The sequence below is a fragment of the Streptomyces canus 299MFChir4.1 genome (assembly GCF_000383615.1).
GTDB lineage: Bacteria > Actinomycetota > Actinomycetes > Streptomycetales > Streptomycetaceae > Streptomyces > Streptomyces canus_C.
On sequence record NZ_KB911598.1, the window covers coordinates 66,119 to 110,619 of the forward strand.

Consider the following 44,501-nt stretch of genomic DNA (forward strand, 5'->3'; position numbering starts at 1 on the left):
TCTACGTCAACATCGTCCACACCTACCGCGGTGACCTGACCGTGGATCTCGTCGGCCCCAACGGCACCGTCTACTCCCTGCTCAACCGCAGCGGCGGCTCCGCCGACAACGTCGACCAGACCTTCACGGTCGACGCCTCCGCACAACCGCTCAACGGCACCTGGAAGTTGCGCGTGCAGGACCGGGCGTCCATCGACGTCGGGTACATCGCGCGCTGGCAGTTGGCTCCCTGACCTGACAGCACCGCCCGCCGCCCGGATCCCTCAGGGATCCGGGCGGTTCAGTTCGAGGCCTGTGGAAGACCGTTGACCGAGATCGCGGCTGAAAGTCGGCGACGTCGACGGCGAGTTTCGGCCGACCGGGCGAACTCCTCTCGTCCGTCAGCACGTTCGGGTGACTCCTCTGGTGGGTCCTCGCCCTGTCGAAAGTTTCGGGATTCCCGGCGAATCATGCGAGAAGTATTGACGCCGTTCCGCGGTTCCCTATCATCCAGATTGCTCGATAGTTCGACTGTTGTTCGGCATGGCGAACGAGAGGGCCGCTCCCGAGCCGCAAGGGGTATGCCGCGCGATGCATATGTCATGGTCTTGTCAACCCCGCTTTCGCCGTCGTGTGCTGACGGCGGCCACCGGCCCTTCGCCGCCACGGACCGCTACGCACCGCACCACCTCGACAGTCCGGCCGGCCTCCAGGTGGGGCAGCCGGAACCGCTCACTCAAGGACAACGAGGTCCCCATGCGCAGACGTAGTTTCGACCGCGGACGTATGTCCGTGGTGCTCGCCGCCGTGGTGGCGGCCCTGGTCGCGTTGGCGGCGATGCTCGTCGCCAACCCGGCTCAGGCGGCCACCAGCGGCGCCTTGCGCGGTGTCGCCGCCGGCCGATGTCTCGATGTGCCGAATTCCAGCCAGACCGACGGCACGTACCTGCAGATCTGGGACTGCTCGGGCGGGACCAACCAGCAGTGGACGGCGACGGACAGCAACCAGCTGACCGTGTTCGGCAACAAGTGCCTCGATGTTCCGGGCCACGCCACCACGGCCGGTACGCGCGTGCAGATCTGGACCTGCAGCGGGGGTGCGAACCAGCAGTGGCGGGTGAACTCCGACGGCACGATCGTCGGCGTGGAGTCCGGACTGTGCCTGGACGTCACGGGCTCCGGTACGGCCAACGGCACGGCGGTGGAGATCTGGACGTGCAACGGCGCCGGAAACCAGAAGTGGACCGGCCTGTCCGGGACGACCCCGCCGGGCGGTGGCAACTGCACTCTGCCGTCCTCGTACCGGTGGACGTCGACGGGAGCGTTGGCGCAGCCCGCGAACGGGTGGGTCTCGCTGAAGGACTTCACCAACGTGACGTACAACGGCAAGCACCTGGTCTACGCGTCGAACGTGTCGGGATCGTCGTACGGCTCGATGGCGTTCGCTCCCTTCACGAACTGGTCCGACATGGCGTCGGCCCGCCAGACCGGGATGAGCCAGGCCACGGTGGCGCCCACGCTGTTCTACTTCGCGCCCAAGAACATCTGGGTGCTGGCGTACCAGTGGGGTCAGTGGCCCTTCATCTACCGCACGTCGAGCGACCCCACCAACCCCAACGGCTGGTCCGCGCCGCAGCCCCTGTTCACCGGCAGCATCTCCGGCGCCGCCCCGATCGACCAGACCCTGATCGGGGACGACCAGAACATGTACCTGTTCTTCGCCGGTGACAACGGCAAGATCTACCGGGCGAGCATGCCGATCGGGAACTTCCCGGGCAACTTCGGCTCGTCGTACACGACGGTCATGAGCGACACGGTGAAGAACCTGTTCGAAGCACCGGAGGTGTACAAGGTCCAGGGCCAGAACCAGTACCTGATGATCGTCGAGGCTCGGGGTGCGAACGAGCAGCGCTTCTTCCGCTCGTTCACGGCCTCCAGCCTGAACGGTTCGTGGACCCCGCAGGCCGCCACCGAGTCCAACCCCTTCGCGGGCAAGGCCAACAGCGGTGCCACCTGGACCAACGACATCAGCCACGGTGACCTGGTCCGCAACAACCCCGACCAGACCAAGACCATCGACCCCTGCAACCTGCAGCTCCTCTACCAGGGCAAGTCCCCCAGCGCGAGCGGCCCCTACGACCAACTGCCGTGGCGGCCGGGCGTCCTCACCCTGCAACGCTGACCGTCGACCCGTACTCATCGCGTCGAGGAACCCCAGCCGCGCGTCGGCTGGGGTTCCTCCGCAGGGCCGCCGATCGCGCTTCGCGTCGGGCCGAAGTCGGGGGGCGCCCTGAGGTGCAGGGCAGGCAGGTGCTGGGCGAGGCCGGGTACGGCTGTCTCGACGCGCGGGGCTTCCGGCTGGAGGGCGCCGACTTCCATGAGTACATGCCACCTCGAATGCTCCGGCTGCACGCGCATGGTCTACGGCTACCACCTGGGCGTCTCCCTGGCCGCCGACTCCGGTGACGACGGGATCAAACGATCTGTGACACCGCTGTGACCGGAGGTGTGGGTTCCACCACAGCCCACTTGGGCGTCCCCCTGGTGGAGTGGGCGGATGTCGACCGCCTCCCGCACTACTCCCGCCGTCCTCGCCGCCGCCCTGCTGCTCGCCGCCTGCGGTTCTGAGAGCGCTTCGTCCGGCGGGGAGGTCGGGGAGGGTGACGGCGGTCCGGTCCGGGCCGAGGCGCTGTGCCCGTCGGACTTCGCCCGGTACGGCAGCGCATCCTCGGAGCCGTCCGTTCGCCCCTCCGGCACGCCGACCGCGCTGCCGCTGCCCTCCGTGAACGGTGTGGCCGAGGACGGCGTCAAGATCACCGCGCTGTACGCCTGGGGCCTCGAGAGCGGCTGCGCGGGAGTCGACAACAGCGCGGACTTCGAGCTCACCAACCAGCAGACGGAGACCGCCACTTACACGCTGACCTTCGGGTTCCTCTCGGCCTCCGGAGGCGCGGTCGACAACGCGGAGCAGACCGTCGAGGCGGTCGGGCCGGGACAGACTGTCAAGGGCACCGTCGTCGTGGGGGAGAGGGACGGTGACGCCCCCGAGGTGACGGGAGTGAAGGTGATCAAGGTGCGGAGCGTTCCTCAAGCCGAGGCGTCGTCCGCCTCGGGAACCTGCCCGAAGTCGGGCATGCGCCTTTACGCCGACGAGGGCGACGCGGCAATGGGGTTGCGCGCCGTCGGCCTGCACCTGGTCAACTGCGGTACCCGCCCCATTCGGCTCACCGGCTACCCGAGAGTCACGATCCAGGACGAGGACCACCGCCCCGTGGACGGCGTACGGATTCTCCGGGGGACCGATCAGATCAGTACCGGTCTCGGAGGCGACAGGGGCCCCCAGCCGGTCGTCCTGCGTCCGGGTGAGGCCGCGGTGGCCGGGCTGGCCTGGCGCAACACCACCCAGGCCGGCGAACCGGTGAACGCGCCGTACGTCCGCGTCTGGGCCGAGCCCGCAGCCGATCCCGTGATGGTCGTGCCGGAACTCGACCTCGGGACGACCGGAAGGCTCGGCGTCGGTCCGTGGCGGAAGGACGAGACGCACAGGGACCCCGCGGGCGGCACCGCAGCCGAGCGTCCGTGATCGCGCTCCTCGTCGTGATCGGGTGCGCGCTCGCCGTGTACGTCCTCGCGCATCCGCGTATCGCGTCCGGGTTCAAGGTGCTTCTCCTGACCGCGCCACCCGTGGCCGGAGTCGTCTGGCTCCTGGTCGAGGTGTACGAGAGGCGGTTCACCGCCGGGGTCGTCGTAGCGGTGTTCGTCGTCATGCTGATCGCGCTGATCGGGCTTCTCGCCCACCCTCGCCTGCCGACCTGGTCGAAGATGATCGTGTTCGGCACGGTTCCGGTGGCGGCGCTGACCTGGCTGCTGATCGTCACGGCGGACGACACGCTGAAGGACCCCGGCGAGGACCCGTGCTCCCTGTACTACGGAGGGGTCGGCGGCTCGAAGGCGTTTCCCCCCACAGGCGTACTGCCGCTACGAGGACGGCAGCACTCACGACCTCGCCACCGGCACCCAGTTCGTGTTCTGGGTCTGCTTCGCCATCAGTCTGGCGCTGCTGTCGGTCGGCCTGTGGCAGGCCGTACGGCACCCGAGGACGCTGGCGCGGCAGCGACATCACTCCGTCGACTCCAGAACGCGGGCGAGGGTCCGGCGCCCCATTCTGCTCATCGTCGGATTGCTCTCGACGTAGTACCAGACCACACCCATCGCCTGTTGGAACGCCCATGCCTTGCCGCGCTCCCACTCCAGATCGTCGCAGCCCAGCGCCCGCCGGAGCACGTCCCGCGGGCCCGGCCGCAACAGGTGCCAGGCGCTGACCAGATCCAGTGCGGGGTCGGCCGGGCCGAACCCGCCGGTGTCGAGTACGCCACCGAGCCGGCCTCCCGTGACCAGGACGTTGCCGGGAATCAGGTCACCATGGCTCATCACGTCGGCGCCCGCGCGTGGCAACTCCCGGAGGCGGCCCCACACTTGGCGCAGCCGGGGCACGTCGAGCAGCTCCTTGCTCTCCTCGAAGCACTTCGCCATCCAAGCGTCGTGGTCGGCGAGAACGCCGCCACGACCCTCGCCGCTGAACGTCCGCCCCCGCGTCTCGGCGCCCCGCAGGGCTGCGATGAAGGCCGCAAGGTCCTCGGCAAAGGCGGGCGACCCACTCGGGTCGGCGTCAGAGGCGACCGTTCCCGGCAGCCAGGTCTGGACCGACCACGGCATGGGGTAACCCGCTCCAGGCTTTCCCAGGGCGACGGGTGTGGGGGCGGGGAACCGAGACACCTGTGCCAGCTCCGCGCTCGCCTCGGCTTCCTGTTCCAGAACCGCCAGCGCCTCGGCGGCATCGACCAGACGTAGTGGGAAACGTGCGGAGAGGTCGTCCCCGATGCGGAAGATGGCGTTGACCGTCCCGGCCGACGACTGGGGCTGGATCGCCTTGCCGCTCCACCGAGGGAACTGTTCTTGGACCAAGGACGCAACGATTTCGGTCGTCACGTCCACTTGGTCGTCGTGCATGGTCAATCTCGCGGGCCTTTCCAGTGGTCCCATGCGAAGCGCCGGAAGCAGACCAAGGCTTCAACGGAGTCAGTAGTAGCCCTTCGTGCCATCCAGCAGCTCCCGGACGATGTCCGCGTGCCCCGCGTGCCGTCCCGTCTCCTCAATCAGGTGGATCAGCATCCAGCGGAGGTTGGCGCTGCCGGAGCGGAAGCCGGTGTGGCGACCGATGTCGTCAAGGGAGGCCGCGGCGACGATCGCGTTGCTCCGGGCGCACTGGGCGTCGTATTCCGCGACGAGCTCGGCGACAGGGCGGCCTTCGGTGTGCCAGTCGGCGTCCTCGCGCGACTCGTCGAACGACGGGTTCTGCTTCTCGTCGCCGCCGAGGAACAGCACCTCAAGCCATGTGTGCTCGGTCCAGCGCATATGGGAGATGAGACCGGCCATCGTCATGGCCGGCGAGGTCGGGATGACCGAGCGGTGCGCGTCGTCGTCGCTCAGCCCCTCGCACTTCCACCGAAGGATCTGCCGCTGCAGGTCCAACCATCCGATGAGCGCGGTGCGTTCGTCCGCCTGGAGCGGCGGGCGTGCCAGTTCCGATGCCATGTCGACGCACGCTACCGGGGGCGTGCACGGGAGGCACCTGGGTTTACGGGGTGGTTCGCCACCCTCGCGATCAAGAACGCCGCCGACGAGCGCCCGCTGGTCCCGCACCTACGCGCCCTTGTCGTCATCACGCAGGGAACGGATCATCCTCTGCAGGACCCGGAACGCCTCTGACTGCTCGGTCTCATTCAGGCCTGCCAGCATCCTGGCCTCGACGGACCGCACGGCCGCGCTCGCCTTCTCTAGGCTTCGTCGGCCGCGAGGCGTGAGCCGCGTGGGAAGCACCTTCCCGACGGGGGCCTCCGCAGGCCTGGTCACGTAGCCGTCTCGTTCCAGGGCCTGGAGCAGCACGTTCATCGTCTGCCGTGTCACGAACGCGCCCCGCGCGAGTTCGGAGTTGGACAAGCCCGGTCGTTGCGCCAGCAGTTCGAGGCAGGAGTAGTGCGTCACGCTCATCCCGAGCGGCCGCAGCACTTCCTCCATCGCCGCGCGGAGGGCGCTCGACGCTTCTTTGAGCAGGTAGCCCAGGGACGTCTCCAGGTCGACGCCGACACCTTCTTGACTCATGTCAGCATTCTGACATAGGTTCGTGCATGTCAGAAAACTGACACGAAAACGAGGAGCGTCATCATGCCCGCCACCGGCCCCGACTTCATCTCGCTCCAAGTGCGCGACCTCGCTGCTTCGCAGGCGTTCTACGAGCAGTACCTGGGCGTCGTCCGCTCGGCGGCCGGACCTCCGCACGCGGTCGTCTTCGAGACGAAGCCGATCGCGTTCGCACTCCGCGACGTCATTCCCGGCACCGACCTCGCATCCGTCGCGCAGCCCGGCATCGGTGTCGCGATCTGGCTCCACGCCACCGAGGTCCAGGCCATCCACGATGCGCTCGTCGCCGACGGTCACACCATCGTCTCCGCACCGATCGACGGCCCCTTCGGCCGGACCTTCACCTTCGCCGACCCCGACGGCTACCAGGTCACGCTCCACGACCGCGCCTGATCGACGGAGCCGTGTTGCTCCGTTCGGGCCGCGTCATCGCACGTCAGAAACCCGGCGACGTCGGCCGTCCTCCTCGGGATACTGGGGGCCCATGGATGAGGTCGAAGTCGTCGTCGCCCATTCCGAGCGCGCGACCCTGCGCGTCGGCGACGTGTTCGTGAAGGTGGACGCCGACCAGGCGCGCCTCGACGCCGAGGTCGAGGCGATGGCCCTCGCGCCGGTCCCCACTCCGGAGGTCCTGTGGCGCAAGCCGCACGTGCTCGCGATCGCCGCGCTCCCGGGGGCGACGCTCGGAACCCTCGGCGGGCCGTCGACCGGGTCGCCGACGGCATGGGCCGCGGCGGGCGCCGCCATCCGGAAGGTGCACGACGCCCCGTTGCCGCCACGACCCGGCCAGGCCGGCCGGAGCGTCACCACGCTGGTGGCGGAACTCGACGACGAGTGCGAGCGGCTCGTGACGAACGGCGTCCTGCCGGCGGACCTGGTCACCCGCAACCGCCAGGTCGCCCAGGCCGCGTTCCGGCCGTGGACTCCGGCCTTCACTCACGGCGACCTGCAGATCGCGCACGTCTTCGTCGACGGCGACGAGGTCACGGGCATCATCGACTGGTCCGAGGCGGGCCAGGGTGATCCCTTGTACGACCTCGCCACCTTCACGCTCGGACACGAGGAGCGCCTTGCCGACGTCATTGCCGGCTACGGCACTGCCGTCGACCTCGACGTGATCCACGCGTGGTGGTCGTTGCGAAGCCTGCTGATCGTGCGCTGGCTGAGCGAGCACGGCTTCGACCCGTTCGCGCCGGGTTGCGAGGTCGACGTGCTGAGATCCCACATGTGAGACTGCGCCCGGGCCGACCCGGCCCTGCCGCGAATGCGTTCTGACCGTGCACGTGGAGCAGGTTGGAATAGGCTCCATGTCGACGTGCCGGGGCCAAGTACCCCTGACCGGCTGCCCGGACATCGGCTTCAGCGGGAGGTGGTTGTGGCCCTGCCCCGGCACACGTATCAGGTTCTGCCTACCAGGCGGATGCAGGGGACCGGTGTGCCCTGGCCGCATGACGTGCGCGTCGCGCTCCCTCCGTCGTACGAGCACGGTGACCGCGGCTACCCCGTCCTCTGGGTGACGGACGCGTCCCTCAGCTTCCCGCTCACCGTCGGCCTGATGAACTGGCTCCACACCGTGCAGGAGGTCTCCGAGCTCATCGTGATCGGCGTCGGCGCTCCCGACGAGAGTGATCCCGCCGAGTTCGGTGCGCGTCGCACGCACGACTTCTATCCGATGCCGAGATGGGTCAACGCCGGGCTCGGTGGCGCGCGTATGGAAGCGCTGTCCAGCGAAAGGCCGACGGGCGGCGGCGGTGCCGATGCCATGCTGTCGTTCCTGGTCGACGAGTTGCGCCCGCGGTTGGCGGGCGAGTTCCGGTTCGACGAAGACCACGGTCTCGTGGGGTTCTCCGGCGGCGGACACTTCGTCGGCTTCGCTCTGCTCTCCCGGCCGGCGGCCTTCGGCCGCTATCTGGCCAGCAGCCCCGCCCTCAGCGGATGTGAGGATCTGCTGTTCACAATGGAGGCCGACTACGCCGCGACCCACGACGACCTGGCGGCGAAGGTGTTCCTCGGTGCGGGCGAGGCGGAGCTCACCGACCCTTTCGTGGCCGCGGCCGACATCGTCGGGTCGATGACCCGCATGGCACAGCTGCTGCGGCTGCGTGACTACCCCTCCCTGGAACTCACCGCCCGCCTGTACCCCAGGCAGACCCACGGATCGGCGCTGTCGTACGCGTTGAACGAGGGCCTGCGCACGCTGTACCCCTCCACGGACCGAAACCCTTCTTAGAGGTCGTTCAGAACGGCGGACAGCCCGACGTGCAGCATCTTCCGCCGGACGCGGCCCAGGATCTGGCTCATCAGGAGGCCGCCTGCACCGGTGAAGCCCGTGTGGTCGTAGGTGAAGCGCGTTCCCATGGCATGGGGTTCGATGCGGTAGGCGACCTCGGTGGTCTCGCCGCCGCCGTGGTCGGTCCACGAGTAGCGCAGCAGCCGGGGCTCGTCCACCTCCAGTACGACGCAGTCGACGATGCCGCTCCAGCCCGGCTTGGGCTTGGCGATGAACTGGAACCGCGTACCAAGGGTGGGGGTGAATCCTTCCGGGCGTGCCCCGGCCCCGGTGGCGGTCCACAGCGGTATCAGCCGGGGATCGGTGACGGCGTGCCAGACCTTGGCCGGAGAGTGCGGGTAGTCGCGGACGATGTGGATGGCGCTCATGGGGCTCCCACGGGTGAATCGGCAGAAGACAGCGACAGTGAAGTATTTACAGTCGCTGAAAAATTACAGTAGCAGTAATTGTTCTGCCGCTGTATTACTCTGTCGTCATGAGCGCGGTGGACTGGACGGCATGGCGCCCGCAGGCGGCGGAGCCGGAGGTTGAAGGGCTGCGGGAGCAGAAGAAGCGCCGGTTGCGGCAACGTCTGTCCGACACCGCGACCGAGATGTTCCTGGAGCGCGGCTTCGACGCTGTCCGCGTCTCGGAGATCGCCCAGGCGTGCGGAGTCTCGGAGAAGACGGTCTTCAACTACTTTCCCACCAAGGAATCGCTCATCCTTGACCGGGGCGAGACCACGCTGGCCGCCCTGCGCGTGGGCCTGGCCGACACCGACCACTCGGCGGTCGAGGCGGTGCTGCGGATCCTCTCCGATGAGTTGCGGGCCATGACCTCCTGGATCGCCGCGCAGGACGACCCCCACCAAGCCGCCGCCATGATCAGGCGCTTCGGCGCGCTGACCCGGTCCACGCCCTCACTGAGGGCCTACCACCGGGACATGACCGACCGGCTCGTCGCCGCCACAGCCGAAGCGCTGGCCCGGCGCGCCCACAGAAACCCGGACGACCCGGAACCGCAGATCGCGGCAACGGCCCTGCTCGGACTGTGGTCCATCCAGTTCCGAAGCCTCGGGAAGCATCTGGACGGCACCCGCCCGGCGACGCAGATCCATGAGGCCGTGACCGCCGACGTCCGCCGCGCTGCCCAGCTCCTCGACGCCGGCCTCGCCTCCTTCGAAGGTGCCGCTCCGACCGGCTGAGGTGCTTCACAGCCGCTCGCTGTTGTGGGCCTTCGCAGCTGGAGGCGGCAATCATTCGGGCACGGTACGGGGGGTGGTCAGTCAGCCACAGCGCAGAGTCCGGAGGAGGCACTGGACGTCACCGAGCCGATGGCGGCAGTGCGGCTGACCGGCGCGTCTGTCGTACCGCTCGGCCCTCGACGGACATGCGGCCGAACGTCTGCTCACCGTCCTGGCGGTCGAGTCGGCAGGCGCTGGGCGGGAGCATCTGGAGGGGTGGTGGGGTACTCGGGCGGGCGGGCGGGCCATGGCGGTTCGGCCGGGCGATCTGACGGTTCCCGGCCATCGAGCCGCCGGTCGCCGACCGGCACGTGCAGTCGGAAACGACGGGACCGCGGGATGCAGTGGGCCGCTCCGGGCCTCGACGCCGACGGATCCGAAGCCGACGCGGCAGGCCGTACGGGCGCTCTGGGCGGCGGCGAGCGGCGCCGTCGCAGCGACGACCGTCGGCGCCTCCAGGTCCACGGCGACATCGGCTTCACTCGCCTCTTCAATCCTCGCCGCCTGCTGGGTTTCTTTGTGAGACCAACCGTATGCTGCCGCCATGAGGCGCACATCCTTCGCACACTGGCCCTGCTCGATCGCCCGCACCATGGACCTGCTCGGCGACTGGTGGACGCCGCTGGTGCTGCGGGAGGCCTTCTACGGGATCAAGCGGTTCGACGGGTTCCAGGAGTCGCTCGGCATCGCACGCAACACGCTGACCGACCGCTTGCGGCGGCTTGTCGACGAAGGGCTGCTGGAGAAGCGGCCCTACCAGACAGAGCCGGTGCGCCACGACTACGTCCTCACCGAGAAGGGGCGCGACTTCTACGGCGTGCTGCTGGCCATGAACCGGTGGGGGGACAGATGGCTGGCCGGTGAGGCGGGTCCGCCCGTGACGAGTTACCACGACGTCTGCGGCCAGGAGAGTTACGCCGAGGTGGTGTGCGCCGCCTGCGGCGAGCCCATGACCGCCGAGAACACCCATCCCAGGATGGGGCCTGGCTATCCGCCGCGCCTGGCCGAGCGACCGGACGTGAAGGAGCGGTTCGCCGGCTGACCGACAGGCCCGACCGAAGTGCCGCACACGCTTGACAAGTGAGTCTATCTACACAACTTTGGTGGTCAGGCCTGGTTCTGGGCCTGCTTACTGAGGGAGGAGGCCGGGCGTGGAGTGGACGGGCGCGTGCTACGCGGACAAGCCGACGGTGGAGGTGTCGATCTGGATCGCTGCCCCGCCCGAGCGGGTGTGGGAGCTGGTGTCCGACATCGAGTTGATGCCTCGCCTGAGCTCCGAGTTGCAGTCGGTGGAGTGGCTGGACGGAGGAATGGGGCCTGTGCTGGGGGCCCGCTTTGTGGGCCGGAGCAAGCATGAGGCGTTCGGCGAGTGGGCCACGACCTCCCACATCGTCGAGTACGAGCCCCTGAAGGTGTTCGCGTGGGCGGTGGAGGATCCGCAGTTCCCGTCGGCGATCTGGCGGTTCACGCTGGAGCGGCGGGACGGTGGCACGCTGCTGCGGCAGTGGATGCAGATGGGGCCGGGCCGTTCAGGCCTGTCCGTCGCCATCGACCGTATGCCGGAGAAGGAGCAGAAGATCGTCTTCGTGCGCATGCGCGAGTTCGAGAGCAATATCGGCACCACGCTCGCGGCGATCAAGAAGCTGGCGGAAGAGCCCGGAAAGGCGCGTGTGTGATGCGTACGTCCACCACCATCGAGGCTTCCGCGAACTGGCCGGAGACGGTCGACTTCGTCGTGGAGGCGGAGAAACTCGGCATGGACATCTGCTGGGTCGCGGAGGCCTGGGGAGCGGAGGCGCCGTCACCGCTGGGCTACCTCGCCGCCAAGACCGAGCGCATGCTGCTCGGTTCCGCCATCATTCAGCTCGCCACCCGTACGCCGATGGCCATCGCCCGGGCCGCGATCACGCTGTCCAACCTCTCCGAGGGTCGCTTCCTGCTGGGGCTGGGCCCGTCCGGACCGCAGGTGATCGAAGGGCTGCACGGGGTGCCGTTCGCCCGGCCGCTGTCCCGGATGCGCGAGACGGTCGAGATCGTGCGTCAGGCCGCGTCGGGCGAGAAAGTCTCCTACTCCGGGCGGGAGTTCCAGATCCCGCTGCCCGGCGGGGAAGGCAAGCCCATGCGTCCGGCGATGCGCGCGGAGCACGACCTCCCGATCCACCTGGCGACGCTCTCGCCGAAGATGCTGCGTCTGACAGGGGAGATCGCGGACGGCTGGCTGGGCACGAGCTTCGTTCCCGAGGGTGCCAAGGAGGCGTACTTCGACCACCTGGACGCCGGGCTCGCCGCTTCGGGACGTTCGCGTGCCGACCTCGACATCTGCCAGGGCGCTGAGGTGGCGTTCGCCGAGGACGCGGAGGCGCTGCGGGTGATGGTGGCCGGCCGTAAGAAGGAGCTGGCGTTCAGTCTCGGCGGTATGGGCTCCGAGACGACGAACTTCTACAACAACGCCTACAGCCGCCAGGGTTGGGCCGAGGTAGCGGCCGAGGTCCGGGAGCGCTGGCAGGCCGGGGACCGGGATGGCGCGGCCGGTCTGGTCACCGACGACATGGTGCTGGCCACCACGCTGATCGGCACCGAGGACATGGTGCGGGAACGGCTGCGCGTATGGCGCGATGCCGGCGTCGACATCGTCCGCTTCTACCCCGCAGGCAAGACGCTGGACGCACGGCTCACCACCCTCGGCCGGGCCATCGACCTGGTCCGCGAGATCGAGGGCGAGGCAGTCCGCCGACAGCCCGTTGACGGGCGCTGAGTCGAGCGTAAGTTCTGTGCAGCGACCAGAAGAGCGGTACGGTGCGAGCGTGGCCCTGCGGCATCCCCCGTCCGCAGGGCCACACCGCTGTTCGCGCACCGCGGAGTTCCTGATGGCGCAGTCCCGGTAGCTCCGGCTCGGGTATCAGATGCTGCTGTGGTTCGCCCGACGGCGGCCTCCCCGAGGGGGCTCAGGCGGGGCCGGGTTGAGTGGGTCGCCGATCAGGCCCCCCACCCGATGCGTCTCGTCGAACGGATCCACTGCCATCTCATGCGCCGCCCGGGTCAGCGCCAAGAAGGTCCGGCGCCGCACGCTCGACGTCCTGCGCCCGTACATCGAGGCCGGGACCCCGGTCATCGGGCTCGAACCGTCCTGCACCGCCGTGTTCCGCGCCGACGCGCCCGAGTTGATGCCCGACGAGCAGGATGTGCAACGTCTGGCCGGCCGGTTCCGCACCTTCGCCGAACACCTCGTGCACCACGCGCCGAAGGACTGGCAGCCACCCGCGCTGACCCGGCAGGCCGTCGTGCAGACCCACTGCCACCAGCACGCGATCATGAAGGACGACGCCGACCGTGAACTGATGCGCCGCGCCCACCTCGACGCCGACGTGCCTGGGACCAGATCGAGGCCGCGGCGCTGTCCGTGCTCAAGGGTGACAGCGATCGGGCCGGCATGGTCCGGCAGGGCTTCAAGGCCGAGGTCCAGGAAATGCTGCCCGGCCACCGCCACCGCGAGGACCGGCCCGGCACCGGCGAAGGGCGTTGACACGCAAGGAGACGGTGGAACGGCTGGATGGACAGGTCAGTGCCAGTCGCTGATCTTCACGTCGCGCGGGTCGGGGGCACCTTCCCCGGTTTCGAGGAGTTGCTTGAGACTCAGCAAGAAGGTGGCCCACTTGGTGCTGCAGTGGTGCATGAACTCGACCGGCTCACGCCAGCCCTCGTGCTTGAACAGCACGATCGTGTGGTCGCCGTCCTGCCGGAGGTCCCACTGCACGCTGGTGCCGATCCATTCCTGCGGTCCGTCCACGACGTCCCAGCGGACGAGCCGGCCCGGATCGAGCTCGGCGACCTTCATGTCGAACCCGCCCGGCCCGAACCGGAACTCGATCACGCCGCCCGGGTCGGTCCTTCCGGACGTCTTCTCGGTCCACCAGCCGGACAAGCCGTCCAGAGTGGTCAGTGCCTCGTACACCTGCTGCGGCGAGGAGTGCTCGACGCCGATGCGGTGAAGGATGTCTGCCATCTTCTTGTTCCTCTCTACTGCTTCTTGTCGGTCTCGTTGTCCGTGTCCTTGCCGCGCTGGATGGTCTCGGCGATGCGCTTGATGCGCTGGAGACGGGAGTCCCAGGCAGCGCCGACGTCGGCGAGTTGCGCGACGGCGCGGGCGAGCTGGGCCTGATCGACTCGGAACTGCTTCTCGCGGCCGGCGGTGGTGGCGTGCACCAGGCCGACGCGGTCGAGGACGAGGAGGTGCTTGGCCACCGCCTGACGCGTCACCGGCAGCTGCTCGCTCAGGCTGGTCGCCGTGGCGCTGCCTTCGCTCAGCAACAGGTCCAGCATCCGGCGCCGGGTCGGGTCGCCGACCGCCGACCAGAGCTCGTCGTCCACCCTCACGCTTGACCACCGGCTCCGACCCTCACGGCGTAAGCCGGCAGCCGCGGCAGGTAGAAGTCCCAGCCGGAGGCGTGCTCGGCGTATCTGGCGGCAATCTTCGCCTCGTCCCAGCCGCGCTCGCGGAAGCCGCTCTCGGTCATCCGCAGGAGCGTCCCGGACCCGGCGGGCGTGAGCTCGAAGACGACCAGGTTCGAATTGCCGGGGGCGGCCGACTCTCCCTCCTCGTGGGTCCACCGGAAGGAGAAGAGTCGCGGCGGCACGGCGTCGACGACCGTGAACTGCACCCAGGTGCCGCCCTGCGAGCAGTCCCCGAAGCCGATCCGCCCCGCTCCGCCGGGCACGGCCGGGAACTCCGCCTCGTCCGGCCACCACTCGCGCAGGTGCTCGGGACTGCTCACCACGTCGAAGACGACCTCGGGTGAGGCGTCGATGTGGATCTCCCGCTCGATTGTTCCGAATTCCATGCCCGCCACCTTCTGCAACGTTTGGTTGCGTATCAAGCTAACCGACATGGAGGAAACGCGCAACCATTAGTTGCGCGATGATGTGATCGGCTCGGGGCTCGTCGCAGGTGCCCGAGCCGTCTGTCATCGGCCGATCGTGGTCAGCCGGAGCCTGCTCTCCTCGATCGGCGCCCACCGCCGGCACGGCCATCCGTGTGCGGTCACGCGGCCTCCTTGAGGGGCAGGTCCTCGGCGATGGGGGGCTGACGTCGCGGCATGAGCAGCAGGGTCCCCGCTGCCAGTGCGACGGTGACGCAGCACAGGTTCATCATCGTCACGACACCCAGCGCCTCACTCAGCAGTGAGCCGGCCAGCATGCCCGACAAGGAGGCCGCCGCCTGGAGGAATCCGTTGGTGGCGCTGACCCTGCCCAGTACGGCGTCAGGGGTGTGACGGGCGACGAACGTCCCGCTGGTGATCGTGAAACAGACCATGGGCGCCCCGATGGTCAGGAACAACACGAAGCTCCACCCGATCACAGGGGTGTTGAAGGTCGCCGCGAAGGCCACGGCGAGCGCTGCCAGGGAGCCCACCAGCACAGTCCTGTCGGCGAGCCTCGCGGTGAGTGCTCGGCTGAGTGGCACCCCGAGCAGGAGCCCCGCACCGAAAGCCCCGAAGAGCAGGCCGAGGACCTGGGGTGAGGCGTGCAGGACCCGGTCCATGTACGGAATGAGGCCGACGTTCACGGCGGACGTGGCGAGCGCGAAGAGAGCACCGGCTGCCGCCAGCGCCGCCAGCCACGGGTCGCGGCGTATCCGTACGACTCCGTCGCGGATCTCGGCGACCAGCCTGCCTGGCTGCCCGCGCCCCGCCCCGGTGCTTCGGTGCGCGGTCGTCCGCGGCCGGTAGCGGACCATCGAGAGGCACAGCGCCGAACACGCGTAACTGATCGTGTCGATGGCGACGACCGCCGTGAAGCCCAGGCCGCCGTACGCGGCCCCGCCCAACGGGCCGCCGACGAGCCGGATGGAGCCGACGATCAGGGCGCTCAGGGAGTTCGCCGAGTGGAGGTCGCCCTCACGGCCGACCAGTTGCGGGAGCAGGGCGGCGGAGGCCGGGTTGAACAGCTGGCTCAGGGTCGATTCCAGGACCAGCGCGACGTAGATCAGCCATACCTCGTCCGGACTGTCCACCCACAGCATCAGCGAGACCGCCATCATGCGGGCCAGGTCCGCGACGACCATGACGCGCAGCCGGTTCCAGCGGTCGACGAGAGCCCCCGCCAGTGGACCGAGGACCAGTGCCGGGATCGTTCCCGCGGCCAGGGAAAAGCCCGACGCCATGGCGGAGCCGGTCAACTCCAGGACGTAGTACGGGACGGCGAGGAGCAGGAACCAGTCGCCAAGGCTGGACAGCAGTTGACCGGACGCCAGGAACCGGTAGTCCCGGATCCGCAGCACACTGAACACGAGTGTTCCTTCGGGATGGAGGTCAGACCCGGCCCTGTGCCCGGTCGCCGAAAGGCGGCCCAGTACCCCGTGGTCATGAAGTGTGGCGGAGTTCGTCCAACTCGCCGGGGGGGCGAAGACCAGCGTGTGCCGCTCGCTGAACCCCTTTGGGCTGACCAGGTTCCCCCCACTTCAAACAGTTCTCTGTCGGTCGGTCACATGCGCGGCCGACCGACTGGTGTTGTGTGATCGCCTCGTCGGAAGCGCTCCCAACGTAACGTACAGGATGTACAGAACGTAAGATGCGTGCATGGCTGTGAGAGTCGAGTGGTTCGAGCCTGGTTCGAGTCGGCGAAACTGAAACGGGTGCATCTGGCGTCTGTACGCCACCGGGAGAGGGTGTGCCTACGTCTCGTAGAGCAGGGCCCCGCCCTGTGAAGGCCCTCGCGCTGCCCGCGGAGGGCTGTGCGGCGAGGACACGGCGTCAGCGCGATCCTGCCGAACACCTCACCCGCGTCCATCTTCCGGTGCGCCGGCAGAGCTTCAGAACAACGGCATGTCCATACCGGCCACGACGTCGATGATGACGTCATAGCCTGCGGGAGCCCCTTCCCCTCCGCGGCCGTCGCAGTCCAGTGCGGCACCACCGCGGGCGGCGAGTTGCGCTGCCATGATCCCGATACGGCCGACCGCGCCACGCGCCAACACGGTCTCCCCGGGCGCGAATTGGGTGTGGCGAAGCCCGAAGCGGGCCACCGCGCCGGAGCTGCTGCGTGTCACCGCGGCAGCGGTGGACAGGCTGCTGGGCAAGGGAAGAATCTGCTCGACCGGCGCGACGGCGTGTTCGGCGTGGCCCCGCCGGTGTCGGTGAAGCCCCACACCCGCCGACCGATCCACGACGCGTCGACACCGTCACCGTGAGAGACCCGCGCATGAGGGCCCGCCCGGAGCTCGCACTGCGCCAGGGCCGCGAGGCGGATGTCGAGCTGCCGGGCGACAGATGCGACGGTAAGTCCGCCGGAGCGGGCCCGGGGCCGGAGAGTCATGTCGGCATGGTTCGCCGCTCTCGTCCGGCTCGGCTCCTGCGGGGGTCGACCCCGCGCGCACCTGCCGCCCGCCGGCTCCGCGGTCGTCTCCGGCACCCGGCAGCCTCTGTCACTTGCTGTGCGGGCAGGGATTCCAGGCCGCCTTCACCGCATGGGGAGCGGAAAGTCGCCGGGATCCGGCAGCGCCCAACGGGCCGTGACACGTCCCCTGCTGCGATGAGACGGAGCAGCGCATCCGGAGGTGTCGGCTCCGGAGGCGGACGTGGATCACTCGGTCGTGCAGGCAGTGCCGTTCAGGCTGAAGGCGGAGGGCTTGGTGAAGGTGCCGCTGGAGGTGCCCTGGAACCCGAAGGTCGCCTGGCCGCCGGCCGCCAGCTCGCCGTTGTGGCTCACGTTGCTCGCGGTGACCGCTCCTGACGACCCGGAGAGGTTCGCGTTCCAGGCGTTGGTGATCTGCTGCCCGGAGGGGAGGGAGAAGGCGAGCCTCCAGCCGCTGACGGGAGTGGTGCCGGTGTTGGTGATGGTGACGTCGGCGGTGAAGCCGCCCTGCCAGACGTTCGTCGCGTATGCCACCTTGCAGGCCGTGGAGCCGCCGGGGGTGCCCGGGCCGGAAGAGCCCTTGTTGACGGTGGAGGAGAACGAGGTCACGGCGAGGCCCGCGCCGTTCTGCCAGGGCTCGAAGCCGGCCTGAACACTCGTCAGGTACCAGCTGTTCTGCGCGAGTCCACGGGAGACGGCCTGCCGGACGAAGTCCATGACGTCGAAGTTCCAGCTGCTGAGCGCTGACGGTGCGACGAACGAGAGCACGTCGTTCGTGCCGTTGCCACCGGACCACACCTGCCAGTCGCGTCCGCCCACGGTGGTGTTGCCTATGGGGGAGCCGATGGGCTGGACGGAGCCGACCCTGTTGAACCAGATCATGATCTCGGTGCGGTTCACGCCGTCGGTGCGGGGTGTGGGGTCGAGCCAGATGTCGTACGCGGCGTCGTACACCGCGTTGTTGACGTAGTTGAAGGAGATGCTCGAGGGGGCGGTGGAGATGCTGCTGAGCTGAGCGGGAAGGTCGGTGCCGGGCGAGCAGTTGGTGTAGTGGCAGCCGTTGAAGATGGACGGATACGACTTCGGAGCGCCGTTGGTGGGTACGGATCCGTCGGCCTGGGCGATCCTGAATCCCGAGTCGGTCGCGGTGACGCACTGGGTGGCGCTGGTGCCCCAGCGGTTGTTCTGGACCACGTAGCGACCCTGGACGGTCGTCGAACCGAAGGTGTCGCAGATCGTGGTGTCGGCCTGCGCGACAGTGGCGGTGGTCAGCAGTGCGGCGAGCGATACGAGCGAGGTGAGCAGCGCGCCGAGCAGGCCACGCGCGCGGCGGGCATGGTGCGGTGAAGGACGCATGCGGATCCTCTTCAGGGGTGGGGGAGGGACAACGGAAAAGGGGTTCCCATGACCTGATGCATGGGAGCGCTCCCAATCCTGGTTTCGGCAGGACTGTAGGGATGTTTCAGGTGCATGACAAGGGTGCGGGCAGGAACCGGTTGGGCCGATTTGGTGGACGCAGGTCAGGTGGGCGATGGGGCAGGCCGACCTCAGGTGGACTCGCGGATCACCAGCTCCGTGCGGAGGATGACATGACGCCAGGCCACGGCGCCCTCCTCCATCTCCTCCAGGAGCAGTCGGATCATGGCCCGTCCGACCTCCTCGATCGGCTGACGCACCGTGGTCAGCTGTGGTTCGGTCCGCCGAGCCAGCGGAAAGTCGTCGAAACCGATCACGGCGACATCCTCGGGCACCCGGCGTCCCGCCGCGCGCAGAGCCTCCAGAGCCCCCGCGGCCGTGGTGTCCGACGCCGCGAGGACGCCGTCGATGTCCGGATGCCGTTCGAGGAGTTCTGTCATGGCGCGGCGCCCGCTCTCCGCAGTGAAGTCGCTTTCGGCGACCCGGGTCCGCTCGGCCTTCATGCCCGCCAGCGCCAGTGCCTCGTCGTAGCCGCGCAGTCGGCACTGAGCGGCGTGCAGGTCGAGCGGACCGGTGATGGTGGCGATGACCCTGCGGCCCCGCTGGATGAGGTGGGAGACGGCGCTGCGTGCTCCACCGACATTGTCCATGTCGACGTAACTGACGTATTCGTCGCCCGAGCGGCGTCCCAGCAGCACGGTCGGCAGCCGGGCCTCGGCGAGCATGTCGGGCAGCGGATCGCCGGCGTGCACGGACATCAGCAGGACGCCGTCGACCCGGCCGCCGCGCGCGTACTCGAGGAAGCGCTGCCGTTCGGCGCCGGAGCGGACGAGCGTCAGCAGCAGCTGCATTCCGGTGTCGGTCAGGGCGTCCCCGAGCGAGGTGACGATCTCGGAGAAGAAGGGTTCCGCGAACTGCCGCCAGTCGGGCTCCGTCATGACCAGGGCGACGGCGTCGGCCCGCCGTCCCGCCAGAGAGCGGGCCGCGAGATTGGGCACGTAACCGAGTTCGTCGATGGCCTGCTGTACGGCCCGACGTGTCGACTCCTTCACGCCTGTGGCGTTGTTGATGACGCGGGAGACCGTGCCGCGTCCCACCCGCGCGTGGGCGGCCACTTCCTCCAGCGTCGGTGTCCCCGGGCGTCGCCTGCCCATGCCACCTCCCCCAAGAGATCACCGATCTTACCGGCCGGAGGGGGTCGCGCACACGACTTCACCAGGGGGTGTGGTGACGGACGGTCGCCCTCCCCCCAATGATTGGGAGCGCTCCCGATCTGCGTGACGATACTGGGAGTTAAGGCGCTTACAGGAGGCTGGGTCGGCGGCGACCTCACAACGCACCGGCGTCGAGATGAGCGTCAGTGGGCCGGGCAGCGTGTGGCGCCACCCATCCGTGGAACGGGACGGGCAGCGCCACACGTCGGAACCCGGAGACTTATCCGGGGAACGGCTTGCTCGCGTCGTCGTCAGCCTTGATGCACGCGTCGAGCTTCTTCTGGAGGGCGGCCGCGTCGTTGAGCGCCTTCTTGGCGGCCGCGGTCTCCCCCAGCTGCTTCAGCTTCGCCGCCTTGGTCTTGAGGCTGGCGATCTGCTGACGCAGCTGGCTCGTGTTGCAGGTGACGGAGGCCCTGACCGATACCTCGCCCCGGTCCGCCGACGTGGCGGCGTGAGCGGGTACCGACGTGATGAAGAAGCCTCCGACGATGGCCGCGGATACGGCGAGCGCGGAGAAGCGCTTGGTCATGAGTTGTTTCCCCCAGATTGGGTTTGCATGGGTCGGAGTGGATCTTACAAGGCGTTGTGACTCGCCAGTAACCAGGCCGATGTGGAGGGTAATTGGCGGTCGCGGAGACGCCCACTGACCCAACGGGATGACCGACCCCCGGGCGCATCCACTCCAGGGTCTTCCTGTCGCCACTCACGGAGCGCACCGCAGGCCGTCCCTCGGCCGATGAGCCCAAGCTCTGCGACCGACGTCAGGCGGCGAGGGTAGTCAGTGGTGCCGAAGGTGTCGTGCCGCCCCGGCGGTCGTCAGGATCTCGGCGTCGAGGATGACGCTCAGTCCGGGCATACTGGCGATCGCGAGTACAGACTGGTTCGATCGTGCCGATTCGCGCCGGCGTGGCCCGTTGATGCCGGCACCAGCAATAGCTGTCACGCGACAGGAGGACTGGTGAATGGCCCATGATGGCGGCGTACAAGGCAGTAGCGCGGATTCTGGTCCTGCATCACCGGGTGAGCCGCGCCCGCGGCACATGACCTCGACACCGGCGGCTCGAACTCAGAACCTGCATGTGCTCAAGGGCCGCTTCGTTCTCGGGCGGGTGTCCGACATCCGCACGGTCGCCGCCGACACCAACCTGCTCGCGCTCGTGGTCGGTCCGGACGGAGGCGCGGCGATGCTCCGCGACGACACGGCCGAGGACGGATGGGTGGCGCTGTGGAACGGCGATGACGCACACGACCCGGAGGCGACGGGGATGCTCAGCGCCATCGTCGCGCCGCTCGCCGCCGGCGACCTCCCGGTCTGGACCGCCACGAGTTACGACGGCGACCTCGTGCTCGTCCCGGCCGACCGGCTTCGGGAAGCCGTCGGCATCCTTCGCCAGGCCGGCCACCAGGTGGCCGTGTGACGGAACCGCCAAGTCCTGCCTCGTCGGCCTCGCCGCCTTCCCTGAGCTGAACGCCCGGGTGGGCACCGGGAGTTCGGAGATCGTGCGGCTGCCGGGCGTGCACCTCGGCTTCGCTGCCCAGACCGATCACGGCCTGGTCGTCCCCGTGGTACGGGACGCCGACCGGTTGCCGCTCGACGAACTGGCCGCCGAACTGCCTCGACTCACCGCACTGGCCCGGAGCGGCACACTGCCCGTCGAACACCGCACGGGCGGCACTTTCACCCTCAACAACTACGGTCCGCTGGACGTCGACGGAGCCACCCCGCTCCTCAGCCACCCCCAGACCGCCATGCTCGGCGTCGGTCGGCCGCCTCCTCGACCGCCCCTGGGCCGTGGACGGCCGCGTGGAGGTGCGCAAGATCCTTCACCTCACGCCTCTGAGCGCTCGATGACCGGCTTTCGTCCACCGGTAGGGGTGGGTCCGTGGTCGTGGAAGGCCGATCAGTCGCCGCCGCCGTCGCTCCCGCCGGAATCCCCACCGTCGCCGTCGCAGCCCCAGCCGTCGGAGCCACCGGGCTCGTTGTCATTGCCGCCGCTCCCGAGGTTGCTGAACCACGGGCGGTCCCACGTCGCGTCGGTGGCGAACGGCTCGCCCCCGGCCATCGCCGGACGCCGCTCCGGCGGGAATCTCGCGATGCCCGTCGCGTCGCCGAGTCCGAAAGCGACGGCGAAGACGTGCGCCATGACGGCATCCAGCGGGTCTGTGCTCTCGTACGGCACCTCGGCCAGCGGCCGAAGCAGCGTGCCCGGCGCGAGCGCCGGGGCGGTGCGGGGGACACGTCAGCAGGGCGACCGGCCGCTCACCGCACAGCAGCCACGAAGTGAGCGCGCTCTCCCGCCGCAGTACCCAATGCCGGTCGGGCAGCCGCACCTCCACGGAACTCCTGGACTTGCGCAGCTTCTTCTTGAAGCTGAGCCGCGCCGGAACGTCCCCGACGGTCAGCCGCACGCCCTTGGACGGGTCGGCGGCATCGGGCTGGAAACCGTGCGGCGCCCGGATCCGTACCACGGGGGCCTGCGGCCCCCACGCGTCCACGCGTCCCAGCCGCCGGTCGAGAGCGACAGTGACCGGCCCCGGCGGGCCCCGGCGCGTGCCGCCGCGCGATCCACAGCGGCACCCTCGGCCTGGGCCCGGGCTGCCAGTGCGGCCACCTGCTGGGTCCCGCCGCACTGCCGTACCGCCATCGCGCCCAACTCGCGGGCGAACTGCGCGGATTGCCGCACCCGCACCGGCCTGGCGGTCCCGGTGAAACGGGTCACGGGGACGACCCCGGCACCCTCCGGCAACGGCTGCAGCGACCGCTCGGTCCCACCGCCCCCGAGCCAGCACCCACGCTGGAAAGCCTCGGCCATGGCACCGAGGTTCAACTCGCCCAATGGCATGGTCCAGCCGCCCACCCGCAGCCCGTTTTCGGTCAGCTCCACGGTCCGTGCCAGCGGATTCCACGACCGCTCGCTGTACAGCACCTGGCTCATCACAGATCCCCGTACTTCCCCGGCTCAGCCCAGTCCACCGCCGCTGACGCCGCCAGACGGCGCCGCCCCCTCACACATCCACGGCTTCTCTCGTCGCCAAGATTCTGACCTGGGCCCGGTGAGACGCCTCAGCGTCGGGGCCACGTCCGCCGGGCCCCGGCAGCCACCGACGCCGGAACCCCCGTCGACGCCAAGGGTTGGCCGCCCGTACGTCATGACTCCGTAAGGCGTGCGGGCCGTGCCGAAGCGGGACAAAACCGAAACCGTGCGGGACGCTGCCCCTATGACAGAACCCTCCGCCACCGCCCCGCCCCGCTTCGACGACCTCACCGCGCTGTACATCAACTGCACCCTCAAACCGTCCCCGCAGCTGAGCCACACCCAGGGTTTGATCGACAAGAGCGCGGAGATCATGGGGTCGTGCGGGATCACCGTGTCCGAGATCCGCGCCGTCGACCACGACATCGCCCCCGGCGTCTACCCGGACATGACCGAACACGGCTTCGCCACCGACGAGTGGCCCGCCCTCTACGAGCGGGTGATGGCCGCGGACATCCTGGTCGTCGCCGGACCGATCTGGCTCGGCGACAACAGCTCGGTGACGAAGAAGGTGATCGAGCGCCTCTACGCCTGCTCCAGCCTCCTCAACGCGCAGGGACAGTACGCCTATTACGGCCGCGTCGGCGGCTGCCTGATCACCGGCAACGAGGACGGTGTGAAGCACTGCGCGATGAACGTCCTCTACAGCCTCCAGCACCTCGGCTACACGATCCCGCCCCAGGCCGACGCCGGCTGGATCGGCCCGGCCGGGCCAGGGCCGTCGTACCTCGACGCGGGCTCGGGCGGACCGGAGAACGACTTCACCAATCGCAACACGAGCTTCATGACCTGGAACCTCATGCACCTTGCCGCCCTGCTCAAGCGGGCGGGCGGTATCCCCGCGTACGGCAACCAGCGCTCTCAGTGGGACGCGGGCTGCCGCCCGGGTGCGGACAACCCGGAACACCGGTGACCGGTGGTGGGTTGTGCGGCGTCCGAGCGCCGCACAACCCACCGCTTGAAAGAGCCCGGCCGGCGTGCACCTCCCCGGCGTCGAGGGGTTCCAGGTGAGCGCGGTGGCTCCCGACGCTGGTTCCGGTGGCCTTACCCGCCCTCGACGGCGTGGTTCGGCGCCGGGCCTCGCGCGCGCACCGCGGAGCCCTGGCGTCGTTTCAGCCGATCCTGTACCGGACGGGAGCGCAGGCAGGCACCGGCCGTGACGGCCAGAGCCGCCGCACCGTACGTCCACGCCTGGAGGGGGAAGCCGGGCAGGAGTCGGCCGGCGAGGTAGAGGGCGGTGCCGGCAAGGGTGACGGAGAGCCATTCCCAGCGGCCGTCCAGGGCCACGAGGGCGATGACGAGCAGCGAGTACCAGGGGTACCTGGGTGAGAAGAGAAGCAGCGCGGTGCCGGCCAGGAGGAGGGCGCCGTGCCAGGGGCGAGCGGGGTCTCCGCGCCACCACACGTACAGAGCGGTGAGCGTGAGCAGCACCGCGGCGGTCGCTGCCGCGGCGGTGTCCGGCAGGAGCAGTCGCAGCAGGGCGAAGCGGCGTACGTGCCCTGATTCGTAGCCCTCCTCGTGCAGGTATCCGGGCAGGTATCCCAGGACGCCGGCGCCGGAGGTGATGACGTACGGCAGGTAGGCGAGCGCGACTGCGGCGACGGCGGAGGCCGCGACGCGCAGGACGCGTGCCGGACCGCGCTGTCCCGACAGGGCGCCGGGCAGGACCAGCACGGGCAGGATCTTCACGGCGATCGCGGCGCCGAGCAGCGCACCGCGCCGGGCGCCGACGGTGCCGGTGCCGAGCGCGAGCACGACGAACAGAACGCCGAGGGTGTCGATGTGGGCGTTGTTGACGGCTTCGAAGGCGACAGCCGGGCACCACGCCCACAGCGCGGCCCGCGCCGGGGCCCGTTGCGGATCGCCGCGTCTCCGCAGGACGACCAGCAGGGCCACGGTGGTGCCGAACGCCAGGGCCGCGCCGCCGACCTGGAGCGGCTTGTGGCGGCTGCCGGGCGGGGAGACGGCGTGTACGGCCAGGTACCAGCCCTCGGCCACGGGCGGGTAGATGGTGGGCACGCCGGGGCGGTTCATGCGGACGCACAGGCCGCTGCCGGTATGTGTCAGACCCCAGTCCGTACAGGCTCCCTCCGTGGGGAAGAGCCAGCCGTCGCGCAGCGCGGCCAGTTCGGGCGAGGCGGGCGGGTAGGCGTACGGGGAGATTCCGGCGGCCTGGACGCGGCCGTCCCAGGCGTACCGGTACATGTCGTCGCTGGTGCGGGGCGGTGAGGAGAGTCCGGCCACCGCGACGGCGGCGGCGCCCAGCAGGACCAGGACGGTCGCGGTCCGCACCGGAACCCTGCGCACCGTCCACACCGCGGCGGCGAACAGCGCCCAGGCGACGGCGTATCCGGCGAGCAGCCGTGCGGGGGCACTGTGGTTGTCGCCCGCGTGAAGTGTGTCGACGACGGTGGCGGTGAGCGCGGCGAGGAGGACCGCGGTGGCGGTGACGGCGAGCCGGGCCTTCCGGCGGTTCGACTGGACCGAGGGGTGCGCGGGTGGTGACGCGGTGGATCCGGAGTCCTGCGGACGGGTGGTGGCGGTATCGGTCATGGCCGCGGCCCGCCCACTGGGAGTGAGGTGGCGGCGCTCTCGTCTTCGGGGCCGGCGGCGCTCGCCTCTTCCGGCCTGGCGGCGCTCCTGTCCTCGCCTCCGGCGTGCCCCTTGTGCGGCCCGCCGTGCCGGTCCGGCCCGGCGTTCGGGCGGTGGAGTTCCACGAAGGGACGGTTGTCCGCGGTCCAGCGGCCGGTGACGATCCAGCCGGTGACGGAGGCGGTGTGCAGCAGAGCCGTCACGCCGACCCGCGCCCAGGGGAAGGGCCGGCCGTGGCGACCGTGGGCGTCCTCGACGCGGACGGTGAGGCGTTCGTCCACGTCGTCGCCGACTGCCTCGGCCAGCAGGCGGCCACCGGGGCGGACCAGGTCACGCAAGCGGGCGAGCAGGGTCACCGGGTCGCCGCCGATGCCCACATTGCCGTCCATGAGCAGGACGGTGCCCCACCGGCGCTCTCTCGGCAGACGCTCGAAGACGGAGCGGCGCAGGGCGCTTCCGCCCAGTCGCCGGGTCCGGGCAACGGCGGCCGGGCTGACGTCCACGCCCAGGGCCGGGATGCCGCGTGCGGCCAGGGCGGCCACCATGCGCCCGGGTCCGCATCCGACGTCCAGCACGGGTCCGCCGCAGCGGCGCAGCACGTCGGTGTCGACGGCGTCGGCGGCGGCGCACCACCGCTCCACGTCCAGCGGCAGCAGCTCCATCGCCGTTGCGCCGCCCGGTGTCAGACGGCGCAGATACAGCGGGCCGCGGCCGGTGCGCACGGCTTGGGCGTAGGGGTCGTCCGCCCAAGCTTCACCGGGTTCCGCATCTGCGAGTGGCTCGGCGGAGCACCCCGGCACGGCGTGGCGAGCGGCCAACAGGTCGGGGTATCTCAGCTGGGGTCCGAGCGCTGTCGGCTCGGTACCTCTGGTCGCGGTGCCGGTCACCGGGCAACCTCCGAGAAGGGCGCCAGTACGCCGGGGAAGTGTGAGCCGGGCGGGCAGAGGCCCACCACCGAGGCGGCGGCCGCCGTGGTGTCGACGTCGCGCAGGAGCGGCAGGTTACAGGTCGACAGGCCCGCTTCGACGAGCCTGCGGCGCTGGACGGGACCGGCCACTCGGGGCGGCAAAGCGGGCTCCAGGCAGGCGTCGCGGTCGCGGCGGCGGACGTCTGTGGCCACGGCGGCCAACAGGCCAGGGTGGCGGTCGGCGCCGAACCCGCACCGGCTGGGTGCGATTCGATCCAGCACCCGGGGCAGGGCCTCGGCTTCGTCCAGGCAGGGCGGCGCAACGTCCACAGGGGGAGGGGGAGTCTCGATCACCCCACTCACCCTACGAACGCGAAGCAGACATAAGGGACTTGGTGTTCTTACGGAACACTGACGTCGCCGATCCATACAGGTCTCTGACGAGCTCGGCCGACCCCGGTGACAGGACGGGGCCGTGGTGTGAAAGGTGCGCTCGTCGCGGACGACGACCCCACGCTGTCCGAGGGGCGTCGCCGGATATCCGGGCTGGCTTCGCCGTGCCCGGTGACGGTCCCACCGCTGTGACCGCGCCCGACCACCCGACCACCCGACCTCATGGTGCTGGACCTGCCCATTCGACCTGCTGGTTCCGGGAGGCCGCCGTTTCGAGGGTCACTTGGCCGCGACGGTCTGAGGCGAGAAGGGGCGAGCGCGTCAGCCACGCGCGCTTCGTGACCCGCGCTGTCGGGGCGGCGCAGGTGCGAGCCGATGAGGTGCGAGCCGATGGGGCCCCGCACCTCCGGCGACCATGATCAACGGCCCCCTTCCCGCCGCAAGGTCGCCACCGTCAACAAGGCGAAGGCCGTGGCGAATCCGAGCATGGTGAGCACCCCGCGGGGCCAGAAGATGTGGCTGTCGACGAACGACCAGCAGGCGGCGAGCAGCACCACGGCACCCGGCAGCACCCGGACCCCGTGCCGCCGGTACAGCACCGCACACGTGGCGACGCCGGCCACGGCCAGGGCGTAGACCCCCGTTCGGCCCAGGTCGTCGCCGACCGCGAACAGCCGCCCGGCCGCCCCGTGCACTCCGTGGTCCACCACCGTGCCCGCGGATATCCCCGCGACGGCGTCGAGTCCCGAGTAGTACGCCGCGTAGCCGAGGCATCCCGCCCAGGCGAGCACCGTCAGGGCTCCCTCGGCGTCGCGTCGCGGTCTGCCCCACAGCGGGACGATCAGACCGAGCACCAGGAAGGGGAACACCGGCAGCAGAGCGATGTGCAGCCCGGCCCAGTCACCGGCCGTCGCCGCCGTCAGGTGCCGGGGATGGACCAGACCGGCAACAGCCAGCAACAGGGGGGCCGCCGTCACCAGCGCTGTCGTACGCAGAGCACGCAAGGATCGCATCCCGTCACCGTAGGAGGCCGCGCCGGCTCCGCCGTACCCCTGCGTGGGACACGTAAGACACCGGTAATACCGGTGCGGCCGCCGTCTTCTCAGGACGGTGACCGCCGACGGCGGCGGAGGGCCCGGACGGCCGGCACGAGCGCTGTCACCGTGGCCACGACCGCCAGCGCGATCAGCCAGTTGCGCGGATAGTCCAGCGGGAGCACCGAGGCGTTCGCCCGCCGCCCCGGCCGCAACAGCACCGGCAACGCCACCACGGTCAACGCGCCCATGACCAGCAGCGCCCCGCGCACCGGACCGCGGGCCCGCCCGCGCACGAGTACCAGCCCGGCCAGCAGCACCAGCGGTGCGAGCAGCGCGTCGTGCAGGGCGACCGCCCCGCCCAGCCAGACCAGAACGCCGGTCGGGTCACGGACGTCCGTCAGCAGCGACGCACCGAAGCCCATGAACGCGACGCCCACCGCGCCGACGAGAACACGCGTCATCTTCACGACAGCACCTCCAGCCTTCCCACCCATTTGGTCTGCAGTACGCCGGGCCGGTTCGGGGCGATGAGCCGCGCCGGATAACCGTGGTCGGGGTCGAGTTCCTCTCCATTGAGGCGGAGCGCGAGCAGGGTCAGCGGGTCGCGGGCGTGTTCACGCCCCAGCTCCGACACCCGGTAGCCGCCCCGCAGTTGCAACGACACCACCCGCACCCGCGCGTCCGCAGGCGCCCCCGACCGCTCCAGCAGATCGACCACCCGTACACCCGTCCAGTGCGCCGACCTGCTCCAGCCCTCCACACAGGCGATCGGCAGTTCCACCTCGTGCTGCGGCAGGGTGCGCAACTCGTCCAACGTGAGGGTGTACGGCCGCGGACCGGCCACCACCAGGCGGTACCGCTCGTCGGCGACCCGGCCGACCCCGGCCGCCGCGGCGGTCCGGTTGACGGGCAGGGCCTGCGGGCCGTGGTCGGGATGGCGCGGCGCGAACAGGATGAGGTCCTTCAGCGGGGTCACGGACTGGCCCACCGTGGTGAGGGTGACGGCTCCGACGGCCGCGCCCACCGCCGTCAGCAACGACCGCCGGTCGGCGCCGTCCTGGGCCGGCAGTGCGAGCGTCCCCGGGGACCGCCTGCTCCAATGCGCCCGGATCTCCGGGGCCTTGACCGCGATGTGCACCACCAGGGCCCCCGTCACCAGCCACGCCACCGCGTAGTGCACCGGCACGAACGAGAACGGCCACGGGTACCACTGGGCCGTGTTCAGCAGCCCGGTAGCCAGCTCGAAGACGGCCCCGGCCACCAGCACCGCGACCGACAGCCGTTCCAGCGCGTGCCGGGCCGACCGCAGCGGCGGCCACTCGAACAGCCGTGGATACACCGTCCACAACTTGGCGAGCAGAAGCGGAACCGCCGCGATGCCGGAAGCGACGTGCAGGCCCTGGGTGACCCGGTAACCCCATGAGGGGCGACTCGGGATGTGGTCGGCCAGCCAGTTGGGCGGATGCTGCATGAAGTGGCTGACGAGGCCGGTGACGAAGCACAGGGCGAACGCCGGCCCCAGCCAGCGGCCGATCGAGGTCGCCGTGCGGGCGTCATGCAACCTGCCCTTGAACACCGGCGGAGAGACACGCAGTTTCATGCCCCGATCTCACTCGGTTCCCGCCCGTTCCGGTACGTCCGAGCGCCTTACGGAACAGTGACGGCCCCTGATCGCCCGGCGAACTGCTTACGAGAGTCTGACGCGCCCCCTGTTCCCCTCTCGCCCCCCTGCCACCACCCACCACTCTTGTCCCGTCCACGACCAGCATTCGGACGCACGAACCCCACGAGGAATCGAAGGAGCGGGACATGAGCATGTACGGCGAGCGGAGTGAAGACCGTCCCAGCCGCCAGAGGGACGGAGGACGTCGCGGTCATCGGGCCAGGTCCAGGCGGCGGCGCATCGTGATCGGCGGCAGCGCCCTCGCCACCGTGGCGGCGGCCACCGTGGCCGTGTCCCTGGCCTCCGCGAGCCAGTACGGGGCGTCCGGAGCCGCAGCCGGCCATGCCGTCTTCGTGCAGGGCAACGAGCTGAACGACAACACCGTCCACGTCTTCGCACGGGACGACCAGGGCAAGCTGAAACCCGCCGGCAGCTACGCCACGGGCGGCAAGGGCGGCGACCAGGTCGACGCCCCCACCGACTCCCTCGCCTCCCAGGGCTCCCTGGTCTACGACGACGCCTCCGGCATGCTGCTGGCGGTCAACGCGGGCAGCGGCACGCTGACCTCCTTCCGCGTCGAGGGAACGAAACTGAAGCACCGTCAAGTTGTCGACACCGGTGGCGAGTTCCCGTCCAGCATCGCGGTGCGCGGCAAGATCGCGTACGTCATGAACGCGGGCGGCAAGGGCAGCGTCCAGGGCTTCCGGATCACCGGAAAGGGGCTCGTGCCGATGCGCGGGTCGTTCCGATCCCTGGGGTTGGCCAACGAGGACGTACCGCGGTTCGACACCTCGCCCGGCGAGGTCGAGATCACCCCGGACGGGCGCAACGTGGTGGTCACCACCAAGGGGAGCAACACCGTCGAGGTCTTCCCGCTGAAGAAGAACGGCCTGCCCGCCGTCGCCGAGCCGGTCGTCAACAAGTCCGCCGGCAACGTGCCGTTCGCGATCAGCTTCGACAGGACCGGCAACCGGATGCTGGTCGCCGAGGCCGAGAAGTCCACGGTGACCGTCTACCAGGTCCACCACAACGGCAAGTTGCAGGTCCTCCAGCAGCCGCTCGCCAACGGCCAGGAGGTCCTGTGCTGGCTGGAGCGCGCGGGAGACTTCTTCTACGGCGGCAACACCGGCAACTCCACCGTCGCCGGGTACCGCATGGACAAGCACGGACGTCTCGCCCTGACCAACGAGGTCGGCCTCGCCACCCCGCCCTCCTCGAAATCGCAGGGCGTGATCGACATCGCCGTGACCAAGGACGCCAAGTTCGTCTACGTCCAGAACGCCACCTCCGGAACGGTCGACGGTTTCCGCGTCGAGAAGAACGGTTCCCTCACCAAGGTCACCACGGCCGACGGCCTGCCCGCGTTCGCCGAGTCCGGCATGGAGGGGATCGCGGCGATGTGAATGCGGCGGTGTCGGTCGGCACCGCGGGTGGACCCCGAGAAGCCCGAACCGGTGCACGAAGGCGTACAAGGTCCCTGCCGGTGAGGCCGAACCCCGCCTGACCACGTCGCCCGGGCGGTCGGGCGGTCACCTTTCCCCGGTGACCGCCCGGGAGCGCGACAAGGAGCGGAAACCACGAGTCACTGCCAGGACGAGTCACTGCCAGTACAGGCGTCGGACGACGGCGGCAGGACCCGGAAGAGGACCGACGCCAGAAGCACCAAATCGGCGTCGAGAACCCGGCGAATGGCGGCCAACGGGTCGTGGGCGCCGTGGCGTTCAAGCCGGCGACGGCAAGGTCGCGTCCCCCATGAGCTGCAGACCAGGCTGCAGACACCGCCTGCACAACTTTCTGACCGCCTCCTGACATGGCGCGCCTAATGTCTCGCGCATGCGTACCCCCTCTCACCGCCCATGCGGTAATCAGATCCGCACGCGTAGGACCCTCCGCCACGCCATCGGCGCCACGGTCGCAGCGTCGGCGGCCGTAGTCGCACTGGTCGCGCCGGCCGTGGCCGCCGATGCCGCCCAGCGGAACCGGCCGACCGGCGGGAGCGGCGCCTTGGAACCGGACACCACCACCCACGCCGGCGCCACGACCGCATCGGAGCGCAACCGGATCAACGCGTACTGGACCCCCGAGCGGATGAAGCTGGCAGGCGCTCTGGTTCCCGAGATCACGCCCGTGCCCGAGGACGACAACACGCCGGACGACCCCCGGCCCCTTCCCGCGAACACGCCCGACTCCGGAGCCGTATGGACGCACAACGGGGCGGTGGAGAGGAACGTCGGCCGCCTCTTCTTCACCTTCTCCGACGGCTACGACGGCAGTTGCACCGCGACAGTCGTCACCAGCGCCAACCGCAGTGCCGTCGTCACGGCGGCACACTGCCTGCGGGGTGTCGGATCGCCTTCCGCCGACGACACCTGGAACCACAACTTCTACTTCGTGCCCGGCTATCGCAACGGAACGAAGCCCCTCGGCGGCTTCACCGTCAGGACCATGGCCACCTCTTCCCGTTGGAACACCGATCCGGACACCACGGCGTCCTCTGACATCGCCGTGGCCGGGTACGACACGGCATTCCTGGTGGCGAATCCCGCTGCGGGAGGGCGCCCCATCGCTGACGTCACCGGAAGCCAGCGGATCGGCTTCAGCCGGCCGGTCGAAGGCGAGTTCGTCCACGCCTTCGGATACCCGAACTACGGACTCAACGATCCCGGGGACAAGTACGTCGGATCACGCGTGATCCACTGCGCCGGTACGACCCGTCCCGGCCCCAAGGCGCCCCTGCTGTGGGGCGAGACCTGCGACATGTCGCCGGGGTCGAGCGGTGGTCCTCACCTGGCCCACTTCGACACCCGCACCGGTACGGGCACCGTCGTGGGCGTCACCACCACCGACGAGGAACTCGCGGGCGGACAGGCCCCCATGCTCTACGCCACGCGCTTCGGTGACAGCGCTCACCATCTCTACGACTGGGCGCAGTCGCGTTAAGCCTGGCTCACCCCAGTTCCTGCTACGTCGCAACCCCCCCCGACTCGGCAGAGGTGCGCGAGGTGCAGCATGTCCTAGCCGGGGCAGCCCACGCACACCTTCCCTCGACCGGCGGTGTCTCGAAACGGTCGAAGCAGCTGTGGCGGCCTGACGGTGCCCCGGCCGTGAGCCCCCTGGCAGCAACCCGCGGGTCATGACACCGCCGGCACCACACCGGGTGGACGAAGGACCGCCGGGCAGCTGCTGTGCGCCGGTGAAGACCGGTAGCCCCCCTTGGGCAGCTTGGAGTTCGCTGCCGAAGAACGCGGTGGCACAGGTGGTGAGCGCATCCTGTGGCTGAGCTGGGGTCACCTGTCAGTCCGAGCACGTGCTGTCGTCCTCACCTCTACGCCCTGCTCATAGGCGCACTGCTGGATGAGCACCGTCAGCCGCAAGGTCCGCAAGGTCCGCAACCAGGCCAAGTCCCTGGGCCTCTGCTACCAGTTCTTCTTCATGCGGGCCAACGGCTCACAGCTGCGCAAGCTCGCCGCTCTCTACGACTGCGGGAAGCTCCGCCCAGTCATCGATCGAACCGCCCCGTTCGGCCTGACGCTTGAGGCGATGGCGCACGTCGAGCAGGGCCGCACCAAGGCCGACAAGGTCGGGGTGTCGATGGGGCCCGACAACGACCGAGAGTGCCGAGTGCGCCGCCATTCCGCACAGCGGCCGAACCGCAATCGGAACTACTCGTCTAGAAACTAGCCGTACGGCACGAGTTGGCAGACAGGCGTTCGCCGCGGCGATCGGCCTGGACCGGGCCGTCTCCGATGATTCGAGGGCGACGGTCGAGGCGGGCAAGCGGTTGGGGCGCATCATCCGCGGCCACCTCGGCGAAGCCCCCCACGTCGTCGTCGACTACATCGGCAAGGCCGCTTTCGGGCTGATCTGCGCGAGGTTCCCGATCACAAGGTCCGCACCTGTCGCGTGCCTGCCGCGCCTGACCCGTGTGTCGGCCACCGGAACGGCAGCTGAACGCCGGCAACAACCTCTGCTTGCGGACCTCGTGCGCGGGCGTCCTCCCTCGTCTGAGTCCCGTCCGTCGCCACCGGCACCGTCTGGCAATGAGACCCGCGTAGGCGCGCAGCGGAGGGCGCCGGATTTGAGCCGCCGACTCGAATCTGCGTCGGATGTGACGGACCCCGGTGGGGCGGACGTCTCCGGAGTGACCGGGTGTTGCTGGTGCTGGGCGGAACCAGGGATGGAGGCGTTTCCACGGTCTCGTGTGCGCGTACGCCGGGCGTGACAGGTCGCGTCCACAGCGGCTCGTCACCCGGGAGGCTGAATTGCACGTCGAGTGTGGGTGGATGGCGCATGAGGGCGGACGGGTCAGGAGATGCAACGGGAGCGGGGGCGTTGCTGACAGCAGGGAGAGCGCATGTGAGTTCCGTCGTGTTCAGCGCCGATTTCTCCTCGGAACGCCAGTGGGTCGCGGGCCGGTCCTGGGCCTATCCGGACGGAGGGCCCACCAACCAGGACGACAACAAACTCGATCACCTCACGCCGGACCCCGCCTACTCCCGGCTGGGGACGTTCAGGGCCCGGCGCAGGGCGGACGGCTTGTGGGACGCCGGTCTGCTGACCACCGAGGGGAGCGCCGAGGGATTCATGGTGCGCACCGGGGACCACCTGGAGACCACGGTACGGCTGCCCACCGAGCTGGGTGCCTGGCCTGCCGTCTGGACCTGGCGGGACGGCGGCAATGAGGTCGACGTCTTTGAGTACCACCCCGACAACCCTGACCTTCTGGAGCTGACCAACCATGTACGGAGGGGCCAGAGGTATGTCCGTCACGACGTGGTGCGTCCGGGGGCCGTCCTCGATCTGGGAGTGACCTTCGGCCGGCGCAGTGTGGTGTGGACCCTCGACGGCGAGCGGATCTTCGCCGACGGACGGGGCGTCGGCTCTGGCTGGCAGGCCTACCTCATCGTCAACCTATCGGTGTGCGCGGGCCGTTACCATCCCGCCCCTGAACCCGAGACCGCCGAGATGTCCTACGAGGTGCGCCGTCTCGTGGTCACCAGGCCGATCGGGGGCTATCCGACGGACGACCCGTCCGAGGTGGACCGGCCCGTGGACGGCCCTGCAGAGGAAGCCCGACCCGGATCGCGCCCAGACGATCAAGGCTTCCGAGTCCCGGAGCACTAAACGATCAATTCCTAGAGGTGCCTGGGGAGGGCGTGGGGGTGGGCGGTCAGGCGTCGAGGCCGACTTCGGAGTGCGTGAACCGCACGGGTTTGCCCGGCGACCGGGCGTAGGCGATTTCGGCTCGGGTGCTGTCTCCTCAAGTCGAACAGGAGCCGCAGTCGGCGTCGAGTGTCCGCCGACCGGCCGCCTCTCCGGCGAGGGCCGGCCGTTTACGCCTCGGCGGAGCTCGCGTGTTCTTGGTGCTCGTCGGAAATCACGGTGCGGGAGACGTGTGCCGCATCCGTTCGGTTCCTGGCCGCACCCGACCGTGGCCCGCTGGGGATCGGTCGGCGCTACTGCGACGGCGTCCTCAAAAAGCCCAGGCTGGCAACGATCTTGGGGATGTGGGTACATGCGGACGTGAGCCCATAGGGGACCGGCCGCACCATGACCGACCGCCCCCGCGCCGCGACCCACCGCTCACGCAGGTCCTCTCGACGAGAGGTCAACTGGGCAGGCGGCGCCCGGCGAAGGCCCACGCTGATGAGGAGGACCCGTCCGCTCTGGCGTGCAACTGGCTGAGACGGTGGGCGACGGTGGGCGAAACCCTCAACTGCGGTCCCGGAAACCTCTGGTGATGCTGCTGGGCCCGCCCAGCGTGGATACATCCGACACTCCGTCCGACCCTGTCCGGCAGGGATTCGGACAGCTGGTGGACCGCATCCGCTGGAAACGACGCGACGACCGTCTGCTCGATCCCCCGACTGCACATACAGAGGCTTTATGAGAGCCAGTAAACGTATCCGAGGGCCTCCTTGGGACGGGGCGGGACGGCACGGGGCGCAGGGAGGGCTTCTCGAAACATTCGAGAGGTTCATGGATCCTTCGACGCACAAGCTAGGAAGGTGGGGTCTCTCGGTCAAGACCTGTCGCAATTCTGCCTGCAAACGGTTCTCCCCTTTGGGGTGGAGCAAGCTGTCACACCGATCGGAAGCGCCCGGGAAGGAAGCGGTATCGCCGCTCTAGCCCAAGGCGCTTGAGCAGGGCTGGATGGGCGAGGTAGCGGTGTTCGCGCGCTTGCCCTGGTCGCTGGATTGGGCCTTGCGGTGTCTGTCGGAGGTGGCGCCGGGGGTCCGTTGTCCGGCCTGAGGCGTCTTCGAATGTTTCGAACAGGAGGGTGAAAGTTTCTCCGTCGAATCCATTGACGATCCACCGTCAATGCATCAATCATCCCTCAACGAGAGCCGACCACGGTCCGAAATCTCGAACCGCATTGGCCGTGCGCGAACTGTGCTGCACCACGGCGCCACGCACAACTGCACGGCATATCCACGCACCACAGCACCTGCGCCACCCCGTTTCGTTCCGGTGAGGTCCGCACCAGCGCAGCTGGCTCTTCGTGCAGTTGGAGGAGGTACGCGACGCCGAGTGACGGCCCCGGCTGAGCCGCTATGGAGTACCCCCGTGCCCGTGCCCATGTCCGTGCCAAAGCGTTCCGTGCCGCCCAGGTTCCGGCCGGCCCTGTCCGTCCATCCGCCGAGGGGGAGCGGCCCACCTTTTCCCCCTGCGCTTCAGTCATTCCGTGATGTCTGTTTTGGAGGCACAGCCATGGGTTTGTATGCCCTTCCCGGACATGGTGTCCGCTGGAGGATCCGCAGTCTGCTGCTGGCGGTGCTCGTCGGCGTCGTCAGCGCAGTCGTCGCACTGGTTGCGCCGCCCCCCGCGCACGCTGCCGAGAGCACGCTCGGCGCAGCGGCGGCGCAGAGCGGCCGCTACTTCGGCACCGCCATCGCGTCGGGCAGGCTGGGCGATTCGGCCTACACCGGGATCGCGGGACGCGAGTTCAACATGGTGACGCCCGAGAACGAGATGAAGATAGACGCCACCGAGCCGCAGCGGGGCCAGTTCAACTTCAGTGCCGGTGACCGTGTCTACAACTGGGCCGTGCAGAACGGCAAGCAGGTCCGCGGACACACGCTGGCCTGGCACTCTCAGCAGCCCGGCTGGATGCAGAGCCTCAGCGGCAGCACCCTCCGCCAGGCGATGATCGACCACATCAACGGCGTGATGAGCCACTACAAGGGCAAGATCGCCCAGTGGGACGTCGTGAACGAGGCGTTCGCCGACGGTAGTTCGGGCGCTCGGCGGGACTCCAACCTGCAACGCACCGGCAACGACTGGATCGAGGTCGCCTTCCGCACCGCGCGCGCCGCCGACCCGGCGGCGAAGCTCTGCTACAACGACTACAACGTCGAGGACTGGACCTGGGCCAAGACCCAGGCCATGTACGCCATGGTCCGAGACTTCAAGCAGCGCGGCGTGCCGATCGACTGCGTCGGCTTCCAGTCGCACTTCAACAGTGGCAGCCCCTACAACAGCAACTTCCGCACCACCCTGCAGAACTTCGCCGCGCTCGGCGTCGACGTGGCCATCACCGAACTCGACATCCAGGGCGCCCCGGCCTCGACGTACGCCAACGTGACCAACGACTGTCTGGCCGTCTCGCGCTGCCTCGGCATCACCGTCTGGGGTGTGCGCGACACCGACTCCTGGCGATCGGATCAGACGCCGCTGCTGTTCAACGGCGACGGCAGCAAGAAGCCCGCCTACACCGCCGTCCTCAACGCACTCAACGGTGGCACCTCCACGCCTCCAGCGGATGGCGGACAGATCAAGGGCGTCGCCTCAGGCCGCTGCCTTGACGTCCCCAACTCCAGCACCACCGACGGCACCCAGCTCCAGCTGTGGGACTGCCACAGCGGCACCAACCAGCAGTGGACGTACACCGCCGCCGGCGAGCTCAAGGTCTACGGCAACAAGTGTCTGGACGCCGCCGGCACCGGCAGCGGCACCAAAGTCCAGATCTACAGCTGCTGGGGCGGTGACAACCAGAAATGGCGCCTCAACTCCGACGGGTCCATCGTCGGTGTCCAGTCAGGCCTCTGCCTCGACGCCGTCGGAGGCGGCACCGCCAACGGCACCCTGATCCAGCTCTATTCCTGCTCGAACGGCAGCAACCAACACTGGACCCGCACCTGATGAGCCCTGCGACAAGCGAAAGGGTGGATCGATGACGGCCTGATGTGAGGCTTTCGTCGCTCCTTCAGGAAGACATGGCAGGTCGTCCCGGGTCGCCGTCGTGCTGGCGGCGACCCGGGACGACCGGCATGGTGGCCGCCCAACGGCAGGGCACCGAATGCCTCTCGCCCGTGCCCCGCGGCCGCCGTCAGCGAAGTCATGCCCGAGTCGAAGCCGAGGTTCTGCGCCAGTCACTCCACCGGAGCGCAGCACGCACGTACGGGATCCCGCCCAGCACCCCCGGTCCGGCTACCGCTCGCGACCCGGATACCGAAAGCACCGCTCGCGCCGCGGCCGTAGCGGGTTGGCCTGGGACACGGCCAACGATTCGGATACCGTCCGAGCGAGAGGTCTGCACCCGGGGGATGGAATGAACGGAGAGACCGTCACCGCGATATGCGCGGTCGTGATCGCCGTCGCGTCGCTGGTCGTCTCGGTCTACCAGACGCACGCCATGCGGCTGCACAACCGCCACTCGGTGCGCCCGGTACTCCAACTCCATCGTGGCTGGCCGGTGGGAGGCAGGGCAGGGATCCGACTCGTCAACTCCGGCCTTGGGCCGGCGATCATCATCGAGAGCAGGCTCACCGTCGATGACGAAGTGATCGGCGCCTGGGACGCACCGAGTGTCGACCGTGTCCGCGACCGCTTGTCGGTGCGCCCGTCCGCTGTGACCTTCAACCGCGGCGAGGTCATCGCCACCGACTACGAGCAGTACTTGTTGAGTGTCGCGAGCTACGACCCTCAGGACCACGCCGAAGTCGAGAACCTGATCAATCGGCGGCTGACACTCACCATCCACTACGAGTCCCTGTACGGCGGAGAGAACTACACAGCCGTACTGCGCCCCATCCAGTGACCGAGGCCGCCGAGTCAGTGGTGTCATCGGCGAGCTCAGTGTGGGGGAGGACCGCTGCTCTCCCGCACCACCAGTTGGGTCGCCACCTCCACCCGTGTCGTTTCCGGCTGCTCCCCGGCAAGGAGCCTGAGCACCATCCGGGCCGCGAGCGCGGTCATGTCGGCCAGGGGGGTGCGGATCGTCGTCAGGCGCGGGGTCACCCAGTCCGCGAAGGGCAGGTCGTCGAAGCCGACCACACTGACGTCCGAGGGGATGCGCAGGCCCAGTTCAGCCGCGGCCCGGTAAGTGCCGAGCGCCTGGTGGTCGCTGCCCGCGAAGACGGCGGTCGGGCGCTCGGGCAGGCTCAGGATCTCCAGGGCGTGCTGATGTGCGAGGCCGTGGGTGAAGTCGCCGTAGCGCACCAGATCCGGGTCGAAGGGCAGGTCCGCCTCCGCCAGTGCCGAGCGGTAGCCGTCGACACGGGCCCGTGAGGTGAGCCGGCGCTCCGGGCCGCTGGTGATCGCGATCCGCCGGTGTCCCAGCTCGATGAGGTGGCGGGTCGCGGCCAGGCCTCCGGGCCAGTTGGTCGCGCCCACCCACGGTGTGCCGGGCGGGGGTTCGTCGATCGGTGCCACCAGCGCGTACGGGATGCCGAGCCGGCCCAGCTCCTCCTGCTGCTCGGGTGTCAGGTCGGGCACTACGAGGATCGCTCCGCGCGTGGAGCGGGTGGCCAGCGAGTCCAGCCACTGGCGGGCACGCCTGGTCCGGCCGTGGGTGGAGGAGACCACCAGACCCATCCCCGCGTCGTGCAGCACGTCCTCCGCGCCCCGGATCAGCTCGACCGCCCAGGGGCTGTCCAGCTCGTTGATGACAAAGTCGATCAGCCCGCCGGGCGGGGCCGCGGTGGCCGCCGGACGGTGTTTCGCCAGGTAGCCGTACTGCTCAAGGAGTCGCTGTACCTTGGCTCGCGTCTCCGCCGATACATCGGACCTATGGTGCAACACCTTGGAGACGGTGGACACCGATACGCCTGCCTGTTCAGCGATTTCGGCCAACGTGCGCGGCCTTCTCTGGTCGGATCCTGTCCGAACCGTTGACGTCATCGGATGTATCTCCTACGTTTCCGGGCGGTCGGCACATTGCGAATACTATCGCAATCCGTGTCCTCCGAGTAAGGTTCCTCGGCGCGAAGGTGGGACTCGATGAAGAGATGGCACGCCGCTTTCCTGGCCGCGGCCATGGCTCTGGTGCTCTCCGGCTGCGGGGGGACCGGAGGTGGCGTCAGCAGCTCGGGCGGTGGGAAGGGGGAGTTACTGGTCTGGGTGGACAACACCCGCATGGCCGCGGCCCAGCAGTACAAGAAGGCCCACCCCGACCTGAAGATGCGCATCGTCACCATCCCGCCGGACGCGGGCTACGTCCCCACCAAGATCTCGCTCGCCAACCGGACCAAGAGCGGCTGGCCCGATGTCGTCTTCCTCACCAACCCGGCCGAGGTGGCGACGCTGAGCAGCGAGAAGTTCGGCTACGCGGCCCCGCTCGACGACCTCGTACCGGCGTCGGTCCGCGACGGGTTCGCCCCCGGAGCCCTGGACACCTGCACCTTCGACGGCAAGACGTACTGCCTGCGCAACGACATCGCCCCCACCGTGCTCTGGTACGACGCGACGCTGATGACGAAGTACGGCTACCAGGTCCCCAAGACCTGGGCGGAGTACCAGCAGACCGGGCTGAAGGCGGCCAAGGAGCACCCGGGCGTCATCGTCGGGGCGGTCAACGGCAAGTACGGCGCCGGTACCTACTTCGGCAGCAGCGGTTGCCCCACCCGCGACACGCTCAGCCTCACCAAGGTCCACATCGACCTCACGCAGCCGAACTGCACCCGAGTCGCCGATCTGCTCCAGCCCCTGGCCGAGAAGAAGGCCATCACCACCGTCGGGCCCATCGATCCCGCGTTCTCCAAGTTCGGCAAGGGCCACAAGATCCTCATGCTGCCGGGTCCCGCCTGGTTCGGCGACTTCATGTTCGCCCCCGCCTTCAAGGTGCCCGAGGGGCGGATCGCGGCCGCTCCCATGCCCACCTGGCCCGGCGAGTCGAAACCGTACGCCGGACAGGTCGGCGGCGGCGCCTTCCTCGTCTCCGCGCACGCCGGCGACCGGACCAAGGACGCGACGGACCTGGTGCGCTGGATGACCACCGACGTCGGCCTCCAGGCCAGGCAACCCACCTACCCCGCCTTCACGGCAGCCGCGAACAAGTGGGGCGAGGCGAAGTCGAAGGACCCGTACTACGCCTCCGACCCGATGCCCGCCCTCACCGCGGCGGCAGGCGCGCTGCGCGCGGGATTCGGCGCGGTCCGCTACGAAGCCGACTGGCAGACCAGCTTCAACGACACCCTGGGCAAGGCGGTCGACTCCGGCGGCAACCTGCGCACAGCGCTTGATGGTTGGCAGGACAAGCTGGAGGCCGCGGCCAGGACCAGCGGGTACACCGTCGGATGAAGACGCTGACGACCCCCCGTCCGCCCACGGTCAGGGCCGTGCCCCCGGCGCGGCCCCGCCGCGGCCGCCGCCCCGCCCGTGCCACCGCCGTCTGGATCCTCGTCGGCCCCTACGCCCTGTTCCTCGCGGTGTTCGGACTGGCACCCGCCGGATACGCCCTGTGGACCTCCTTCGTCCACGACGGCTCCTTCTCGGGCGCCCGCAACTGGACGGCCGTCCTCGACGACTACCGGCTCGGCGACGCGGCCACGCATGTGACGACGTATCTGCTGCTGTGGCTGCCGATCCTGCTGCTGACCGTCCTGTCGCTCGCCTTCACCCTGCACGCCCGCCCCGGCCGCACGAGCCGCGCCCTCCAGCTCGTCTACTACCTGCCCGGCGCGGTCACCGGTTCGGCCGCCGCCCTGCTGTGGCTGTTCATGATCAGCCCGGACAGCAGCCCTTTCTCACCTCTGCTCAAGCTGATGGACATCGAGAGCGCCACGGACGCGCTGTCCGGGGGCAGCCTGATCGCCCTGCTGACCGTCATGGGTGTCGCGGTGCACGCGGGGGGCTGGATCGTCGTCCTGTACGGCGCACTCAACGCCCTCCCCAAGGACGTACTGGAGGCCGCGCAGGTCGACGGCGCCTCGGCCTGGCGGACCATGTGGCACGTCAAGCTCCCGATGGTCCGCACGTACGTCGCCTTCGTGCTGATCTCCAGCTTCGCCTCCGGCAGCCAGGTCTTCGTCGAACCGACCGTGCTGACCACCGCTGCCCCCGGCCAGATCAGCCCGACCTGGTCCGTCAATCAGCTCGCCTACGTCTACGCCACCCAGGACGGCGACTTCGGCAAGGCCGCCGCGCTCTCGCTGGCCATGCTCGCGATCGGGCTGCTGGCCGCCTGGATCGTGATCACCCGCACCCGCATGTACGCAACGAACTCCACGGACTCCCGGTGAGTGAGGCGATGACCGTTCATGAGTGAGGCGATGACCGCTGTGTCGCGCGGCGCCCGCGCCCTGTACCTGCTCGGCGCGGCCGTCTTCTTCGGACTGCCCCTGCTGTGGCTGCTGCTCGCTCCCACGCGCACGGCCGACGACCTGACCACCGGCTCGCCGCTCGACTTCGGCTCGCTGGGCCAGGTCGGCGAGGCCTGGTCGCACCTGACGTCGTACAACGACGGCGAGATCACCCTGTGGATCGGCAACTCCGTCATCTACGCGGCGGCCAGCGTGGTCCTCGCCCTGCTGCTCTGTGTGCCCGCGGGCTATGTGCTCGCCAAACAGGAATTCGCAGGCCGCCGTGTGCTGCTCACCCTGTCGGTCGTGACGATGATCATGCCTCCGGCGGCGCTGGTCCTGCCGCTCTACCTGGAGATGTCGGCGCTCGGCCTCACCGGCACGGTCTGGTCGGTGATCCTTCCGCTGTCCTTCTACCCTTTCGGCGTCTACCTCGCCTTCCTGCACTTCCAGGCGAACCTGCCCGACAGCCTGCTGGACGCCGCACGCGTGGACGGGGCGAGCGAGCTGCGCCTTTTCTGGTCGGTCGCGCTGCCCCTGGCCCGCCCGGTGATCGCCTTGATCGCCTTCTTCGGCTTCGTCCGCTGCTGGACCGACTTCTTCCTGCCCTTCGTGATGCTCTCCGACGACCGTACCTTCACCCTCCAACTCGGCCTGATGTCCCTGCTGCAGTCCACGGGCGCGGTCAACAACTCCAGCGGCTTCGCCGACCTCGACATCCACCAGCCGGAGGCGGCACTGGCCGGACTCGTGGCGTGCGCGCCGCTGCTGATCGGTTTCGTCCTCGCCCAGCGCTTCCTGCGGACCGGGCTGCTGGCCGGGGCGGAGAAAGGCTGATGGATCCCCTGATCGAAGGAGACGCGTACACGGAACTCGCCGCGCAGGTACGGGATTTGGTGCGACCTCTCGTCCCGCACTTCAGCGTCGGCCGCGCTCGCGTACGGCTCGGCGTGAACACCGCCATCCACGACGACACCGCGGCCGAACTGGAGGCGTTCGCCCGGCCGTTGTGGGGCCTGGGCCCGCTCGCGGCAGGCGGGAACGCCGTACCGGACGGGGAGCTGTGGCTCCGGGGACTCGCGCACGGCAGCGACCCCGCGCACCCCGAGTACTGGGGCGAGCCGGACGACCGCGACCAGCGCATCGTGGAGATGGCCGCGATCGGATTCGCGCTGGCGCTGGCACCCGAGCAATGGTGGGACCCGCTGAGCGGCCGCGAGCGCGACCGGCTCGCCCGATGGTTGTGCAGTGCGCTGCCCCGCGAGACCCCCGACAACAACTGGCACTTCTTCCCCGTGCTGATCGGCCTCGGTCTTGACCGGGTCCAAGCGCCCTACGACCACTCGCTGATCACCGCACGCCTCGAACGCCTGCACTCGTTCCGGCTCGGCGACGGCTGGTACGCCGACGGCCCCACCGAACGACGCGACTACTACGTGCCCTGGGCGATGCACTTCTACGGGCTGCTGTACGACACGCTCACCGGCGGTGACCGCTTCAAGGAGCGGGCCGCACGCTTCGCAGGCGACTTCGTGCACTGGTTCGCGGACGACGGCGCCGCCGTCCCGTACGGGCGCAGCCTCACCTACCGCTGGGCCCAGGCCGCCTTCTGGGGCGCGCTGCCCTTCGCGGACGTCGACGTGCTGCCCTGGGGCGCCGTCAAGGGATATCTCCTGCGCCATCTGCGCTGGTGGCGCGACCGGCCGGTGACCGGACCGGACGGGCTGCTGTCCATCGGCTACGGCTATCCGCAGCCCGCCCTCGCCGAGCAGTACAACGCGCCGGGTTCGCCGTACTGGTCACTGAAGGCGTTCCTGCCCCTCTCGCTGCCCAGGGACCACGCGTTCTGGACGGCGGCCGAGGAGCCCCCGCCCGCGTCGCGCGCCGTCAGCGCCCAGCCGCACGCCGGAGCGGTGCTGATGCGCGCATCCGGCGACGTCACCCTGCTCGCCGGCCGCCAGCACCATCCCTGGGTGCGGCACGGGGCCGAGAAGTACGCCAAGTTCGCCTACTCGACCCGCTTCGGCTTCAGCCTCCCATGCGGCACGCTCGGCCTGGAACAGGGCGCCTATGACTCCATGCTGGCGCTGAGCGACGACGGGGGAGCCCACTACCGGGTGCGCGAGGAGCCCGCCGCCCCGCAGACCGCTGCCGACACGATCCGCAGCACCTGGCGACCCTGGCCCGACGTCGAGATCACCACCTGGCTTACGGCCGCCCCACCCTGGCACCTGCGCACCCACCGCATCCGCACCGGCCGTACGCTGCACACCGCCGAGGGCGCCTTCGCCGTCGACCGGGACGCCGGCACGCAACCCGAGACGGGGCCCGGCCACGCCAAGGTGTCGGCCCCGGCGGGACTCACCGGCCTACGAGACCTCGACGGCCTGCGCAAGGGCGAGGTCGTCGACTGCCTGCCCGGCACGAACGTCCTGGCCCGGCGCACCGCACTGCCCATGCTGACCGGGCACCTCCCGCCGGGCGAGCACTGGTTGCGCTGCGCGGTGCTGGGCGCGCCCGCGGGACCCGAGGCCGAGACGGCCTGGCGGCAACCCCCGACAGCCCCGACGCTTCCGGCGCCCTCGGCGCCTGCGGTACCCGGGGCGCTTTCCGTTTCCGCTCCCTTGACGTCTGCGGGGTCCGGGTTGCTGTGCGCACGCCCGGTGGCGTTCTCGACGTCTG

Annotated in this window: 45 protein-coding genes and 3 pseudogenes (1 of these 48 cut by a window edge); 26 read left to right on the top strand and 22 right to left on the bottom strand. The window is 69.5% G+C overall.

Features of this window, described 5'->3' with window-relative positions; all coding sequences use genetic code 11:
- Together H293_RS0130070 and H293_RS0130075 are read left to right on the top strand one after the other, a co-directional pair.
- Nucleotides 1-233: the 3' portion of a M4 family metallopeptidase gene (locus tag H293_RS0130070; protein WP_020121535.1), read on the top strand. 2,035 nt of this gene lie to the left of the window's left edge; only the last 233 of its 2,268 coding nucleotides appear in the window; the start codon falls outside the window, past its left edge; its stop codon occupies nucleotides 231-233.
- Nucleotides 234-735: 502 nt separating this feature from the next.
- Nucleotides 736-2,160: a non-reducing end alpha-L-arabinofuranosidase family hydrolase gene (locus H293_RS0130075; protein ID WP_028808316.1), complete on the top strand. Its 1,425-nt coding sequence runs from the start codon at nucleotides 736-738 to the stop codon at nucleotides 2,158-2,160.
- A 14-nt stretch (nucleotides 2,161-2,174) separates the two neighbouring features.
- Here the strand turns inward: H293_RS0130075 and H293_RS59290 are convergent, their stop codons facing one another.
- Nucleotides 2,175-2,357: a hypothetical protein gene (locus H293_RS59290; RefSeq protein WP_199790213.1), complete on the bottom strand. Its 183-nt coding sequence runs from the start codon at nucleotides 2,355-2,357 to the stop codon at nucleotides 2,175-2,177.
- Here H293_RS59290 and H293_RS60350 point away from each other — a divergent pair.
- Both H293_RS60350 and H293_RS0130085 read left to right on the top strand, forming a co-directional pair.
- Nucleotides 2,356-2,478, top strand: coding sequence for a hypothetical protein (locus tag H293_RS60350; protein ID WP_259294552.1), 123 nt, complete (start codon nucleotides 2,356-2,358; stop codon nucleotides 2,476-2,478). The two genes, H293_RS59290 and H293_RS60350, sit on opposite strands and share 2 nt — an antisense overlap.
- Before the next feature lie 57 nt (nucleotides 2,479-2,535).
- Nucleotides 2,536-3,561 carry a DUF4232 domain-containing protein gene (locus H293_RS0130085; RefSeq protein ID WP_020121537.1) on the top strand — a complete coding sequence of 342 codons (1,026 nt, stop codon included), beginning with the start codon at nucleotides 2,536-2,538 and terminating at the stop codon, nucleotides 3,559-3,561.
- Nucleotides 3,562-4,097: 536 nt separating this feature from the next.
- Here the strand turns inward: H293_RS0130085 and H293_RS0130090 are convergent.
- The 3 genes from H293_RS0130090 to H293_RS0130100 all read right to left on the bottom strand — a co-directional run bounded on the left by H293_RS0130090 (nucleotide 4,098) and on the right by H293_RS0130100 (nucleotide 6,140).
- The gene (locus H293_RS0130090) at nucleotides 4,098-4,988 is read right to left on the bottom strand and encodes an aminoglycoside phosphotransferase family protein (protein ID WP_020121538.1); all 891 of its coding nucleotides are present in this window, start codon (nucleotides 4,986-4,988) and stop codon (nucleotides 4,098-4,100) included.
- 69 nt (nucleotides 4,989-5,057) lie between these two features.
- Complete coding sequence (locus H293_RS0130095) at nucleotides 5,058-5,573, bottom strand: DinB family protein (protein ID WP_020121539.1); 516 nt, start codon at nucleotides 5,571-5,573, stop codon at nucleotides 5,058-5,060.
- Between the two features lie 108 nt (nucleotides 5,574-5,681).
- Nucleotides 5,682-6,140 carry a MarR family winged helix-turn-helix transcriptional regulator gene (locus tag H293_RS0130100; RefSeq protein ID WP_020121540.1) on the bottom strand — a complete coding sequence of 153 codons (459 nt, stop codon included), beginning with the start codon at nucleotides 6,138-6,140 and terminating at the stop codon, nucleotides 5,682-5,684.
- A gap of 63 nt (nucleotides 6,141-6,203) precedes the next feature.
- Here H293_RS0130100 and H293_RS0130105 point away from each other — a divergent pair, with 63 nt between their 5' ends.
- From H293_RS0130105 to H293_RS0130115, 3 genes are all read left to right on the top strand, one after another.
- Nucleotides 6,204-6,572: a VOC family protein gene (locus H293_RS0130105; protein ID WP_020121541.1), complete on the top strand. Its 369-nt coding sequence runs from the start codon at nucleotides 6,204-6,206 to the stop codon at nucleotides 6,570-6,572.
- Between the two features lie 91 nt (nucleotides 6,573-6,663).
- A complete protein-coding gene (locus H293_RS0130110) occupies nucleotides 6,664-7,410 on the top strand; it encodes a phosphotransferase family protein (protein WP_020121542.1) in 747 nt (248 codons plus the stop codon).
- A 204-nt stretch (nucleotides 7,411-7,614) separates the two neighbouring features.
- Entirely contained in the window at nucleotides 7,615-8,409 is a 795-nt protein-coding gene (locus H293_RS0130115) for an alpha/beta hydrolase (protein WP_259294553.1), read from the top strand.
- Here the strand turns inward: H293_RS0130115 and H293_RS0130120 are convergent.
- Entirely contained in the window at nucleotides 8,406-8,837 is a 432-nt protein-coding gene (locus H293_RS0130120; protein WP_020121544.1) for an SRPBCC family protein, read from the bottom strand. The genes H293_RS0130115 and H293_RS0130120 overlap by 4 nt on opposite strands.
- Nucleotides 8,838-8,944: 107 nt before the next feature.
- Here H293_RS0130120 and H293_RS0130125 point away from each other — a divergent pair, with 107 nt between their 5' ends.
- The 6 genes and pseudogenes from H293_RS0130125 to H293_RS60360 form a co-directional block, all read left to right on the top strand.
- Nucleotides 8,945-9,652, top strand: a complete 708-nt coding sequence (locus H293_RS0130125; RefSeq protein WP_051138176.1) for a TetR family transcriptional regulator — start codon at nucleotides 8,945-8,947, stop codon at nucleotides 9,650-9,652.
- A 583-nt stretch (nucleotides 9,653-10,235) separates the two neighbouring features.
- Entirely contained in the window at nucleotides 10,236-10,733 is a 498-nt protein-coding gene (locus H293_RS0130130) for a winged helix-turn-helix transcriptional regulator (RefSeq protein WP_020121546.1), read from the top strand.
- A gap of 109 nt (nucleotides 10,734-10,842) precedes the next feature.
- Nucleotides 10,843-11,367: an SRPBCC family protein gene (locus H293_RS0130135; protein ID WP_020121547.1), complete on the top strand. Its 525-nt coding sequence runs from the start codon at nucleotides 10,843-10,845 to the stop codon at nucleotides 11,365-11,367.
- Nucleotides 11,367-12,446 carry an LLM class flavin-dependent oxidoreductase gene (locus H293_RS0130140; RefSeq protein WP_020121548.1) on the top strand — a complete coding sequence of 360 codons (1,080 nt, stop codon included), beginning with the start codon at nucleotides 11,367-11,369 and terminating at the stop codon, nucleotides 12,444-12,446. Before H293_RS0130135 ends, H293_RS0130140 begins: the two co-directional genes overlap by 1 nt.
- 208 nt (nucleotides 12,447-12,654) lie before the next feature.
- Nucleotides 12,655-13,059, top strand: a pseudogene (locus tag H293_RS60355) (FAD-binding oxidoreductase); the annotation flags it as partial.
- 2 nt (nucleotides 13,060-13,061) lie between these two features.
- A pseudogene (locus H293_RS60360) lies at nucleotides 13,062-13,214 on the top strand (pyruvate decarboxylase); the annotation flags it as partial.
- Nucleotides 13,215-13,250: 36 nt separating this feature from the next.
- Here the strand turns inward: H293_RS60360 and H293_RS0130155 are convergent.
- The 8 genes from H293_RS0130155 to H293_RS0130190 form a co-directional block, all read right to left on the bottom strand.
- A complete protein-coding gene (locus tag H293_RS0130155) occupies nucleotides 13,251-13,694 on the bottom strand; it encodes an SRPBCC family protein (RefSeq protein WP_020121551.1) in 444 nt (147 codons plus the stop codon).
- A gap of 14 nt (nucleotides 13,695-13,708) precedes the next feature.
- Complete coding sequence (locus H293_RS0130160; protein WP_020121552.1) at nucleotides 13,709-14,065, bottom strand: ArsR/SmtB family transcription factor; 357 nt, start codon at nucleotides 14,063-14,065, stop codon at nucleotides 13,709-13,711.
- On the bottom strand, nucleotides 14,062-14,529 hold the full coding sequence (locus H293_RS0130165; protein ID WP_020121553.1) for an SRPBCC domain-containing protein: 468 nt from the start codon (nucleotides 14,527-14,529) through the stop codon (nucleotides 14,062-14,064). The genes H293_RS0130160 and H293_RS0130165 overlap by 4 nt, the downstream gene beginning before the upstream one ends.
- Nucleotides 14,530-14,729: 200 nt before the next feature.
- Nucleotides 14,730-15,977, bottom strand: a complete 1,248-nt coding sequence (locus H293_RS0130170; protein ID WP_020121554.1) for an MFS transporter — start codon at nucleotides 15,975-15,977, stop codon at nucleotides 14,730-14,732.
- A gap of 522 nt (nucleotides 15,978-16,499) precedes the next feature.
- The gene (locus tag H293_RS61720; RefSeq protein ID WP_199790209.1) at nucleotides 16,500-16,766 is read right to left on the bottom strand and encodes a hypothetical protein; all 267 of its coding nucleotides are present in this window, start codon (nucleotides 16,764-16,766) and stop codon (nucleotides 16,500-16,502) included.
- A 503-nt stretch (nucleotides 16,767-17,269) separates the two neighbouring features.
- Complete coding sequence (locus tag H293_RS0130180) at nucleotides 17,270-18,397, bottom strand: glycoside hydrolase family 12 protein (RefSeq protein ID WP_020121555.1); 1,128 nt, start codon at nucleotides 18,395-18,397, stop codon at nucleotides 17,270-17,272.
- A gap of 191 nt (nucleotides 18,398-18,588) precedes the next feature.
- Entirely contained in the window at nucleotides 18,589-19,611 is a 1,023-nt protein-coding gene (locus tag H293_RS0130185; RefSeq protein WP_028808320.1) for a LacI family DNA-binding transcriptional regulator, read from the bottom strand.
- Nucleotides 19,612-19,891: 280 nt separating this feature from the next.
- Nucleotides 19,892-20,200 carry a hypothetical protein gene (locus tag H293_RS0130190; protein ID WP_020121557.1) on the bottom strand — a complete coding sequence of 103 codons (309 nt, stop codon included), beginning with the start codon at nucleotides 20,198-20,200 and terminating at the stop codon, nucleotides 19,892-19,894.
- Nucleotides 20,201-20,711: 511 nt separating this feature from the next.
- Here H293_RS0130190 and H293_RS0130195 point away from each other — a divergent pair.
- Entirely contained in the window at nucleotides 20,712-21,089 is a 378-nt protein-coding gene (locus tag H293_RS0130195) for an ACT domain-containing protein (protein ID WP_033415787.1), read from the top strand.
- Between the two features lie 58 nt (nucleotides 21,090-21,147).
- Nucleotides 21,148-21,393 (top strand): annotated as a pseudogene (locus tag H293_RS60370) (2-oxo acid dehydrogenase subunit E2); the annotation flags it as partial.
- 179 nt (nucleotides 21,394-21,572) lie between these two features.
- On the opposite strand, the gene H293_RS60375 reads toward H293_RS60370, so the two are convergent.
- Both H293_RS60375 and H293_RS60380 read right to left on the bottom strand, forming a co-directional pair.
- On the bottom strand, nucleotides 21,573-21,815 hold the full coding sequence (locus tag H293_RS60375) for a hypothetical protein (RefSeq protein WP_020121559.1): 243 nt from the start codon (nucleotides 21,813-21,815) through the stop codon (nucleotides 21,573-21,575).
- Between the two features lie 255 nt (nucleotides 21,816-22,070).
- Nucleotides 22,071-22,607 (bottom strand): hypothetical protein, encoded by a 537-nt coding sequence (locus H293_RS60380; protein ID WP_259294561.1) that lies wholly within the window; start codon nucleotides 22,605-22,607, stop codon nucleotides 22,071-22,073.
- 283 nt (nucleotides 22,608-22,890) lie between these two features.
- Between H293_RS60380 and H293_RS0130210 the strand changes: the two genes are divergently transcribed.
- Nucleotides 22,891-23,619 (top strand): flavodoxin family protein, encoded by a 729-nt coding sequence (locus tag H293_RS0130210; protein ID WP_020121561.1) that lies wholly within the window; start codon nucleotides 22,891-22,893, stop codon nucleotides 23,617-23,619.
- Nucleotides 23,620-23,750: 131 nt separating this feature from the next.
- Here the strand turns inward: H293_RS0130210 and H293_RS0130215 are convergent, their stop codons facing one another.
- The 6 genes from H293_RS0130215 to H293_RS0130240 form a co-directional block, all read right to left on the bottom strand.
- On the bottom strand, nucleotides 23,751-25,259 hold the full coding sequence (locus H293_RS0130215; protein ID WP_020121562.1) for a glycosyltransferase family 87 protein: 1,509 nt from the start codon (nucleotides 25,257-25,259) through the stop codon (nucleotides 23,751-23,753).
- On the bottom strand, nucleotides 25,256-26,098 hold the full coding sequence (locus H293_RS0130220) for a class I SAM-dependent methyltransferase (protein ID WP_259294560.1): 843 nt from the start codon (nucleotides 26,096-26,098) through the stop codon (nucleotides 25,256-25,258). Before H293_RS0130220 ends, H293_RS0130215 begins: the two co-directional genes overlap by 4 nt.
- Before the next feature lie 83 nt (nucleotides 26,099-26,181).
- Nucleotides 26,182-26,418 carry a hypothetical protein gene (locus tag H293_RS61475; protein ID WP_158694450.1) on the bottom strand — a complete coding sequence of 79 codons (237 nt, stop codon included), beginning with the start codon at nucleotides 26,416-26,418 and terminating at the stop codon, nucleotides 26,182-26,184.
- 599 nt (nucleotides 26,419-27,017) lie between these two features.
- The gene (locus H293_RS0130230) at nucleotides 27,018-27,611 is read right to left on the bottom strand and encodes a hypothetical protein (protein ID WP_033415788.1); all 594 of its coding nucleotides are present in this window, start codon (nucleotides 27,609-27,611) and stop codon (nucleotides 27,018-27,020) included.
- Between the two features lie 89 nt (nucleotides 27,612-27,700).
- Entirely contained in the window at nucleotides 27,701-28,102 is a 402-nt protein-coding gene (locus H293_RS0130235; protein WP_020121566.1) for a hypothetical protein, read from the bottom strand.
- Nucleotides 28,099-29,235, bottom strand: coding sequence for a molybdopterin-dependent oxidoreductase (locus H293_RS0130240; RefSeq protein WP_020121567.1), 1,137 nt, complete (start codon nucleotides 29,233-29,235; stop codon nucleotides 28,099-28,101). The genes H293_RS0130235 and H293_RS0130240 overlap by 4 nt, the downstream gene beginning before the upstream one ends.
- A 209-nt stretch (nucleotides 29,236-29,444) precedes the next feature.
- Between H293_RS0130240 and H293_RS0130245 the strand changes: the two genes are divergently transcribed.
- The 6 genes from H293_RS0130245 to H293_RS0130270 all read left to right on the top strand — a co-directional run bounded on the left by H293_RS0130245 (nucleotide 29,445) and on the right by H293_RS0130270 (nucleotide 38,338).
- Nucleotides 29,445-30,701, top strand: a complete 1,257-nt coding sequence (locus tag H293_RS0130245) for a lactonase family protein (RefSeq protein WP_020121568.1) — start codon at nucleotides 29,445-29,447, stop codon at nucleotides 30,699-30,701.
- A 430-nt stretch (nucleotides 30,702-31,131) separates the two neighbouring features.
- On the top strand, nucleotides 31,132-32,238 hold the full coding sequence (locus H293_RS0130250; protein WP_028808323.1) for a trypsin-like serine peptidase: 1,107 nt from the start codon (nucleotides 31,132-31,134) through the stop codon (nucleotides 32,236-32,238).
- Between the two features lie 414 nt (nucleotides 32,239-32,652).
- On the top strand, nucleotides 32,653-32,979 hold the full coding sequence (locus tag H293_RS0130255; protein ID WP_020121570.1) for a zinc-binding dehydrogenase: 327 nt from the start codon (nucleotides 32,653-32,655) through the stop codon (nucleotides 32,977-32,979).
- 675 nt (nucleotides 32,980-33,654) lie between these two features.
- A complete protein-coding gene (locus H293_RS50190; RefSeq protein WP_020121571.1) occupies nucleotides 33,655-34,422 on the top strand; it encodes a LamG domain-containing protein in 768 nt (255 codons plus the stop codon).
- Nucleotides 34,423-36,009: 1,587 nt separating this feature from the next.
- A complete protein-coding gene (locus H293_RS0130265) occupies nucleotides 36,010-37,440 on the top strand; it encodes an endo-1,4-beta-xylanase (protein ID WP_020121572.1) in 1,431 nt (476 codons plus the stop codon).
- Nucleotides 37,441-37,849: 409 nt separating this feature from the next.
- Nucleotides 37,850-38,338: a hypothetical protein gene (locus H293_RS0130270; RefSeq protein ID WP_020121573.1), complete on the top strand. Its 489-nt coding sequence runs from the start codon at nucleotides 37,850-37,852 to the stop codon at nucleotides 38,336-38,338.
- Between the two features lie 35 nt (nucleotides 38,339-38,373).
- Here H293_RS0130270 and H293_RS0130275 read toward each other — a convergent pair whose 3' ends face one another.
- A complete protein-coding gene (locus H293_RS0130275) occupies nucleotides 38,374-39,420 on the bottom strand; it encodes a LacI family DNA-binding transcriptional regulator (RefSeq protein ID WP_051138178.1) in 1,047 nt (348 codons plus the stop codon).
- 99 nt (nucleotides 39,421-39,519) lie between these two features.
- Between H293_RS0130275 and H293_RS0130280 the strand changes: the two genes are divergently transcribed.
- The 4 genes from H293_RS0130280 to H293_RS50195 form a co-directional block, all read left to right on the top strand.
- On the top strand, nucleotides 39,520-40,818 hold the full coding sequence (locus H293_RS0130280; RefSeq protein ID WP_020121575.1) for an ABC transporter substrate-binding protein: 1,299 nt from the start codon (nucleotides 39,520-39,522) through the stop codon (nucleotides 40,816-40,818).
- On the top strand, nucleotides 40,815-41,759 hold the full coding sequence (locus H293_RS0130285) for a carbohydrate ABC transporter permease (protein ID WP_020121576.1): 945 nt from the start codon (nucleotides 40,815-40,817) through the stop codon (nucleotides 41,757-41,759). Before H293_RS0130280 ends, H293_RS0130285 begins: the two co-directional genes overlap by 4 nt.
- Nucleotides 41,760-41,789: 30 nt before the next feature.
- Nucleotides 41,790-42,656 (top strand): carbohydrate ABC transporter permease, encoded by an 867-nt coding sequence (locus H293_RS0130290; protein WP_020121577.1) that lies wholly within the window; start codon nucleotides 41,790-41,792, stop codon nucleotides 42,654-42,656.
- Nucleotides 42,656-44,501, top strand: a 1,846-nt coding sequence (locus tag H293_RS50195) for a DUF2264 domain-containing protein (protein ID WP_020121578.1), incomplete at its 3' end; no start/stop codon positions are given. The genes H293_RS0130290 and H293_RS50195, both read left to right, overlap by 1 nt.

Coding starts and splice junctions, on each gene's coding strand:
- H293_RS0130075 (WP_028808316.1), top strand. CDS start 736: ATGCGCAGACGTAGTTTCGACCGCGGACGTATGTCCGTGGTGCTCGCC.
- H293_RS60350 (WP_259294552.1), top strand. CDS start 2,356: ATGAGTACATGCCACCTCGAATGCTCCGGCTGCACGCGCATGGTCTAC.
- H293_RS59290 (WP_199790213.1), bottom strand. CDS start 2,357: ATGGAAGTCGGCGCCCTCCAGCCGGAAGCCCCGCGCGTCGAGACAGCC.
- H293_RS0130085 (WP_020121537.1), top strand. CDS start 2,536: ATGTCGACCGCCTCCCGCACTACTCCCGCCGTCCTCGCCGCCGCCCTG.
- H293_RS0130090 (WP_020121538.1), bottom strand. CDS start 4,988: ATGCACGACGACCAAGTGGACGTGACGACCGAAATCGTTGCGTCCTTG.
- H293_RS0130095 (WP_020121539.1), bottom strand. CDS start 5,573: ATGGCATCGGAACTGGCACGCCCGCCGCTCCAGGCGGACGAACGCACC.
- H293_RS0130100 (WP_020121540.1), bottom strand. CDS start 6,140: ATGAGTCAAGAAGGTGTCGGCGTCGACCTGGAGACGTCCCTGGGCTAC.
- H293_RS0130105 (WP_020121541.1), top strand. CDS start 6,204: ATGCCCGCCACCGGCCCCGACTTCATCTCGCTCCAAGTGCGCGACCTC.
- H293_RS0130110 (WP_020121542.1), top strand. CDS start 6,664: ATGGATGAGGTCGAAGTCGTCGTCGCCCATTCCGAGCGCGCGACCCTG.
- H293_RS0130120 (WP_020121544.1), bottom strand. CDS start 8,837: ATGAGCGCCATCCACATCGTCCGCGACTACCCGCACTCTCCGGCCAAG.
- H293_RS0130125 (WP_051138176.1), top strand. CDS start 8,945: ATGAGCGCGGTGGACTGGACGGCATGGCGCCCGCAGGCGGCGGAGCCG.
- H293_RS0130130 (WP_020121546.1), top strand. CDS start 10,236: ATGAGGCGCACATCCTTCGCACACTGGCCCTGCTCGATCGCCCGCACC.
- H293_RS0130140 (WP_020121548.1), top strand. CDS start 11,367: ATGCGTACGTCCACCACCATCGAGGCTTCCGCGAACTGGCCGGAGACG.
- H293_RS0130155 (WP_020121551.1), bottom strand. CDS start 13,694: ATGGCAGACATCCTTCACCGCATCGGCGTCGAGCACTCCTCGCCGCAG.
- H293_RS0130165 (WP_020121553.1), bottom strand. CDS start 14,529: ATGGAATTCGGAACAATCGAGCGGGAGATCCACATCGACGCCTCACCC.
- H293_RS0130180 (WP_020121555.1), bottom strand. CDS start 18,397: ATGCGTCCTTCACCGCACCATGCCCGCCGCGCGCGTGGCCTGCTCGGC.
- H293_RS0130185 (WP_028808320.1), bottom strand. CDS start 19,611: ATGGGCAGGCGACGCCCGGGGACACCGACGCTGGAGGAAGTGGCCGCC.
- H293_RS0130190 (WP_020121557.1), bottom strand. CDS start 20,200: ATGACCAAGCGCTTCTCCGCGCTCGCCGTATCCGCGGCCATCGTCGGA.
- H293_RS0130195 (WP_033415787.1), top strand. CDS start 20,712: ATGACCTCGACACCGGCGGCTCGAACTCAGAACCTGCATGTGCTCAAG.
- H293_RS60375 (WP_020121559.1), bottom strand. CDS start 21,815: ATGGCGCACGTCTTCGCCGTCGCTTTCGGACTCGGCGACGCGACGGGC.
- H293_RS60380 (WP_259294561.1), bottom strand. CDS start 22,607: ATGAGCCAGGTGCTGTACAGCGAGCGGTCGTGGAATCCGCTGGCACGG.
- H293_RS0130210 (WP_020121561.1), top strand. CDS start 22,891: ATGACAGAACCCTCCGCCACCGCCCCGCCCCGCTTCGACGACCTCACC.
- H293_RS0130215 (WP_020121562.1), bottom strand. CDS start 25,259: ATGACCGATACCGCCACCACCCGTCCGCAGGACTCCGGATCCACCGCG.
- H293_RS0130230 (WP_033415788.1), bottom strand. CDS start 27,611: ATGCGATCCTTGCGTGCTCTGCGTACGACAGCGCTGGTGACGGCGGCC.
- H293_RS0130240 (WP_020121567.1), bottom strand. CDS start 29,235: ATGAAACTGCGTGTCTCTCCGCCGGTGTTCAAGGGCAGGTTGCATGAC.
- H293_RS0130245 (WP_020121568.1), top strand. CDS start 29,445: ATGAGCATGTACGGCGAGCGGAGTGAAGACCGTCCCAGCCGCCAGAGG.
- H293_RS0130250 (WP_028808323.1), top strand. CDS start 31,132: ATGCGTACCCCCTCTCACCGCCCATGCGGTAATCAGATCCGCACGCGT.
- H293_RS0130255 (WP_020121570.1), top strand. CDS start 32,653: ATGAGCACCGTCAGCCGCAAGGTCCGCAAGGTCCGCAACCAGGCCAAG.
- H293_RS0130265 (WP_020121572.1), top strand. CDS start 36,010: ATGGGTTTGTATGCCCTTCCCGGACATGGTGTCCGCTGGAGGATCCGC.
- H293_RS0130270 (WP_020121573.1), top strand. CDS start 37,850: ATGAACGGAGAGACCGTCACCGCGATATGCGCGGTCGTGATCGCCGTC.
- H293_RS0130275 (WP_051138178.1), bottom strand. CDS start 39,420: ATGACGTCAACGGTTCGGACAGGATCCGACCAGAGAAGGCCGCGCACG.
- H293_RS0130280 (WP_020121575.1), top strand. CDS start 39,520: ATGAAGAGATGGCACGCCGCTTTCCTGGCCGCGGCCATGGCTCTGGTG.
- H293_RS0130285 (WP_020121576.1), top strand. CDS start 40,815: ATGAAGACGCTGACGACCCCCCGTCCGCCCACGGTCAGGGCCGTGCCC.
- H293_RS0130290 (WP_020121577.1), top strand. CDS start 41,790: ATGACCGCTGTGTCGCGCGGCGCCCGCGCCCTGTACCTGCTCGGCGCG.